Genomic DNA, 54847 nt, shown 5'->3' with positions numbered 1-54847 from the left:
GCGGCGGCCGGGACACCGCCGGCGCCGGCACCCGCGGGCACCGCACGGCCGGCGGGGCGGCGGTACGCGTGGCCGCGGCCGCCGTGCCGACAGCCGGCGCGGGAGCGAGCAGGACGGCGGACGCCGTGACCGCCAGCAGCGCAGCAGCTCTCATGTGCCCGACCCTAGTCAACAAGATCGGCCGGCGGAGGCGGTTGGCGGGTCGGCGGTGCCGTGCTCAGGTGACGCGGCGCAGCCACCGCCGCTGCCAGGGTGTCTCGACCGCCTTCGGGTGGTAGCCCGCCCGGACCCAGGGCACCGCCTGCTCGGCCGGTAGACCGTCGAGGATCGCCAGCGCGGCCAGGGCGGTGCCGGTGCGGCCGATCCCGCCCCGGCAGGCCACCTCGACGCGTTCGCCGTCGTGCGCTCGCCGCAGCGCCGCACGCAGCGCGTCGAGAGCGTCCGCCCGGTCAACCGGCACCCAGAAGTCGGGCCACCTGATCCGCCGGTGTGGCCAGGCCGGTTCCGGACCGGGTGCCAGCAGCAGCGCGAAGTCGGCCGGCGAGGCGGTGGCGGCGATGCGACGTCCGCGTACCCGCGCCCCGCTGGGCAGTACGAGCACACCGGGTTGCTCGGGCCAGGTCTGTGCGGCATCCACCGGCACATTGTGCCGTGCCCGGGGCCGGTCATCGCGCCCGCCGGGCACAGCACCGCGCTGCACGGCCTGCCCGGTCGAGTCGGTCTGCGCCTGGCGGGCCTCCGGACAGGAGCCGCTGACCGGCCCGACCCGCCGCTCGCAGCGGTACGCGGGCACCGACCGGCAGGTGCGCGGACCGCTGCTCGGGGTGCTCCGGGAGAGCACCGGCCCGGTCCCGCACCAGCGACTCGACCAGGTGTGGACCGACGACGTGCAGCGCGCGCCCGCGCCCTGGCCGGCCTGGTGCAGGACGGCCGGGTGGAACCGGTCGGCGCCGACTCGTTCCGCGCTCGGCGCTGGATCACGCTCGATCCTGGATGTAGTGGTGTCCGCCGCGCCGGATGCCACTACATCCAGGATGCTGCGCGATCTTGCCAGCGCTCCCGGCCGGACCGCAGATGTTGCGGGATAGGGATCGGCATCCAAAAGAAAGCGCCGCCCCCGACCAGATGGTCGGGGGCGGCGCCGGTGTCGGTGTGCAGGTCGCCTCTCGGCGAGTGGCGCGACGCGGCTCCAGCCGAACGGTATTCCGCGAGGGCTATGTAGGTGAGGCCCGGGGACACTGAGTCACACCGACACTGGTTCACAACCAGCCGACGCCGCCCGATGTTCCCGCTCCGGCGAGGTCGTTCGGGAGAGACGATCCGCCGGGCGGAGATACCGATGGCCGGCACCCCGGGGGATGCCGGCCACCAATCGGGTCGTGCGGTGGGTCAGCTGTTCCAGTACTGGCCGACCAGGTCGGCGGCCTGCTGCTCCCACTGGGCGTACGCGTCCGGGTACGCCGAGACCTGCACGGTCTGCGCGGCCACGGTCAGCGGCATGTCCTGCCAACCGTCAACCTGACGCAGGCCCTTGAGGAACGCCGTCGTCGAGTACTCCGGATCGGTGATCTGCTCCGGCGTACCCCAACCACTGGACGGGCGCTGCTGGAACAGACCCAGCGAGTCGTGGTCGTTGGCGTCGCCCAGGTGGCCGAGGTTCTCCAGCTTCGACTCCTGCAGGCTCGTCGCGATCGAGATGACCGCGGCGCGCTCCGGCAGACCCGCCTTCTTCGTGGCCGCGATGATGGCCTTGGCGTTATCGACCTGCTCGTCGTTCAGGTCGATGTGCGACTGCTCGCCCTGGGTGCCGTGCGGGATCAGCTTGCTGGTGTCGGGCTTGTCGGCCTGCACCACGGCCACCGGCCGGGTGTCCGTGTGCGAGGTGGCGACGTGCGCGATCGGGCCGGCGAAGACCCCACCGGCGAACGCGAGACCGGCAACGGACAGCATGCTCTTACGGAAGATCGTGTTCATGGGGGTAGCTCCTTCGGGGGTAGGGAACACCCGCCTCACCACCGGGGAGCGGCGACGCGGATGTGCGCACCTCGTCCGGGCGCTGGCAAAGTCTTGGGGGGCGGCGGCCTGCGAGCGGGGGCTCGGGCGCCGCGGACCGGGTTCAACGACCCGACGACCGGGGTCATTCCCGGGGGCCTGGCGGCCTGCGGGCGGGGTGCTCGCGGCGGCCGGTCAGTGTGAAACGACCCGGTGGCCGGGGCCATTCCCACAGGCGGGCGGCCCGTGGGGGCGTCTGACCCGTGGTCCTGCGATCGTCAGGGTGTGTAACGGCCCCCAGCCCGCCACGATTCCAGCCCACGAGTGCAGCCGGTCACCACACGGGCCCCACAACCGGACATCGCGCCCACCCGAGCCGATCCGGCCCGGTGATCGACTCGAGATCGCCGAACTCGGGGTATCCGGGACCGGTCGACACCCCCATATCGGTGAAGTCGTGTCGATCAAGCGGATCGGGCGGCCCCTGGGCCATCTCGTGCAGGACGTCCCGTCCGCGCGGGGTGAACCGGTGGCTAGCGTTCGTCCGAGGCCCAGGAGGCGCCCCGGTAGAGGGTGCCGCGACCGTCGGGGTCCGGCGTACCCGCCGGTGCCGCACCCCGGCCGGAGACGTCCGAGTCCGATCCGAGGTTGCGGGCGGAGCGGCGCGCCTTCAGCACCCGCGAGCCGACGAACCAGGCGACACCCGCGACGCAGGCGACGATGACGACGTTCTGGAGTGCGCCGACGTAGCCCTCGACGAGGTGCCAGTTGTCACCGAGCAGATAGCCGGCGAGCACGAAGGTGGTGTTCCAGATCAGGCTGCCCAGCGTGGTGTAGAGCAGGAAGGTCCGCACCGGCATCCGCTCCACGCCGGCCGGGATGGAGATCAGGCTCCGGAAGATCGGGATCATCCGGCCGAAGAACACGGCCTTCACGCCGTGCCGCAGGAACCACGCCTCGGTCCGGTCCACGTCGCTGAGTTTCACCAGGGGCAGTCGGGCCACGATGGCACGCATCCGGTCGCGGCCCAGGGACGCGCCGATCAGATAGAGCGCCAACGCGCCCAGCACCGAGCCCAGCGTGGTCCAGAAGATCGCGCCGACCAGGCTCATCCGACCCTGCGCGGCCACGAAGCCGGCCAGCGGCAGGATGACCTCGCTGGGGATCGGCGGAAACAGGTTCTCCAGCGCCACCGCCAGACCTGCGCCCGGCCCGCCGAGCCGTTCCACCAGGTCGCTGACGTAGCCGACGATCCCGCCCTGTGGCGGTTCGGCCGCGGCGGCGGGGGTTCCGGTGGCGAGAACAGGATGCGACGTTCGAAGCATGCGCACACGCTACGAAGCGATCCTGAGAGTCACCCGAGAGCCGCAGGCCCCGCAGACCGCCACGGAGGGGCCGCCGCGCGGTCCGTTGCGGCTGGCCGTGGCGCAGCCGCCGTGCGTACCCCTGGATGTCGCGCACAACGCACGGGCGCACGCCGACGCGGTCCGCGCGGCGCGCGCCCGGCTCGTGGTCTTTCCGGAGCTGTCCCTGACCGGGTACGAGTTGCAGGGGCCGATCGTGCCGGTGGACGACCCGCGGTTGACGCCGCTTGTCGACGCGTGCGCCGAGGCGGGCACGCTGGCGCTGGCCGGCGCGCCGATCGCCGGTGACCACATCGCCGTGCTGGCGGTGACCGGCGACGGCGTGACCGTGGCGTACCGGAAGATGTGGCTGGGCGGCGCGGAGGCGCAGCGGTTCCGGCCGGGAGACACACCGGGCGTGCTCGATGTGGACGGATGGCGCGTCGGTCTGGCGGTCTGCAAGGACACCGGGGTCGCCGAGCACGCGGAGTCGACGGCGGCACTCGGCATCGACGTGTACGCGGCGGGCGTGCTGGAGTCGGCCCGGGACGCCGCCGTGCCGGACGAGCGGGCACGCCGGATCGTCGCCACGCACGGGGTCTGGGTGGCGATGGCGAGCTTCGCCGGATCGACCGGCGGCGGCTACACCGAGGCGGCCGGCCGCTCGGCCATCTGGACACCGCGCGCCGAGGTGGCTGCCCGGGCCGGCACGAGGCCGGGCGAGTGGGTGGCAACCTTGATCCACTGAGGACGGGGATCTGTCGTACCGGTAGGGCAGGATCGGGCCGTGAGCGCGATCCCTCCCCGGCTGTCCGTGATCACCCTCGGTGCCCGCGACCTGGGCCGGCTGCGATCCTTCTACCGGTCCCTGGGCTGGCCGGAGCTGCCGGCCGGCGACGACGGCTGGTCGGCGTTCCTGCTCGGGGGCGTTCTGCTCGCCCTCTACCCGCTGTCCGAGTTGGCCGCCGAGGCGGCGCCCGGTGTCCCCGATCCGGCCGGCGGCTGGTCCGGCGTGACGCTGGCCTGCAATGTCGACCAGCGTGGGGATGTCGACACGGCTTTCGCGGCGGCCGTCGCAGCGGGGGCGACGGTGGTGGCGACGCCCACGGACCGCCCGTGGGGTGGCCGCTCGGCGTACGTCGCCGATCCGGAGGGCAACCGGTGGGAGATCGCCTGGGCGGGTTCGGCGGTCTTCGACGAACGCGGCGCACTCGTCTCGTTCGGCGGGTGAGCCGTGGTTGATCTCGGGCCACGGCCTTTGACATGCTTCGGTCCATGACGATCTTCCCGCCCACCTTCGCCGACGACGTCATCGATCAGCCCGCCCAGACGCAGATCGAGACCTTCATCGACGAGCACCGCCGCGCGCTCAACGAGTCCCTGGACGGGCTGACCGAGGAGCAGGCACGACGCTCGCTGGTGACGTCGCGGACAACCCTGCTGGGCCTGGTGAAGCACGCGGCCTTCGTGGAGAAGGTCTGGTTCGACGAGGCGATCACCTGCCGCTCGCGTGCCGAGATCGGCATCCCGGCGACGCCCGACGAGTCGTTCATCCTCGACGACAGCGACACCATCGCCAGCGTCCAGCAGGCCCACCGCGAGGCGTGCGAGGCGTCCCGCCGTGCGACGGCGTCGCTGGGTCTGGACGACGTGGTGCGCGGCAACCGGCGCGGTCCGCTGCCGCTGCGCTGGGTGTACCTGCACGTCCTTCGGGAGTTGGCGCAGCACTGCGGGCACGCGGAGATCCTGCGCGAGCAGATCCTCGCCGAGGGCTAGCCGACCCGGGCCGTGTCCCCGAAGCGGCGCAGGGTCCAGCGGGCCGGCGGCCAACCGCCGGTGTCGTGGTCGGTGACCCACTCGCTGATCGAGGCCGGGGGCACGTCCAGGTCGAACGCCCGGAAGATCGGCTGCGCGGCGAGCGCGTGGAAGGCGCCCTCCACGGTCTCGCTGTGGCCGACCAGGAGGACGGTGCCGCCCCGGTGCCGGTGCGCGATCTCCATGACGGCGCGGCTGACCCGGACGACCAGTTCGGCCCAGCTCTCGTTGCCGTCCTCGAACGGGCGGAACACTCCCCCACCGGGCACCGCGTGCTCGGTACGGAAACGGGTGACCGGCAACCCGTCGGCGTACGGCGGGGTGTGCCAGGTGCAGAGGCCGCAGTCGGCCAGTGGCCGGACACCGAACGCCGCGGCGATGGGCTGCGCGGTCTCGACAGCCCGGCGCAGCACGGACGAGTACACCGCCACCGGCCCCTCGACGGCGTACTCGTCGACCAGTCGCTGGGCCAGCCGGTGGGCCTGGTCGTGGCCGAGCGGCGTCAGCCCCCGGCACCCGTGCGGGCCGCCCACGATCCCGTCGATCTGGTGGACCGACTCACCGTGCCGCACGAAGATCAGCCGTGTTCGCATCGGCCCATCATGCCAGCGACGCCGGCGGATGGATCAACCGTCCGGACCGACGACGACGTCACTCGGCGTCCAGCACCTCGCGCAGCCGCGCGGCGAACTCCTCGGGCTTGCCCGCGTACCCGAACTCGCCACCGAGGAAGCCGCCGTGGTGGCTCGGGAACACCACGGCCTCCCGGCCGAGCAGCGCCGCCGTGCCGAGGGCGGTACGCGCGGTGTACGTGCCCGCCGACTCCTCGCCGACCGCGATCACGATCCGGGTCGAGGCGGCCGTGAGGACGCTCGCGTCGGGGCGGTAGTCGGTGATCGCCCACGAGTCCTTCGACAGCAGCGGGTTGTCGCGGCTGCCGTCGTCCTCGGTGGGCATGCCGACCATCGCGGGGTCGGGCGCGGGCTGGGCGGAGTAGGCGTCGGTGAACTCGCCCTGCCACGACGTCATCGCGATGAACGCGGCCATGCCGGCCCCGAACCCCTTCGCCTCGTACGCCTCGTTGAAGGCGTTCCGGGCGCGCTCGGCCGCCGCCGCGTCGGGAAGCACCGCGTTGATCGGCGGCTCGTGCGCCACCAGCGTGCCGACGTCGCCGGGATGGGTCGCGACGAGTTCGAGCGCGGTCACCGCGCCGCCGCTGCTGGCGAAGATGTCCACCGGGCCGCCGCCGAGCGCCGCGACGAGCAGGTGCAGGTCGGCCGCCTGCTGCTGGGGGGTGTTGTCGCGGCGACCGTCGCTGCGGGTGCTGCGACCGAGGCCGCGCGGGTCGTAGGTGACGACGGTCCGGTCCGCGAAGTGCGGGGCGAGCGCGTCGAAGCCCTCCGCCGTCATGGGCTGGCCGATCATGAGCAACGCGCGCCGTGCGCCGGTCGGGGGTAGTGGGCCGCGGACGTCGTAGGCCAGGTCGGCGCCGGGCACGGCGAGGCGGTGCGTCTGCTTCGTCGGCATGCCGGTGAGACTACTCAGTCGCCGCGGTCGGCGGGCAGCTCTCGGGTCTGGGCCAGCAGCGTGTCGAGCTGGACGGCGGTCTGTCGGGGCAGTCGGCCCCGGTCCACCAGCTCGGCGATGGTGTCCCGCAGGTCGGCGATGCGCCGCTCGCGGTCCCGGGTACGCCGGTTCGCGTCGGCGAGATCGTCGCGCAGGTCCTCGGCCGTCCGCCGGTCGACGTCGCCAGCGGCGACCGCCGCGGCGAGCACCCGCGCGAACTCGTCGCTGACCTGCCGGAAGCTGACCGGTAGCTGCTGTCCGACGGTCGACGGCACCGCGCTGCTGGGCCGGGGCGACGGGGAGGTGGGGGTCGCCGGCGTCGGCGACTGGGTCCGGGGCGAGGGTGCCGTGGTGGCGGGCGACGACGGGGCGGCGACCGGGCCGGAGCCGGTGGTGTCGGGCGCGCCGAGACCCTGGGTGAGCAGCGCGCCTAGACCGAGCAGCACAGCGAGACTTGCGGCGACGGCGAGCGCGACCGGCCGGCGCGAACGGCGTCGGACCGGTGCGGACACGACCGGTACGGGGCCGAGGACCGGGCGGTCGATCAGGGCGGCCGAGCGGTCGATCAGGGTGGGCGGATGGGCCGCCGGGACGATCCGGAGCAGCTCGGTGGGGGGCTCGACCGGCTGGCCGGCGCCGAACCGGCGGGCGAGCTGTGCGGCGCTGGGCCGCCGGGCCGGGTCGGCGGCGAGGCAGGCGAGGGTCAGCGCGGCGATGTCGGCGGGTAGGCCGGGTACGCGCAGCGGCGGCACGGGTGTGCCGCGCCGGTGCACCTCGATGGCGTCCTCCCAGCTCTGCACGGGCAGGGGCGCCTCGCCGCTGAGCATGCGGTAGAGCAGCGCGCCGAGGGCGTACACGTCGCTGGCCGGGTCGGGCGGGCCGGCGGCGAGGCGTTCCGGGGCGAAGTACGCGGGTGTGCCCATCACCGGCTCGCCGGACTGGCTGTCGAGTCCGCCGAGCGCGGCGATGCCGAAGTCGAGCACCTTGGCGCCGGTGTCGGTGAGCATGACGTTGCCCGGCTTCACGTCGCGGTGCACCACCCCGATGCGGTGCGCGGCGGCCAGCGCGGCCGCGATGTGCCCGGCCACCCGGACCGCCTCCGGCCAGGGCAGCGGGCCGGAGCGCAGCCGGTCGGCCAGGTTGTGGCCCTCGACCAGCTCCATCACCAGGTACGGGACCACAACGCCGTCGGTCAGGGTCGCCTCGGCGTAGTCGTACACCTGGGTGACGTGTGGGTGGGTGAGCCGGGCGGCCGCGCGGGCCTCGCGCTGGATGGTGGCCCGCAGGTGCGGGTCGGCGGCGAGCTGGCCGGCGAGCACCTTGATCGCCACCGGCCGGCCGAGCACCTCGTCGTCGGCCCGCCACACCTCGGACATGCCGCCGAGCCCGATCCGCTCGCGCAGGACGTAGCGGTCGTGGAGGCGGAGGGTGGGCGTGAAGGGTGACATGGCCAGACCAGTCTGCCCGGCGAGTGCCCGATCGACCACCCTGCGTGTCCGGACCGGTACTGTTCGTCCCCGGAGTGCCGCAATGGGCGGACGCTCAGGAGCAGCGGGGCACCGGTCGGGGCTGGATCCGGTCGGCGAGCCGGCGCAGGGCGACGGCGGTCACCTGTCGGGTCGGGGCGAACAGCGGCCGGCGGGCCCTCTCGGTCTGGACCGGGGCGTCCGGTCGGGCCGAGGTGACGTGGCGGTGCATCGCGTCGAGGGCGGTGACGTACCCGGTCGGGAATTCCATGGTCAACTCCTCAGGTGTGGTCCGGTGGAGGCCCGGACGACGAGTTCGGTGGGCAGCAGCACGTGGCCGGCGGCCGCGTCCGTGGGCGGGTCGAGCAGCAGTTCGGCGGCGATCCGGCCCTTCTCCTGGGCCGGCTGCCGGACGGTGGTGAGGCCGGCCGCCGCCGCCTCGGGGACGTCGTCGAACCCGGTCACCGAGACCGGCGGGCTGCCGCCCGGTCGCCGGGCCAGGGCGTCGAGCACGCCGAGGGCGAGCACGTCGGAGCCGGCCAGCACGGCGGTGGGCGGCTCGGGCCGGTCGAACAGTCCGGCCACGGCGGCCGACGCGGCGTGGCCGCTGTTGCCGGGGGCGTTGAGCAGTGTCAGCTCCGACCAGCCGACGCCGACCTCGGCGAACGCGTCGGCGAACCCGGCGAGCCGGCCCCGGGTGGTCGGGTGCGGGGCCCGGTCGAACCCGGACAGGGTCACCGGTCCGGCGGGCGCGTCGGGCAGGACGGAGTCCACGAGCAGGGCGACCCGCCGGTGACCGAGCCCGGCCACGTGCGCGGCGACGCTGTGCGCGGCGGCGCGCTCGTCGATGCCGACGAATCGCTCGTCGGCGGCGGCGTCGTCGCGGACGGCCGTGCTGACGTACGGCAGGCCACGGGCCCGGATGACGTCGAGCGCCCATTCCTCGTCGGCCACGCAGTACACGCAGAAGCCGTCGACGGCGGCGTTCTCCACGGCCCGCCGGGCGTCGACCTGCTCCTTTGGCAGGGGCACCAGCAGCATGCTGGTGCCGTGCCGCTCGGTCGCGGTGCCCACCCCGGCGAGGAAGCGGACGGCGAAGGGGTCGGTGAAGGCGTACGACAACTGCGAGGTGAACAGCACCCCGATCGAGCCGACGAAGCCGCGGCGCAGGGAGCGGGCGGTCGGGTTGGGCCCGGGGTAGCCGAGCTGACGCGCGGCGGCGAGGATCCGCTCGCGCAGGGCCGAGGAGAGCTGGTCGGGGCGACTGTAGGCATTGGACACGGTGCTGCGGGAGACGCCGACGGCGTCCGCCACGGCTTGCAGTGTCGGCTTCACTCGACGCCCCTCTGTATCGATTCAGACTGGATCGATACAGAGACTAGTCCGACACGTCGGCAGCGGTCAATACGAATGAACCCGCACGCGCCCTCAGCAGGGCACCACTACTGCGGGTAGACCTCCTCCAGCAACCGGCCCAGGATCTCCGGCGTACGCTCCGGCGGCTCGGCCTCGACGCAGAGCCGCTCCATGGCCACCGCGTAGTAGTCGAGGTCGTCGCGCTTGTCCAGGTAGAGGGCGCTGGTCAACTGTTCGATGTAGACGATGTCGGGCAGCTCCTGGTCACCGAAGCGCAGGATGGTGAAGGCGCCACCAGCCGCCGCGTGACCACCGGCGGCGAAGGGGATGACCTGAAGTCGGACGGTCGGCGACTTGGTCGCCTCGATGAGCGCGGTGAGCTGGCCCCGCATCACCTCGGGACCGCCGATCGGGCGGCGCAGCGCGGCCTCGTCCACCACGGCCCAGAGCAGCGGCGGCTTGTCCCGGCGCAGCAGTTGCTGGCGCTGCATCCGCAGGTCCACCCGGCGGTCGATCTCGGCGACGCCGGCGCCGCCGTGCCCGAGCAGCACGACCGCCCGGGCGTACTCCGGGGTCTGCAGCAGACCGGGGACGAACTGCACCTCGTAGCTGCGGATCAGCGCCGCTGCCGCCTCCAGCCCCAGGTATGACTGGAACCAACTCGGCAGCACGTCGCCGTACCGGTGCCACCAACCGGGGCTGTTGGCGTCCCGCGCGAGCTTGAGCAGCGCCTCGCGCTCCCCCGCGTCGGTGACGCCGTAGAGGGTGAGCAGGTCGGAGACGTCACGCTCCTTGAAACCGACCCGACCCAGCTCCATCCGGCTGATCTTCGACTCGGAGGAGCGGATCTCCCACCCGGCGCCCTCCCGGGTCACCCCGCTGGACTCCCGCAGCCGACGGAGCTGGGCGCCGAGCAGCATGCGCAGCACGGTTGGCCCGGTTGTCGGGCCGCCCTCGGCGGGAACCATCGTCACTGTGCGGACCTCCGGATACCGACCACGCGATCGGGCACCGAGCCCGACCGACGTGTAAGCATGCCATGGACCGACAGTGAGGTGAACTCCTCCGGACCGGCGATTCAGTCCCATCGCTGGGACCTCTCTGTGCGGCCGGTCAGTTGATCAGGTGGTCGAAGTCCCCGTCCCGGGCACCGAGTACGAAGGCGGCGATTTCGTCCACTGTGTAGATCAGCGCCGGCCCCTCGGGATGACGCGAGTTGCGGACGGCGATGCCGGCGCCCCCGGGCAGTTCGGCGAGTTCGACGCAGTTGCCGCTCGGGTTGCTACGGCGACTCTTTTGCCAGCGCAGAGGGGGCAACTGAGGGATCGGAACGCCATTGGGTGGCTGTTGCATGAGAGGCGTCTTTCTGCTCACGAGCCCGCCGGTGCCCGTGGGAGGAGCGGTGACGCGGCGAGGTGCGGTATCGAGGTCGGGCCGTGCTGCACGTGCATCTGCTATTGCATCTGCACCGGATGGCGAGCATGATAACGCACGTGATCGGTGCTTATCCGTTCACTTTGCGTTACCCCGAGCGGGGTAGCGACCAGGCAAAACTGGCCCCGACGCGGCACCGCGCCGCGCAGACGCAAGGCTGGAGGCGGTCGCGGCGATGGGAGGTCTCCTGCCGGATCCGATGAGCGTCGCCTCCGGCGTCTGTGCCGCCGGAGCCCTGCTCTCCTCGTGGCAACTGCGCCGACGTGCCGTGCGGGCCGAGGCCGAGATCGAGCACCTCCAGGCCGAACTCGCCGCCGAACGGCACGCCGCCAGCCACGACCCGCTCACCGGGCTGCCCAACCGCCGCGCCTTCTACCGTCTCGCCGCCGCCCTGCTCACCAACGCCGACGGCCAGCCGCTGATCGCCATCGTGCTCGACCTCGACGACTTCAAGCAGATCAACGACCGGTACGGGCACGCCGCCGGCGACCAGGTGCTGATCAGCGTCGCCGAGCGACTGGCCGGGTTCGCCGGCGACAACCTCGTCGCCCGCCTCGGCGGCGACGAGTTCGCGGGGCTGCTCGCCAGCCCGACCGTCGACCGACGCTGGATCGAGCACGCCACCCGACGCCTCAGCGAGACCGTCGCCGCGCCCATCCGCCTCAGCGGGTGCAGCGTCCGGGTCACCGCGTCGGTGGGGCTCGCCCCGGTGACCGGCCCGGCCCAGCTCACCGACGCGCTCAGCCGCGCCGACGCGGCCATGTACCAGGCGAAGAGCCTCTCCGGCCCGCGCTCACCGCGCCAGCTCGTCGACAGCGCCCGCTTCGCGGAGTAGCGACTCAGGCGACGCCCGCCCCGAACCAGCGGCGCAGCTCCCTCACCAGGCCGGTCTGGTCGTCGCCGACCCACGCCACATGACCGTCCGGCCGCAGCAGCACGCCGGGTACGGCCAACTCCTCGGCCGCGTCGACGACGTGGTCGACCCGGTCCGCCCACCCGGCGACCGAGAGCCCACCGGTCGCGTCCAGCAGCAGCCCCCGGCCGGCGCGCATCAGCTCGTAGAGCCGCCCCCGGGTCAGCCGCACGTCCCGCAGGTGCCGACCGAGCAGGTCGTGGCCGGGGCCGAAGTCGTACCGGACGCCGAGCGCGGTGACCTTCTCGATCAGGTACCGGTTCACCTCCTCGAAGTCCATCAGCTCCGCCAACAGGTGGCGTACCGCCTGCGGCCCCGGGTCCGGTGACAGCAGGAACATCTGCGCGCGGGTGTTGACCAGGACGTCGGCGGCGACCGGGTGCCGCTCGGCGTGGTAGCTGTCCAGCAGCCCGTCCGGCGCCCAACCGTTGACCTCGGCGGCCAGCTTCCAACCGAGGTTGACCGCGTCCTGGATGCCGAGGTTGAGGCCCTGCCCGCCGGTCGGTGGGTGGATGTGCGCGGCGTCGCCGGCCAGCAGCACCCGGCCGACCCGGTACCGCTCGGCCAGCCGGGTGGCGTCGCCGAAGCGGGAGAGCCAGCGCGGTGAGTGCACCCCGAAGTCGGTGCCCGCGTACGCCCGCAGTTGCTGTCGGAACTCCTCGATGGTCGGCGGGACCGCGCGGTCCGTGGCCACCCCCTCGGCGGGTACGAGGACCCGGTACACGCCGTCGCCCAGTGGTCCGAGGCCGAACCGCAGGTGGGTCCGGCGTACCTCGGCCACCACCTCGGCCACCGTCTGCGCGGGTACGCCCACCTCCATCTCGCCGAGCAGCGAGTCGGCCTGACTGGGTTCACCGGGGAAGTCGACGCCGAGCAGCCGCCGGACCGTGCTGCGACCGCCGTCGCAGCCGACGAGGAAGCGCGAGCGCACCCGCGTGCCGTCGGCCAGTTCCACCGTCACCCCGTCATCGTCCTGGCTCAGTCCGACCACCTCGCTGCCGCGCCGGACCTCGACGCCGACCTCGACGGCGTGCTCTTCGAGCAGGCGGTCCGTGCTGGTCTGCGGGATGCCGAGGACGTACCCGTGCGCGGTGTCGAGGCCGGTCGGCGGCGGCTTGGGGATCGCCGCGAAGTACCCCCCGAGGGGATGCCGGGTGCCCCGGGCGAGGAAGCGTTCCAGCAGGCCGCGCTGGTCCATCACCTCGATGCTGCGCGCGTGCAGCCCGAGCGAGCGGACGTGCGGGGTCGGCTCGGTCTCCTTCTCCAGCACCACCACGCGTACGTCGTGCAGCCGCAGCTCAGCGGCGAGCATCAGGCCGGTCGGTCCACCGCCGGCAATCATCACATCGATCACGAGATCCCCCGATTTTCCCATGTTTGGGCTTCGGGTGGAGATTCTGCGGCACGACCGGGGTCTTGCCGCAAGACCCCGGGTGCGGTATACGTTAGGAGTGGCAGGGAGTGTGATCTCCCTGCCGTTTCTGTTTTTCCGGCTCAGCGCCGTCCCACCGCGTCGCGCAGCGCGGTGTCGGCGAGGGTCACCAGGCCGACCGGCGAGACGAGTCCCCGGACGATCCGGGCGGCCGTCGCCCGATCGTCGAGGTTCGCGGCCGGGTCCAGCGCCTGGCGGGTCCAGTCGCTGAGGTCGTCGAGCGCGCGTACCGCGAGAAACCAGGCCAGCCGCACGGCGTCGATGTCGACGGCGCCGTATCCGGCGAGCGCGGCCCGCTCCTGCTCGGGGGTGACCGGCGCGAAGGCGAGCACCCCGCCCACCACGAACATCAGGTCACCCTCGGGCGGGGCGAGCACCGCGTCGTCCCAGTCGATCAACCAGACCTGGCCGTCCGGGCCGAGCAGCAGGTTGCCCAGGTGGGGATCGCCGTGGCAGACCACCGCCGGCCCGGCCCGGTGGCCGGCGAGTCGTTCGATCCCACCGAGCACGGTGGACACCCGCTCAGCCTGCGCCGACCAGACGGCGGCCAGTTCGGCGACCAACGGATCGTCGTGGTCGGCCCGGTCGCGGAGCCGTCCGGCCACGTCGCGGGTGGCGGCCACGATCGAGGGGTACGCGTCACCGCCGCGCGGCAGCAGCCGTTCCAGCTCGTCGGTCACCGGTACCGCGTGCACGGCGGCCAGCAGTTCGCCGTAGGCACGCCAGTGCGCCTCGGTCATCGGGCCGTCCAGCGCCCGCAGGTCGGAGACCCACGGCACCACGGACAGGCGGTACCCGTCCCGCTCGGCGTACAGACGTCCGTCGCGGGTGCGCACCGGCGGCGCGATACCGGGCACACCCCGCTCGGCCAGGTACGCGGTGACGATCAGGCCGGCCGGCGTACCGCCTCCGCTGAGCTTGACGGCGTACCGCGCGCCGTCGCCCGTCGCACCCCGCCACAGTCGAGCCCGCAGATCAGCCCCGTGCGGCACCTCGTCCACCTTGGACAAGCGAAGCCCGAACTCCTCCCGAACCCACGTCACCACATCCACCCGGCCCACCCACGTCCCCAGTCCCCCGCCCGCCGGCGGTGATCAAGAAGTTCGCGTCACTGTCGGCTCGGATTCTGACGCGAACCTCTTGATCACGCGTCCTGGTTTTTTCGGGTGGGAAAGCAGGTGATTCGGTGTGGGGGGCGGGTACGGGGACAGCAAGGTCCAGCCGACCGACGAGAGGAAGCCCCGTGCCGAGCATCCGTGCGCTCGTACTCAACTGCACCCTCAAGCCGTCGCCCGCACCGTCCAGCTCCGACCAGCTGGGCCGGGAGGTGCTGGCCGAACTGGCCCGGCAGGGCGTGGACGGCGAGATCGTCCGGGTGGTCGACCACAAGGTGCGCTTCGGGGTGTCGACCGACGAGGGCGACGGTGACGGTTGGCCCGCCATCCGCGCCAAGCTGCTCGCCGCCCAGATCCTGATCATCGCCACGCCGATCTGGCTCGGCCAGCCGGCGAGCGTCACCAAGATGGTCCTCGAACGCCTCGACGCCGAGCTGTCCGAGACCGACGACGAGGGGCGGCTGCGCACCTACGGCAAGGTGGCCGGCGTCGCGGTCGTCGGGAACGAGGACGGCGCGCACCACAGCATCGCCGAGGTGCAGGGGGCGCTCAACGAGGTGGGCTTCACCGTGGCCGCGGCCGGCGCGACCTACTGGGTCGGCGAGGCCCTGCACACGGTGGACTACCGCGACGCCGGTCCCAAACCGGACACCACCGGCCGCACCACCAAGGCCCTCGCGCTCAACAGCGCACACCTGGCCCGACTGCTCGCCGAGCAGCCGTACCCGCCGCCGGAGGCGCAGGACGCCGGGGTCGGCCCGAGCCGCGAATGAGCCGGCGAGGCCGTCCCGGCCCGGGTCCCACGGGTACGGTCAGCGCCAGCCGTAGCCGGCGCGCAGCGCCTGCCCGACCCGGTCGAACCGGGGCCGGTCCAGCACGGCACCCTCGCGGCGGATGCTGTCCTCGCGCATGGTGAGCACCCGGTCCAGCCGCACCCAGCTCGGCCGCTTGTCCCGGTCCCACTCGCCGGGGCCGAGCGCGAACCAGTGCCGCTGCCCGTCGCGCTCGCTCTGGCTGGACAGCATCAGCCCGAACAGCGTCCGGCTGTGTCGCCCGACCACCAGCACCGGACGGTCCTTGCCCTGGCGGGGGTCGTCCTCGTACGGCACCCAGGTCCAGACGATCTCACCCGGGTCGGCCTGGCCGTCGACCTCCGGCGCGTAGCTCAGCTCGCGCCGCTGCAACGCGCTCACCTGGCGGGGACGGGCCACCCGCGCCGGAGACGGCCCGGTACGCCGGGGCGACGGGATCGCCGCGCCCACCCGGGAGATACGTTGCGCCACGTTCCTCAACAGACCAGCCACGGCGGGCAGCCTACCGGCCCCGGCGCGGACCCCCGGAGCCGGCGCACTGCGGCAGACTGGGCCGATGAACGAGGTGCCCGACGACCTGCCGATCCTCCAACGGCGTGCGGTACGCGTGGTCGTCTGCGACGACAGCGACCGGGTGCTGCTGTTCCACACCCGCGACCCGGACCACCCCCGGCTGGGCACCTGGTGGGAGCTGCCCGGCGGTGGCATGGACCCGGGCGAGACGTACCGCGAGACCGCCGTGCGGGAGCTGCGCGAGGAGACCGGCATCGTGGTCGCCCCCGGCCAGGTGGGCGCGCCGACCTGGCGACGACGGGCCAGCTTCCTGCACCGCCAGCTGCGGCACGTCCAGGACGAGGTGATCGTCGCCGTACGACTGCCCGGTCCCGGTCCGGACGTGGACGAGACGGACCGGCTCGACTACGAGCGGGAGGACTACTTCGGCTTCCGCTGGTGGCCGCTGGCGGACGTGGTGACCAGCGGCGAACGCTTCTATCCCGGCCAGCTCCCCCGGCTGATCACGCCGTTCCTGGCCGGCGAGCGCATCGACGAGCCGTTCGAGCTGTGGTCGTGAGGAGGATCGGCGCGGATGCCGGACCGGGTCGCACCCGGCAGAGTGGGGGCATGACGACAGACCTGCACGGCCCGCTGTCCGGGTACGCCGAGCGGCTGCACGCCACCATCGGCGACCGGCACCACGTCGCCTCCCCGCTCGGCGCCTGGCTCCTGCTCGCGCTCAGCGCCGCGACGACCGAAGCCGACCAGGCCAGCGGCCCGAACGCAGCCGGCCCGGGCGCGACAGTCGGCCCGGGCGCGACAGTCGGCCCGGCGTCGGCGGCCGGCCCGGACGCGGCGGCCGCGGCCCTGGTGGCGGCGCTGGGGACCGACCTGGCCAGCGCCGCGGAGGCGGCCCGTGTCCTGCTGGACGCGCCGCACCCCCTGGTCGCGTCCGCCACCGCGCTGTGGCTCCGAGCGGGTCGAGGGGTCGACGAGCCGGGCGGATGGCGAGCCACGCTCCCCGCGACGACCGAGGTCGGCCCGCTGCCCGACCAGGCCGGGTTGGACGCCTGGGCGCGCGAGCACACCGACGGCCTGATCGAGACGTTTCCCCTGAAGGTCCGCCCGGATGTGGTGTTCGCCCTGGCCAGCGCGCTCGCCACCCGGATCTCGTGGGCCGAGCCGTTCGACGTCACCGACGCGCGGGCACTCGGCACCGGCAGCGCCTGGGCGGGTGACCTCCGCCAGGCGTTGCGCAGCCCGGGCCACGGGCACCGGGGCGCCATCGTCACGACCGAGCGGGCCGGCGACGTGATCGTGCACGCCGCCCGGGCCCAGGCGGTCGACGGCGCGGGGCTGGTGGTGCTCTCGGTGGCCGCCGCGCCGCACGTGCCGGCGGCCGATGTGCTCGCCACCGCGTACCGGCTCAGCGCCGGCGCGGCCGACGGCGCGCAACCCGCGGGTCGGCGCTCACTGTTCGACCTGCCGCTCGGCGAGACCCCGCTGTGGACACTGCGCGAGGAGCGGGTACGCACCCGCGCCCGCGACGGCCGCGAGGAGCGGCATCAGGCGATACTCCCCTGCTGGTCGGCGCGCAGCGAGCACGATCTCACCGCCCAGGCGCTGGGCTTCGAGGCCGCCGCGGTGACGCTGGGCAGGGCGCTCGACCAACCGGTCCAGGGTTTCGAGGCGCGGCAGGTGGCGATGGCCCGGTACGGCCGGTACGGGTTCGAGGCGGCGGCGGTGACCGGGATGTTCGGCACGGTCAGCCTGCCACCGGAGGGAGTCGCCCGCACTGCCGAGCTGCGTTTCGGGCACCCGTACGCGGTGGTGGCCGTCGCCACCGACAGCAGGGCGGACGGGACCACCGGGCCATGGCACGGGGTGCCGGTCTTCTCCGCCTGGGTCACCGAGCCCGAGGAGCTGCCCGACGCCGAAAGGTGAAGCCGTTGATCCACACCGGGTCGGCGATGTGGCGGCTTCGGCGCTTCGGGATCCACCCACGTCGGCGATCTGGTGTGGATCACGCGAGATCGGACGGACCTTCGTCGCGGGGCAGCCGCGCCACCATCTCGTGGAACTCCCGGACGGTCACCGCCTCGCGCAGGGTCGCGAAGACGGCGCCGGTGCCGAGCCGTGCCGTGGCCGCGTCCACCCCGGCCCGCCGAGCGACCCGGCGCAGGAAGTCCACCGGCCCGGCGTCCATCGGTGGCGGGGCGGCGGCACCGCCGACGTCGAGGCCCACACCGGTGTCGAGCCCGGCACCGCCGGTCGTCGGAATCGGGGTCGAGTCGGTCGGGTGGGCGTCCGGCGCGAAGTCGTACAGGTAGCCGTCGACCTGGTCGGGAAGGTGCCCGGCGGGGTCGGGCGTGGCGCCGGTGACGCGTTCCGCCATCGTGGTGAGCACCGCGCGGGCGAGGGCGGCGGCCTGCCCGGTGGGTAGGCCGGAGCGTCGGGACACCGCGTCGATGAACTGCGGAAACCCGTCGCCGCCCGCGCTGTCGGTCACGCCGGGGCGGTTACCCGCGCGCGGCGGGGGCAAACGGGCCGGAACCGGGTCAGCGCAGCAGATCCGCGGCCCGCAGGTGGTCGAAGATGAGCTGGTCGACCGGGGAGGTACGGTGCCGGTCGGCGTACCCGAGCCAGGCCATCTCGGCGATCTCGCTGGCCGGCCGTAGCCGCCCCCGGTAGCCGGCTTGATAGCAGGTCATCCGCACCGCGACGCCGGCCGCGTGCCCGTGCGCCTGGGCGGTGAACGTGCCCAGGTGGGTCGCCCCGCGCACGTCCACCTCGACGCTCAACTCCTCACCGATCTCCCGGCGCAGGGTCTCCAGGTCGCTCTCCCCCGGCTCGCGCTTGCCGCCGGGCAGGTACCAGACGTCCTTGCCCTGCGATCGGGTGCTCAGCACCCGCCCGTCCTCGATCAGGATCCAGGCCACCTTGTCGATCTCGCGCACGTCGTCCCCTTCACGGCCAGCGGGACCGGGCACGCTACCAGCCGACGCCGTTCAGCAGGTCAGCACGTCGACTCGTCGGCGAGCAGGTCCAGCAGCAGAGCGGCGGTCCACCCGAACGCCGGCGAGCCCAGCCCGGCCCCCGTGTCGGGGTGGAAGTACTCGTGGCAGCCGGCGCCGGCCACCAGGTCGATCATCGAACGGCGTAGGCCGGCGGCCAACTCCGGGTGCCCGTGAGTGGTCAGGCCCCGCCGGACCAGCCAGCCGATGTTCAGCCAACTCGGTCCGCGCCAGTACCGCAGCGGTTCGAAGTCGGGCGCGGTGCGGTCGTGGCTGGGCAACGGCCGGTCCATCCGCCGGGCCACCCCGAAACGCGCCGACGTCGCCTCGGCGACCAGCGCGTCGACCTGCCGGTTCGGCAGGTTGGGCAGCAGCAACGGCGCGAGCCCGAGCACGGTACGCGCGCCGACGAGCCGGTCGGTGCGCAGGTCGCGGGGCTGGAACGTGCCGGTGCCCGGGTCGTACAGCCGTCGTACCAACGCCTCGGTGACGCGGTCCGCGCGGACCCGGTGAGGGCCCGGGTCGAAGCCGGTCAGCGCGGCGATGTCGGCCAGCGCGTGCTCGGCGGAGGAGAACGCGGCGTTGAACAATGGGCACTCCACCAGGAACGGATGGCCGTCGGCCAGGTCCCGGTCGGCGTAGCCGTGGTCGCGGTAGGCCGCGACGATCGCCAGGTAGCGCGCGTAGTCGAGGTCCGTGGGGCGGTGCGCGGCGTCGGCGTGCGCGGTGTCGTGCCGGCGGTACGCGCGCATCACGGCCGCCTCGGCGTCGACCGCGGCCATCGGCTCGTCCCAGGCCGGGCTGTTGTCCAGACCCGACTCCCACGGGTGTACGACGCACACCAGCCCGTCACCGGCCACGTCCCGCCGTTGCGCCAGGTAGCGCTGCTGGGCGACCAGCGCCGGGTAGAGCTGGCGCAGCGCGGCCAGGCCGTGCTGGTCGGGCGCGCGCCGGTAGGCGAGCAGCGCGGCGAGCGCGTGCACCGGTGGCTGGACGAGGCCGGAGGTGGCGACGCTCGGCGCCCCCGGCACGTCGGCCGAGCGCCACAGCTCCGGACCGGGGAAGTACGCGCCGACCCGCAGCGCCGGGTTGAACACGATGTGCGGCACCCGCCCGTCGGCCCACTGCGCTCGGAACAGGCTCGCCAGCTCCCGCCAGGCCCGCCCGGGCCGGACGTGGGCCAGCCCGATCGCGATGAATGCCGAGTCCCAGCTCCACTGGTGGGGATAGAGCGTGCGCGAGGGCACCGTGTGGTCGTGCTCCCAGTTCGCGTCGAGGGTGGCGACGGCCAGTCGGCTCAGCCCGGCCGGTTCGGCCGTACCACCGATGCGGGTCGGGACGGCCCCGGCGGTCATGCGGCGGCCCGCCGGGGCAGCGCGTGCCGCAGCACCGTCGCGGCCGCACCGAGGGCGCGGACGGGGTCGCCGCGCAGCCGGCACTCGAGGGACAGCCACCCCCGGTAGTCCAGCTCCAGCAGGGTCCGCACGAGCCCGGTCCAGTCCAGGTGCCCGGCGCCCGGCTGGTACCGGTTGGAGTCGCTGACCTGCACGTGTCCGAGGTACGGCGCGGCGGCGCGCAGCGCCCGGTGCAGGTCGTCCTCCTCGATGTTCATGTGGAAGGTGTCGGCGACCACCCGGACCGACGGCAGCCCGAGGGTGGCGCAGAGGGCCACCGCCTCGTCGAGCCGGTTCACCATGTGGTCCTCGTACCGGTTGAGGGGTTCGAGAAACAGGGTGACCCCCTCGGCGCGGGCGTGTTCGCCCAGCTCGCCGAGGGCGTCCAGGAGCACCTGCCGGTCGCCGGCCGGCGGACGTGGCGGCTCGAACGGTGGCAGCCGCCGGGAGAACATCCCCCACGCGGCGGGGGTCATCGCCCCGACGCCGCCCAGCTCGGCGATGACCGAGAGCTGCGAGCGCAGGTTGGCCACGGCGTCGGCGGAGCGGGCCGGGTCGAAGTCGCCGATGAAGTGGGTCATCTCGACGCAGACGGTGGGCATCACCACGCCGGCGGCGCGGGCCCGGCGCAGCTCGGGCAGGCGGCGGGCGAACGCGAGGTCGCCCCGACCGCGCAGCTCGATGCCCTGGTAGCCGAGCGCGGTGGCGAGTGCGTACTTCTGGATCAGGTCGGTGCCCGGCAGGAGTTGTTCCTGACAGGCGAGCGCGATGGTGGTCATCTAGAACCTCAACACCACTTGGAGGACGTCACCGGCGCCGCGGTCGAGCAGCGCGAGGGCGTCGGCGACCGCGCTGGCGTCGACGATGTGGCTGACCAGCGGCAACGGATCGACGCTGCGGTCGGCCACCAGTTCCATGAAGGTCTGCGCCACCCGGTCACCGGTCCACCGGCCGGCCGTGCCCGGCGCGGGGGTGGGCCCGGAGACCTGGGCCGCCACCAACTGGATGCGGTTGTGGTGGAACTCCTCACCGAGGCCGAGCCCGTCGGCCTGGCCCTGGTAGAAGCCGGCGGCCACGACCCGACCGGCGTGTGCGGTGGAGCGGATCGCCTCGTGCAGCGCCGGGTACGCCCCGGACAGCTCCAGGCAGACGTCCGCGCCCCGGCCACCGGTCGCCTCGCGCAGCACGGTGGCGGCGGACCGGACCGAGGCGTCCACGGTGGACCGGGCACCGTAGCGGGTGGCGTGGGCCAGCCGGCCGGGCACCCGGTCGACCGCCACCACCCGGGCACCGGAGAGCGCCGCGAGACGGGTGGCGAGCAGCCCGATGACGCCCTGCCCGAAGACACCGACCCAGTCCCCCAGGTGCAGGTCACCGGCGAGCACGGCGGTCAGCGCGATGGCGCCGGGCCGGGCGAAGACCGCGGCGAGCGGGTCCAGCCCGACGGGCAGTGGACGGACCGCGTCGGCGGGGAGCACAGCCTCGGCGCGGTGCCCCCAGATGCCCCACACGAGCTGGCCCGGATGCCGGTCGGTGACCTCCGCGGCCACCTCGACGACCTCGCCGACCTCCTCGTAGCCGAAGCCGACCAACGGGTACGGCACGGGGGTCTGGCGGGGGACGAACATGCGGACGGTGTCGTCCCAGTCCTTGCGGAGCCGGGGATTGCTGCCCCGGTAGAGGGTCAACTCGGTGCCGGCGGAGATGCCCGAGTAGCAGGTGCGGACCCGGACCTGGCCGGGACCGAGCGGATCTGGCGGGCAGGGCTCGAGACTGATCTGTCGAGGCCCGGCGAGGGAGACCACCCAGTTGCCCATGTGTCACATCCCGGTAGCACTGGGCTCCAGAATAGCCAAGAAATAGCCATATGTCTTGCTATTGATCAATCGAAGGTGTTGAATCCGTCTTGTACCCTTCGAGAGGAGTGCCACCGATGTCAGCACCTCCGAGGCGGATACTCGCCACCACCCTGATCCTGGCAACGGCCGCGTCGACCCTGCTGGCCTGCGGAGACGACGGGTCCGACAGCAACAGCAAGAAGATCACCGTGTGGAGCCTGGAGGACGTCGCCGACCGGGTGACCGCCACCAAGGCGATCATCGCGGACTTCACCGCCAAGACCGGCATCCAGGTCGACCTGGTGACCGTCAACGAGGACCAATTCCCCTCGTTGATCGCCGCAAACGCCGCCGCCGGTGACCTGCCCGACGTGGTCGGCTCGGTCTCCCTGGCCGGCGTCCGTACGCTCGCGGGCAACGAACTGCTGCACGCCTCGGCGAACGCGGAGGTCGTCGAAAAGCTGGGCCGGCAGACGTTCTCCCCCCGGGCACTGGAACTCACCTCCGACGACGGCAAGCAGCTCGCCGTGCCCAGCGACGGGTGGGGGCAACTGCTCGTCTACCGCAAGGACCTGTTCGACGCCGCCGGCCTGCCCGCCCCCGACACGTACGAGCGGATCGCCACCGCCGCGGCGAGGCTGAACACCGGCGGCGTGGCCGGCATCACCGCCGCCACCTCGGCGAGCGACGTCTTCACCCAGCAGACCTTCGAGCACCTGGCACTGGCCAACGGCTGCCAGCTCACCGACGACTCCGGCGCCGTCACCCTGGACTCCCCTCAGTGCGTCGAGGCGTTCCGCTTCTACGGCGACCTGATCCGCACCAGCTCCGTCAAGGGCGCACAGGACGTCGACACCACCCGGGCCACCTACTTCGCGGGCAAGGCGGCCATGGTGATCTGGTCGCCGTTCATCCTCGACGAGCTGGCCGGGCTGCGGAACGACGCCCGACCGACCTGCCCGCAGTGCCAGGCGGACCCGGCGTTCCTGGCCAGGAACAGCGGGTTCGTCACCGCGATCAAGGGCCCGAACGGCACCGAGCCGGCCCAGTACGGCGAGATCAGCTCCTGGGCCGTGCTGGACGGCGCGGTGACCGACCCGGCGAAGTCCTTCGTGGAGTACCTGCTCGGCGACGGCTACCCGCGCTGGTTCGGCATGTCCCCCGAGGGCCGGTTCCCGGTGCGCAAGGGCACCCCGACCGACCCGGAGGCGTTCCTCACCGCCTGGACCACCAGCCCGGCCGGGGTGGACACCAAGAAGCCCCTCACCGACGTGTACGGCGACGACGTGCTCGCCACCCTGCGGCGTAGCCCGGACACGTTCGGCCGCTGGGGGCTCAGCCAGGGCCAGGGCAAGCTGGTCGGCGCGATGCTCGGCGAGCTTCCGGTGCCCAAGGCGCTGGGCGACCTGGTGGCCGGCAAGTCCGACGCGGCGGGCGCCGCCGGCCGGGCGAAGAAGGACGTCGAGGCGATCAAGGCGGGCGTCAATTGACCACCACCGCGCCCGGTCGCTCCCCCACCGAGACGCGGCCGGAGCGGGCCCGCCGCCGACCGCTGACGCTGCGCCGCCGGGAATCCCGCGCCGGACTGGCACTGGTCGCACCGACCCTGCTCGTCACCATCGCCGTCATCGGCATCCCGATCATCTGGACCGTGGTGCTCGCCTTCCAGCGGGTCCGGCTCGCCACCCTGCGCAAGACCGGCCTGTTCGGCGACCTCACCCTGGACAACATCGACCGGGTGCTGCACACCCCCGGCTTCGCCGACACACTGTGGGTCACCCTGCTCTACAGCGTCGGCGGCACCGTCGGGTCGATCCTGCTCGGCCTGGTCGCCGCGCTCGTCGTCCGCCGCCCGTTCCGCGGTCGCACCCTGGTACGCGCCTCCATGCTGCTGCCGTACGTGGCACCGGTGGTCGCGGTGACCTTCGTCTGGCAGGTGATGCTCGACCCGCAACTCGGCATCGTGAACCACTGGGGGCAGCGCCTGCTGGGCTGGGACGCGCCGGTGCCGTTCCTCACCCAGGAGTCGACCGCGCTGGCCACGGTCATCGCGTTCGAGGCATGGCGGTACTTCCCGTTCGCGTTCCTGTTCCTGCTGGCCCGCCTCCAGGCGGTGCCCGGCGAGTTGGAGGAGGCCGCCCGCGTCGACGGGGCCACCCCCACCCAACGGTTCCGGCACATCCTGCTGCCGCAACTCCTGCCGGTGATCGCCCTGCTGGGCGTGCTGCGCTTCATCATGACGTTCAACAAGTTCGACGACGTCTACCTGCTCACCGGCGGGGCCGCCGGCACCGAGGTGGTCAGCGTCCGGGTCTACGAGTTCCTCACCGCCCGTACCGACATCGGGGCGGCCGCCGCGCAGGCGGTCGTGCTGGCCGTGGTGCTCATCGTGTTCGTGCTGATCTACCTGCGCTTCTTCGGACGGAGGGTCGGCTGATGGACCGGGACATGGTCGAGACGGTCAGCCTGCGCTGGCTGCGCCGCCTGGTGATCGCCGCGTTCCTGCTGGTCACCGTCTTTCCCTTCTACTACATGCTGGTGCTCTCGGTACGCCCCATCGAACGGCTGCTGCTCGACCCGGGTGCGCTGGGCGTCGGCTTCGGCGAGCTGACCGTCGCCACGTACGCCGAGGTGCTCAAGGCCACCGGCGACGGCGGCCAGGGCTTCCTCACCTTCATCCGCAACAGCGCGGTGGTGGCGGTCGCGGCGACCGTGCTCACGCTGCTCGTCGCGATCCCCGGCGCGTACGCGGTGGCCCGGCTGCGGTTCTTCGGCCGGCGGCAGGTCGACTTCCTGTTCCTGGCGGTCTACCTGTTCCCGTCGATCGTCATCGCGATCCCGCTGTTCGTGGTGTTCAGCCTGGCCGGACTGCGAGGTTCGCTGTTCGGGCTGGTCCTGGTCTACATCTCGCAGACCCTGCCGGTCTCGGTCTACATGCTGAAGAACTACTTCGAGACCATCCCGGTCAGCCTGGAGGAGTCGGCCGCGATCGACGGCGCCGGCCGGCTCGGCATCATCCGCCGGGTCAGTCTCCCCCTCGCCGCGCCATCGATCATGGCGGTCGCGCTCTACGACTTCATGATCGCCTGGAACGAGTTCCTGTTCGCGCTGTTGTTCCTCGTCGACAAGCCCGACCGGTGGACGGTGTCGCTCGGGTTGTCCCTGCTCTCCGACGGCGTGGAGGTGCCCAAGACGGTGCTGATGGCCGGCTCGGTCGTCCTCACCCTGCCCATCGTGATCCTCTTCTTCGCCAGCGAACGGCTGCTGACCGAGGGCCTGACCAGCGGCGCGGAGAAGGGCTGAGCCTGCCGCGCGATCGGTGGCGGCCCAGCCGTACGACACGCCGACCCCCGGCGCCGCTGAGCCGCCACCGATCGCCGCACCCGCCGGGCCTGCCCCGTCCGGCCCGGTTACGGTGGCCGTATGGCCAACCCGACCCGCTGGGCGACCGACACCGGCCCGGAGCACTCGCAGTGGTACGTCGACCGGTTCCGCAAACTCGCCGCCGAGGGCGCCGACCTGGCCGGTGAGGCCCGGCTGGTCGACACGCTCGTCGCGCCCGGGTCGCGGATCCTCGACGCCGGCAGCGGCACCGGCCGGGTCGGCGCGGCCCTGGCCCAGCGTGGGCACACCGTGGTCGGGGTGGACGCCGACCCCGTCCTCGTGGACGCCGCCCGCGCCGACCACCCCGGCCCGCGCTGGCTGGTCGCCGACCTGGCCGACCTGGACCTGCCGGCGATGGGCGAGAGCGAGCCGTTCGACGCCGCCGTGCTCGCCGGCAACGTGCTCGCGTTCGTCGCCGTCGGCACCGAGCCGGAGGTGCTGCGCCGGCTCACCGGGCACCTACGTCCGGACGGCGTCCTCGCGGTGGGTTTCGGCACCGAACGCGGTTACCCGCTGACCGCGTTCGACGCCGACGCGGTCGCCGCCGGGCTGCGCCTGGAGCACCGCTTCGCCACCTGGGACCTGCGCCCATGGCGCGACGACGCACCCTTCGCGGTCAGCATCCTGCGCCGTCCGGCGTCCTGACGCCCGGCCGGCGTCAGGACGACGCCAACGACGGCCGGGGGCAGCACGACGCCGCGCCGGGCCGGGCGCCGTCAGGACGGGGCGGCGACGGCCCGAGCCGCGGCCGGGTCGAGCGTCGCCCCCGCCGGCACGAGACTGACCAGGCCGGCGGGCAGCCGTACCGGTCGCACGTCGCGGTAACCGAGCATCGGCAGCACCTCCCGGTCGGCCAGCACGTACCGCCGGCCCAGGTCGGTCACCACGGACACCGCACCACCGGACGCGCCGGGCGTCGCGGTGGCCTCGACCACCGCCCCGCCACCGGGTTGCACCACCACGTGGTCGGCCAGCGCCGCGCCGCCGGACGACGCGGTCCGCGGCACGGCCGCCAGATCCGGCAGGCGTACGCCCCGACGCACCTCGCCCGCGCCGTCGTCCCCGACCCGGGTACAGATGGCCGCATCGTCCACGGCGGCGAGCCGCGGCGGGGCGGGCGGTGGAGCGGTCGGGCCGCTCGGGGCGAGATCGGGCATGGTGGGCAGCTCGGCGAACCGGCCCAACGTCATCGACTCCGCTTCCCCCTGCCCGGTACGGGCCAACAGCAGCCCGGCCTGCAACTCGGTGATCCCGGCCAGCCCGCCGTCGAGAGCCACCGCGTACTGCCGGCCGCCGCCGGAGTTGCGCACCAGGTAGACCTGCCCGATGGTGGCGCCCGGCACCCGGGTGGCGGGCCGGCCCGCGCCGGGCAGCGCCGGCGGAGCCAGGTCGACGCCGGCGGGCAGGGCATTGAGCAGCGCGGGTGCGACGGGCACGGCCCGCGTCCGGGTGGTCGCCAGCGCGGCCAGCACCCGGTTGGGATCGCGGATCAGGTACCGACGTTGGTGCCACACGAGGTGCAGGCCGCCGTCCGGGTGGCGCAGCAGCAGCGCGTCGTCGCCGAGTGGTTGGCCGCCGGCCGGGTCGACGCCGATGAGCAACGCCGACCGGGAGTCCTCGCCGGCCGTCGTCGAGCAGACCGTCCAGGCCGCCCGCGCGAGCCGACCCGGCGCGGGCAACGAGTCCGGCGCGTCGGCGATGCCCAGGGGCAGGCCGCGCGGCACGCCGTCGATGGAGCGCCGGGAGACCAACACGGTCTTCGACTGGTCGGCGCCGACGATCAGCAACGCCGAGGCGTAGTTGAGCACCGGATGCAGCTTCTGCTCCCGATACACGAACCGGGCGCCGGACTCCTTCTCCACGATCACCGCGCCCGGGTCGCGCCAGCGGCTGCCACCACCGGCGAACAGGCCGTAGAGCGCCGCGCCGCCGAGCGCGATCACCGCCACGAGGACGCTGGCCAGGCCCGCGCCCGCCAGCCGTCGAAACGGCGACTGGGCCGGATCGGTCTCCCGCATCACCAGCGCGGCGACCGCCCGCTGGACGCTGAACTGGTAGGAGTGCAGCTGATCCTGCCGCGACGGCATGGGTTCCCTTCCGCTGGTTCGACCGCGCACAGGATATGCGCTGCGTCGATGTCCCGTGGACCCTGCGTGGCGGGCGGAACCCGGCCGGTACCATTCGGGGACGAATCCGGCGGCGAGAGGGCAGCGTGGGCGCGCGTTTCGAGGAGCTGGCCTGGCGGGAGACACCGATCGGCGCGATCAGCCTGCGACGGCGTCGCGATCCGGCGCTCCAGGTCGAGGTGTACGAGGTCAAGCTCGACGACGAGTACCTGATGTCCAGCCTCTTCCCCGTCGCCGAGATCGAGCTGGCCCGACTGGGCCTCGCCGAATTGACCGGTGACACGCTCGACGTGGTGGTCGGCGGTCTCGGGCTGGGCTACACGGCGTGCACCGCGCTGGCCGACCCGCGGGTACGGACGCTGCTGGTGGTGGAGGCGATCGAGGACGTCATCGACTGGCACCGGCGCGGGCTGCTGCCCTTCGCGGCCGGGCTGGCCGAGGATCCGCGGACCCGGTTCGTACGGGCCGACTTCTTCGCCGCCGTGGCGGGTGACGAGGGGTTCGACGCCGAGGTGCCCGGGCGACGCTTCGACGCGGTCCTGCTCGACGTCGACCACTCACCGCGCAACGTCCTGCACCCGAGCCACGCGCCCTTCTACACGCCGGACGGCCTCCGCCGGCTCGCCGCGCTGCTCCGCCCGGAGGGCGTCTTCGCGCTCTGGTCGGACGACCCACCCGACGACGGCTTCACCGCGGCGCTCGGGAAGGTGTTCACGACCGCCCAGGCGCACGTCGTGCCCTTCGCCAACCCCCTCACCGGCGGCCAGTCCGCCAACACCGTCTACGTAGCCCGCAGCTGACTCACCCGGGCCCCCGCCCCCGCCCCCGCCCCGGCCCCCGCCCTCGCCCCCGTCGATCTTGCGAATTGTGTTGGTGATCTGCGGGCTGAAGTCCCTTTTGCGGCGACAGAAAGTGCAAGATCGCGCAGGGGGTGGCGTGGGGGTGGGCGTGGGGGTGGGGGTGGGCGGGGGTGTTTGGGTTTCGCGGGGGCGGGAAGGTGCGGCCCTGGGGTCGCCGCATCGAGCGCCGCGGCCGGGTTACGGGAGGTCGCGATGCGTGCCCTGCTCTGGGTCGTCGGCGTGGTCGCCGGCGTGCTGATTCTGCTCGGGCTGCTCCTCGAGGCGGTCCGCTGGCTGATCATCATCGGCCTGATCGCGCTGGTGATCGTGATCATCCTCGGCGTGGTCAAGGGCCGGCAGGCGATGCACCACCAGACCCGCCGACGGTGACGGTCAGAACCAGTCCGCGCTCATGTCGAGCGCGGTGCGGTCGAGGCTGTCCAACAGGTCGAACTGGGGGCCGGTGCGGGGCAGCTCGACCGTGAGGAAGTAGCGGGCCGCCTGCCGCTTGCCGGCGTGGAAGGAGTCGCCGCCCTCCGCGGGCGGCAGCGCCAGCACCTGTTCGAGCCACATCCAGGCGATCACCACGTGCCCGACCGCCTCGAGGTAGACGCTGGCGTTGGCCAGCGCGAGCACCGGGTCGCCGCCGGCCCAGAGCCGCCGGGTGACGGTGGTGATCCGGTGCACCGCCGTGGCCAGCCGGTCGGCCAACTCGGCGGGCTCACCGCCGGCCCGCCGCGCCCGCTCGACGGTCTCGGTCATCGCGCCGGTGAGCAGGAGCAGGCCCGCGCCGTCGTGCATGGTCATCTTGCGTCCCAGCAGGTCCAGCGCCTGAATCCCGTGGGTGCCCTCGTGGATCGGGTTGAGCCGGTTGTCGCGGTAGTGCTGCTCCACATCGTGGTCGCGGGTGTAGCCGGCGCCGCCGAGGACCTGGATGGCCAGGTCGTTGGCCGCCAGACACCACTGCGACGGCCAGCTCTTGGCGATCGGCGTGAGCACGTCCAACAGCAGGTGCGCCCGCTCGCGGTCGGCGGCGGCCGGCGCGGTCTTCTCCTCGTCGAGCAGCCGGGCGCAGTAGAGCACCAGGGCGAGCGCCCCTTCCACGTAACTCTTCTGCGCCAGCAGCATCCGTCGGACGTCGGGATGGTCGATGATCGGCACCTGTGGCGTGGCCGGGTCCTTCGCGCCGACCGGCCGACCCTGCGGCCGTTCCCGGGCGTACGCCAGGCTCTTGAGGTAGCCGGTGTAGCCCAGCGCGGTGGCGCCCGCGCCGACGCCGATCCGGGCCTCGTTCATCATGTGGAACATCTGGGCCAATCCCTGGTGGGGCGCGCCGACCAGGTGACCCACCGCGCCGGGCCGACCGTCGGGGGTGTGCCCGCCGTCACCGAAGCTGAGCAGCGCGTTGGTGGTGCCCCGGAAGCCCATCTTGTGGTTGAGCCCGACCAACGCCACGTCGTTACGCTGGCCCAGCGAGCCGTCCGGGCCGACCAGCACCTTGGGTACGACGAACAGCGAGATGCCCTTCACCCCGGGCGGACCGCCGGGGATCCGCGCCAGCACCAGGTGGACGATGTTCTCGGCCAGTTCGTGGTCACCCCCGGAAATCCACATCTTGGTGCCGAACAGCCGGTACGTGCCGTCCGGCTGCGGCTCGGCCCGGGTGGTGATGTCGGCGAGCGAGCTGCCGGCGTGCGGCTCGGACAGGCACATGGTGCCGAAGAACCGCCCCTGGAGCATCGGCCGCACGTAGGTGTCGACCTGCTCGGCGCTGCCGTGTGCCAGCAACAGGTTGGCGTTGCCGAGGGTCAGTAGCGGGTACGCGGAGGTGGCCACGTTGGCCGCCTGGAACCAGGCGAAGCAGGCGGCGGCGACGGCGTGCGGCAGTTGCAGACCACCGACCGCGTCGTCCATCGCCGCCGTCAGCAGTCCCGTCTCGGCAAAGCTCCGCAACGCCGCCGCGATCTGCGGGATCGTCCGCACCCGATCCCCGTCGACGGTGGGCTCGGCGAGGTCGGCGGCCCGGTTGTGCGGGGCGAACTGGTCGGTCGCCACGCGTTCGGCGAGGTCCAGGGCGTCGTCGAAGGTCTCCCGGGAGTGCTCGGCGTACCGGGGACGCTCGACGAGATGCGCCACCCGCAGCCAGTCGTGCAGCAGGAAGTCCAGGTCACGGCGGGAGAGCAGGGTGGACGGCACGAAACTCCTCGACAGCGCTCGGGTGGGTCGGGTCGGCGGACGGTGCCGACCCCGACCCATCCTGACCGATACGCCGGGTGCACACCACCGCCGGCCGGCGGCGGCCGTCGTTGTCGTACCCGCCGACTAGGGTGCCTGTCCGTGACCGCCCCCGGAGACGTCGAGCCCGAGATCCTCGACAGGCTGCGCCCGATCTGCTGTGGATTGCCGGAGGCCTACGAGGAGCCGGCCTGGGTGGGCACCCGCTGGCGGATCCGCAAGCGCACCTTCGCCCATGTGCTCACCGTCGACCCCGACCGTCAGGCGGTGCACGCGCGGGCCGCCGCGCTCGACCGTCCGGCCTGCCTGTTGGTGTTCCGCGCCCCGCTCGACGAGATCGCCGGTCTGCTGAGCGTCGGGCCTCCCTTCTACAAGCCGGACTGGAGCCCGACCGTCATGGGCATGGTCCTGGGCGCGGAGACGGACTGGGACGAGGTGAGTGAGCTGCTCACCGAGAGCTACTGCGTGCAGGCGCCCAAACGGCTCGCCGCCCGGGTCGACCGGCCCGGCTGAGGCGGCCGGCGTTTCGCCGGGGCCGACACGGGGATACCGCGCCAGCGGTGGCGGACCATCGACGGGCACGGCGACGTCGCCCGTCGGCTGAGGAGCGGACCCATGCCCATGCCTGGCACCGAGGAGGACCCTCGGTTGACGCCAATGCTCGCCGAGAAGCGGGTGTGCACGGGGGTGACCACGCTCGCCGGGCGGATCTTCCTGAGCTATCCGTCGGCCGACCGGCCGGGTGCGCAGGTGGTGGAGGCGCTGCCGGACGGCCGTCGCAACCCGTACCCGGACGCGGCGTGGAACACGCCGGACCAACCGCCGGACGGCGCGTACGTGCACGTCAACGGGTTGCGCGCAGGCCCGGACGGTCGACTGTGGATCGTCGACGCGGGGGCCCGGCAGCTCGGCGGCGAGCAGGTGCCCGGTGGGGCACGGCTGATCGTCGTCGACGTGGCCGGTGACCGGGTGGACCGGGTCTACCGCCTCGACACCGCCGTGCGCCGGCACAGCTACGTCGACGACGTCCGGTTCCACGGCGGCACCGCGTACGTCACCGACGCGGGCGCGCCCGGCCTGATCGTGGTGGACCTGGATTCGGGTCGGTGCCGGCGGGTGTTGGACGGCCACCCGAGCACGGTGGGCGGCCCGGTGATCGCCGACGGTCGGGCGCTGCACGATCCCGGCGGGGCGCAGGTGTGCCTGCACGCCGACCAGTTGGAGGTGTCACCGGACGGGCGGTGGCTGTACTACCAGCCGGCCTCGGGTGGGATGTCCCGGATCGGCACCCGGTGGTTGGACGACCCGACGCTGTCCGCCGAGGAGTTGGCCCGGCGGGTCGAGCCCTGGGCGGACACCCCGAGCACCGGCGGTACGGCCATCGACGCTCTCGGCACCATCTACGTCAGCGACATCGAGCGTCGCCGCGTCCTCGCCATCGGGCCCGACCGCAGCGTGCGTACGCTCGTCGCCGATCCCCGCCTGAACTGGGTGGACGCGATGTGGCTGGACACCGAGGGGCACCTCTGGCTGCCGGCGGCCCAACTCCATCTCACGGCCGGCTTCAACGGCGGGCACCCGGCCGTCGCCTACCCGGTGCACGTCTACCGGATGCCGGTCGACGCCGGCCCGCCACCGAACGACCACGCCTGAGATGAGCGAGCGGCGACGAACCTGCTACCGGTCGAGATTCCCTATCCGCTACCGGCCCAGATCGCCACTCACCTCGGCGCGGCGGGTGGATAGCAGGAGTCCTCGATATCCTGCCTCGCATGCATCGAAGCCGTGTGTACGCGTTGCTCATCGACGCACCGGAGGCGGAGGCCGCGCGGGCGGCGGAGTTCTGGTCGGCGGCCCTCGGCGTCGACACCCGGTCCCACCCGGACGAGCCGCAGTTCGTCGGTCTGCACGAGGCGGTGCCCGGCCTGGTCACCGCCGTTCAGGCCGTCGACGACGCGCCGCGCTACCACCTCGACATCGAGACCGACGACGTGCCGGCCGAGACCGCGCGGCTGGTCGGCCTGGGCGCCTCCGAGGTGACGCGGTGGCGGGAGTGCCGCATCCTGCGGGCGCCCGGCGGGCACCTGCTCTGCGTCCTGCCGGTCGAGAGTCCATCCGAGGTGTTCGACGCCCAGGCCCGGACCTGGTCGTGACCCGCGAGCCTGTCGCAGGGCAGCAGTAGGGTTCGCGGTTCGGCCGGGCGGCGTTCGAGTCCGTGCTCGCCGCGAACGGCGGCGACTGGCCGCCGCTCGCCCCGCCGGGCGAGTTGCCGACCACGTACGTCAAGTGCCTGCTCGACGGGCCGGAGCCCAACGACGTCGTCGCGGCGCTGCTCGACAGTGAACGGTGGCGGCTCGTGACGATGGCCACCGGTCACTGGCCGATGTTCTCCCAGCCCGCCGAGCTGGCCGCGCTGCTCACGGCGCAGGTGAGCTGACCGGCGCGCGGGCCGACGACGGGCCGTGCACGGTCGGTTCCGGGGGCGGATGGTGCGAGGAGCGTGATGCCGGTGGGTCATCAAGATGCCCCACAGGCATCACGGTTCAGAGGATGGGTGCCTCCGGTCAGGAGCGGGACCAGCCGAGGCGGCGGTGACCCGGGGCGACTGCCCGCCGGCGTCAGGGTGTGACGGTGTCGAGGGTCCTGATGTGGCGCACCGGGGACGCGAGCAGCCACAGCACGGCGAGCATGCCGCCCAGGCCGGCGACGACCAGGGTCGGTCGCAAACCGAGGGTGGTGCCCAGCGCACCGCCGACCAGAGCGCCGAGCGGTCGGATGCCGTAGTTGACGGCGCTGTACGCACCGGCTCGACGACCCCGCGCGTCGTCCGGCGTGACGGCGGCGAGCAGGGCGTTGAGGTTGACGTCCATCAGCATCACGCCGACGCTGGACACCAACTCGATGGCCGCCAGCATGGCGATCTTCGCCCAGGTCGGGCCGGCGATCAGCGCGGTCGCCGCCAGCGGGGCGGGGAACACCACCGCGCCGATCATCGCCGTGCGGCCGAGCCCGATGGCGCGCGAGACGCGGGGTGCCAGGGCCGCGCCGGCCAGGCCGCCGAGCGCGCCGACGCCGAACGCGACGCCGATCGCGCCGGCCGACAGGCCGAGTTCACGGTTGGCGTAGAGCACCAGCAGCGCCGAGGCGATGAAGGTGAAGAAGTTGACGGTGCTGGTGCAGCCGAGCGCGGCGCGTAGCACCGGGTGGCGCAGCACCAGCGTCATGCCCTCGCGGACCATGCCGAGGGTCGACGCTTGCCGTGGCGGTGGCGGGGTCTCGGTGACCGGGATGCGACGCAGCAGCAGGGCGGAGAAGAGAAAGGACACCGCGTCGACGAGGACCGCCACCGGCGCGCTGAGCGCCTGGACGAGCCCGCCGCCGACGGCCGGACCGACGATGAACGACAGGGAGCGGCTGACACTGAGCTTGCTGTTCGCGTCCACGTAGGCCGATCGCGGCACCAGCGCGACGAAGAACGCCTGCTGCGCCAGGGCGAACAGCACCTCCCCGGCGCCGGTGAGCAGCGCCACCAGGTAGAGCTGGGTCAGGGTGACCGCGCCGAACAGGTACGCCGCCGGGAGGCTGAGCAGCACGACCGCGCGGACCAGGTCCGCGATGATCAGGAGTCGACGCTTGTGGGTGCGCCGGTCCACCCACGCGCCGAGGAACAGGCCGAGCAGGTTGGGCAGCCAGATCAGGGCGGTGAGGAGACTGACCTGCACGGGCGTCGCGGCGAGCAGGGAGACGGCGATCAGGGGCAGGGCCAGCTCGCTGATCCGGTCACCGAACGCGGTGATCGTCTGACCGGTCCAGAAGGTGCGGAAGCGCCGGTCGCGGCGCAGGACCGGTGCGGCCGGGGCGTCGACGGCGGTCATGACGCGGATGCGTCGTCGGCGACCTCGGGCAGCAGGTAGCGCAGCATCCGTACGACCTGCGCGCCGGCCGGAGGCGTCTCGTCCTCCTTGCGCCGGACGTACGGGGCGAGCAGCTCCTCGATCGTCTCCTCGAGCTGGCGCAATTCGTCGGGGGTGGCGACGAAAGAGGTGTCGGCCACCCCGGCGAGGCCGCGCCAGGTGTCGTCGAGTCGGGGTTCCTCCTGCAACAGCCACTGCTGGGGCGCGTCGGCGTACCGGGCGAACATCTCGCCGCGGAGCTGCCGCGCCGCGGCCTGCCCCTCGGCGTCGTCCGGCAGGCTGAAGCGGAACCCGCGGGCGGCTGCCTGCCACCAGCGTTCCCGTTTGCTGGTGCCGCCGTCGGCGTCGGTGACCAGGCCGAACGTGGCGAGGTGGCGCAGGTGCCAGCTCACCACCGACGGCGTGGCCCCGACGTGCGACGACAGCCCGGTGGCCGTGGACGGGCCGTGCCGCTGGAGCCGGTCGAGGATGGCCAGGCGGACGGGGTGCGCGAGCGCCCGCAGCGCCTGCGGCTCGGTGATCTCGAAATCCCCGTACGGATTCTTGAGAGACATGTTTCGAAAGTAGTCTCTCAGATTGTCGGGGGCAACTCGGTCAGAGCACCCCCAGGCGGGCCAGCGGCTCGACCAGCTCCCGTTCCTCGTAGCTCAGGTGCGACAGCAGGGCGTCGGTCAGCAGGTTCACGGCGGCGCGCAGCTCGGCCAGCCCGTCCGGCGCGCCGACGTACGCCACCAGCGCCTTGTCGACACCCTCCAGCACCTCGTGGATGACGTGGTGCTCCTGCTCCAGGCGGTCGACGACCGGGCGCAGCCGCGGGTCGGCCTGCCGCAGTCGCGGAAAGAGCGCCTGGTCCTCGATGGTGTGGTGGGTGGTGACGACGCGGCAGTAGGACTCGCAGTACGCGCCCAACGTCCACCGGTTCTGTCGCATGGTCATCGTGTTGATCTGCGACCGCGCCGCGCCGGCATCGATCTCGCCCGCCGCGACCTGCTCGATCAGGTCGTGGATCTGCGCCAGCTCGGCGCGCAGCCCGTCGTGCACCTGCACCAGGTGCTGACCGGTGGCCTGTTCGTGCGCCGTGTAGGTGCGGGCGGGGTCGGGGGCGGGCCCGGTGGGGCGGGCCGTCTCGTCCCAGACCTGCCGGTCGCTGAGTCGGCGGCCGTCGTCGGGCGTCGGCACCACCGCGAAGGCGCCGGCGCTTACCCGGGCGCGGGCCGGCGGCGCGGTGGGCGCGACCACCGCCGCCGGCTGCGTGTCCGCAAGGACTTCGGCGGGGGTACGCACCGACGCGGCGTCCCGGTCACGCTCGGCCGAGACCAGTTCGCGGACGGCAGGCGCCACCTCGCCGGCGAACCGGCGCAGGTCGTCGGGGTCGTCGCTGGCCAGGATGAACGTGCTGATCCCGTCGCCCAGCGCCAACTCGGCCAGCTCCCGGGCCCACTGCTCGGCCGGTCCGTGCAACGGACCGCGTCCCACGGTGGCGAACGTGCCGGAGATGTTGAGCAGCCGGCGGACGTCGGCGGGTGAGCGGCCGGCCTCCTGGGCGGCGTCGTCGATGATGGTGTTGCCCCGGGCCAGGTCACCGGGTTCGAGGTAGGCCAGCGAGGGCAGCCAACCGTCGGCCCGCCGACCGGTGAGCGCGAGCATGCGCGGCTTGTACGCGCCGAGCCAGATCGGCACCGGGTGGGCGGGGGCCGGACCGCGCTTCGCGCCGACCACCCGGTGGAACTCGCCGTCGACGCGTACACCGCCGCGCGCCTCGGCGTCCCAGATCTGCCGGAGGACGTCGATGCCCTCCGCCAACGCCCGTACGCCCTGCCCGGGGGTCAGCCGCCGGCCGCCCATCGCCTCGATGGCGTCCCAGAACGCGCCCGCGCCGAGGCCGAGCGCGACCCGACCTCCGGTGAGCAGGTCGAGGCTGGCGACGCTGCGGGCGAGCACCGCGGGCGGGCGCAGCGGCAGGTTGGTGACGTTCGCGGACAGGTGCACCCGATCGGTGCGGGCGGCGACGAAGCTCAGCAGCGTCCAGGTGTCCAGGAACCGTGGCTGGTACGGGTGGTCCTGGAAGGTGACCAGGTCCAGGCCGACCTGCTCGGCCAGGACGGCGAGCCCGACGGTGCGGTCCGGATCGTCGTTGCCGGGCGTGGTGAACGAGCCGAAGACCAGGTCGTGGCCGTAGTCGCTCATGTGTGAGCCTCCTGTCGTACGCCGCGCCGTGCGATGCGCCGTGAACTCGACCTTATGTCAGACAGAACATCTCCTGCCAATAATATCTGCGAGTTCGGCTATCGTTGCGGTATGACGGGTGCCACCGGCCGGCCGGACCGGCCCGATCCGCTCGACGACGATCTGGGCTGGATGCTGGGGATCGCCTTCCGTGGTTACGTCCGGGCGGCCGAGCACGTGCTGACCGACTTTCCCGGCGGCCCGCGCGGCTATCAGGTGCTCACCGCCGCGGTCACCGGCCCGGGCCGCAATCAGGGCGCGATCGCCGAGGAGTTGGGGCTCGACCGCACCGTGCTCACCTACCTGATCGACGACCTCGAACGACCCGGGTTCGTGGCCCGGCGGCCCGACCCGGCCGACCGGCGCAGCCGGCTGGTGGACGTCACCGACGCCGGGCGGACGGCGTGGGAGCAGCGGCGCGAGGCGCTCCGACGGGTGGAGGCGCACCTGCTGGGCTCGCTCACGCCGCACGAGTCGGCGACCCTGCGGACCCTGCTGCAAAAGGTGGCCTGCTCCACCCAGGCCACCGACCCCCTCCGCGACCTCTGCGAGGCGGTAACCGAGGCACGGCCCGATCCGGCCCGAGAACGGCGTTGATCAAGAGGTTCGCGTCAGGATTCCGGCCTGCGGTGACGCGAACCTCTTGATCAACAGGGAGGGTCGGGTGGGGTCAGCGGACGTGCACGAACACCGGGTTCGAGTAGAACCACAGGTCGTCCCACGGGCTCTCCAGCCCGTCCGCGAGGGGCTCTGCCTCGTCGGTGCTGGTGCCGCGCACCCGGGCGTACGTGTCGGCCTCGACGTTACGCAGGGTGTGCCGGATGACGTAGTCGTGACCCTGACGACGCCAGTCGCGCGGGCCGAACCGGGCCACCACCTTCGTGGTGGGGTTGGTGTCGGCGTCGAGGTTGGCGCTCGGTCCGGTGATCTGGCCGACGATCAGGTCGACCCGTCGCACCTCCGGGCGGTCGCCGTTGGCGTTCACCCCGTCCAGCGGGCGGAACCGGATCTCGATCTCCACGTCGGTGCGGCTGCGCCGGTTGACGGTGATGGTCTCGCCGACCTCGGCCGTGCGTCCCTGCGACGTGGCGGTCACGTCGAGGGTGCGGATCAGGTCGCCGGTGGTCACCCAGATCCGGCCGTTGCGCAGACCGTCCATGATGTCGCCGTAGTCCTGGCGGGCGTACACGTAGGTCTTGCTGTACTCCCCCGGCCAGAAGTCCGAGCCGCCGCGCGTCCAGTGCACGTGTGAGTCGGACGTCGCGGTGATCCACCAGCGTCGGCCCTCGCCGAGGAGCGAGTCCCAGAGCCCGCCGACCCGCGCGGTCATCTGGTCGAAGCCGCCGTAGGTGGGGTGGTTGCCGTACCCGCCGCGCTTGCCGCCGTTGAGCGGACCGGCCTGGTGGCCGGGCGCGCCCTCGAACCCGATGTAGACGTCGGGCGCGGCGTTGTTGCCGTTGCGGAACTCACGCGGGGTGTCCTGGCCGTAGACGCCGAGGCCGGGGGCCGAGCGGGACGCGTGGTGGGCGATCACCAGCGGCTTGTGCGGCATGCCCCGGGCGACCTTGAGGAACTCCACCATCTTGGCCTCGGTGTCGCGGGCCGGGTCGGTGGGGAACGCGTCGTACTTGGCGAAGCGGCTCTCCAGCTCGAAGAGCTGCTTCGCCTCGTCGTCGTGGCGCGGGATCATCAGCGTGTGGTGGTCCAGCGCGGGCGCGTCGAACTCCATGCCCCAGAACTGGAGCACCTCGGGGACGAGCTTGCGCGAGCGCAGCAGGTCGGGGTACGCCTGCTCGATGTTGACCTTCGAGTGCGTCGGTCCACCGTGGTCGGTGCACATCGCCCAGGTCAGGCCGAAGTTCTTGGCCATGATGGCGTTGGTGACGATCGGGTAGACCGCGTCCGCGCCCTTGTGGAAGACGATCGGGCTCCTGGTGGTGTCGAACTCGCCGCTGTACTCGGAGTGGACGTGGTGGTCACCCGCACGCCACGACCGGTTCTTGACAGCGCCCCGGTCGGCCTCGTCGGTGCCGGGCCGGCGCTCCTCGTCGGCCCACGCCGCGCCGCCACCCACCAGCGGGCTCGCGGCGGCCAGGGTCGCGCCGACACCCGCGTACTTGACCAGCTTGCGCCGCGACAACTGGGCGCGCTCGACCTCTTCGGCTTGCTTGTCTCTCACGTCAGAGCCTCTCCTCGATCACGCGAATGCTCTTTCGATCAAGGAGCCTCGAAGAGGCCGGTGAACGGTCGCCGTACGGTGCGCGGGTACCCGGTGAACTCCCTGGCAGAGCCCGTTGAAGGGCGCGGCAGCGGGCGGCGGTGCGTGACGGCACGACAGCGGGGGCGCCAGGATCAGGGCCGCTGCCGCTCCCGCTCCACACGCGCCGACCCGGTCGTCGACGGCGCGGCGGGTGCGGTGACCACCATCGGCGCGACGTCGACGGCGGGCAGCCCGCTCCGGCCGGCGACCGGCAGGATCAGTTCGCTGCGTCCGAGATCGACACGCACGGTCGCGTCCCGGTCGTCGGCCATCGTGAACTCCGGGTCGCTCTGACCGAGCACCAGGCCGAGGACGTGCCCGGCCGGCACCACCGCGTCGTACGCGTTCAGCGGCACGGTCACCGTGTACCACCGGTCCGGCCGCAGCGGCGTGGTGAACCGCAGCGAGGCATGGTGCGCGGCGTCGAGCCAGCCCCGGGCCAGCACCGCGTGGTCGGTGACGTCGGTGACCTCCTCGGTGTCGCGGTAGCAGGCGTCGTCGGCTTCCGTGGACGCTCCCCAGCAGGACTCGGTGTCCAGCGTCCGCACCGCCCCGAACCAGCTCCGCTCGGCGGTGCCGTAGTCGACCAGACGAGCGGTCAGCTGGGTGGTCGGGCGGTCCACCCGGATGCGCAGGCGCACCGACGGGCTGCCGGAGATCCGCAGCGCGGTGTCCAGCCGACCGGAGAGGAAGACCAGCCGGCCGGCCGTCGCGGTGTGGGGCTCGGCGACCAGCATCTCCTCGGTCAGCCACTCGTCGACGTACGCCCGCTGCTGGCCGGGCCGCGCGCCGCGCCCGCCGAGGGTGCCGGTCACACCATCGCCGACGCCGAGCCGAACCCGTACGTCCCGGGTTCCGGGCGCCGGCCAGTCGCGTTGCGTCGTCCACCTGCCGGGCGCGGTCTCCAGGTCGACCCTCGGTTCGGCCATCACCCCGTTGGGCAACCCCTGCAACCAGTAGTCGAACCAGCGGTGCAGGGTCGCCACCCACTCGGCGCGTCGCACGTCGAACGGATCCTGGTGGCCGGCCTGCGAGAGCCACAGCTTGCGGGGTACGCCCCGCTCGGCCAACTCCTGCCACCAGCGGGCGAACTGGTTCGTGGTGACGTTCAGGTCGTTGAGGCCGTGCGCCACCAGGACGCTGGCCCGCACCCGGTCGGCCGACGGCCGGTAGTCGCGCTGTGCCCAGAACCCGTTGTAGTCGCCGGTCTGCTCGGCGCTGTCCGCCCGCAGCCGGGCGAGCATGCTCGCGCAGGCCTCTTCGGGGCGGCTGCTGACGTCCGAGTGCAGCCAGCCGGGATAGTCGGGCGACACCAGCGTCCCCTGGTAACGCATGTAGTCGTACCAGCTGGAGATGGCCGAGACCGGCACGATGGTGGCCAGGCCCGGCACGCCGGTGGCGGCGACCCCGTTCGCGACCGAGCCGTCCCAGGACTTGCCGATCATGCCGACCCGGCCGGTGCTCCAGCCGGCGTCGACCGGCCGCCCGTCGGCCGTGTACCCGCGCGCCCGACCGTTGAGCCAGTCCACCACCGCCCGGGCGCTGCCCACCTCCACCGGGCCGCCGACGTCCTGGCACCCGATCGAGCGCGCGGTGCCGGCCAGGTCCACCGCGACGAAGGCGTACCCGCGCGGTACGAAGTAGTTGTCGTAGAACAGCGGCACTTTCGTGATCACACCGGCCGCGTCGTACGCCTTGCGTTCGCCCTCGTTGCCCCGGCCGCAGCAGAGGTAGTAGGGCGACGCCTCCATGATGGCCGGTACCCGGACCCCTGCGGCGGCGGCCTCCCGGGGCCGGACGACGTCCACCGCGACCCGGTCGCGTACCCCGTCGCCGTCACTGTCGGTCCGGGTCTCGACCCAGACGCTCTCCCGGATCGCCTCGGCGTAGGAGTAGGCGGGGACCGTGCCGGTGCCGACGACGTGGGGTGGGGCCGGCCGGTGGCGGTCGGTCGGGTCGGCGGCCGCGGGAGCGGCGGTGAGCGCCGCGACCAGCAGGCCGGCCAGTGCGGCGGCGCTTTGGGCGCGGGTTCGGGCGGTCGGCATCGGTGTCCTCCCGGGGGTGCGACGCGTCCAGGACATTCCATCGCATCGATGCCTCTGTGCCCAGCGCCGACGTCAGATCCGTGCGCGGGGCAGCCAGCCCAGGAAGCGGTGTCGCGCGCTGGGCAGGGGCAGGGCCGGCAGATCCTGGGCGGCGGCGACGAGGCACGAGCCGAGGTAGACGGCGAGGGAGGCGCGCGCGCCGCCGAACTCGGCGAGCAGTTGGCTCTGCTTGGTCGCGCACGGCCACTCGCGGCCACACCCGGTGCAGGTCCAGCTCGGCGGGTTGGGCAGGTGCTCGGGCAGCTTGGCGCGCCGGTAGCGGCCCACGACGCTGTTGTCCGCGCGTACGTCGCGGCGTCGGGGTTCGGGCCCCTGGTTGCGGTGCGCGGGTGACCGAGGAGCGGGCAGGTAGCGCCGGACGGTGCCCAGCAGCGCCCCGACGCGGACCAGGGCGTCCGGCCCGACCTGGTGGGCCAGCAACGCCGTCAGCAGGTAGTGCCCCAGCAGGTCGAACGAGTCGCGGTTCAGCCGCAGGTCGCGGCAGAGGTCGACGAACTCGGGCGTGGTCAGCGGGACGCGGTCGTCGAGCGCGCGACGCAGCACCTCCCGCAGGGCGACGCCGAGGCTCATCAGCGCGTCGCCCTCACCCAGTCCCAGGCTGTCCTCGTCCGCCACCCGCGCCAACGCCTCGGCCACCGCCAGTCGTACGACGCGGTCCGGATCGATACTGTCCAACGACTCACCCCCGTTTGTCGGCCGGATCTCCGGCTCTGGTCCGGACGCCGGGGACGTCCGGCAGATCATGAACAAGATTTCGCTGCGACCGTCGGGGGCGACTAGGACAGCGGGCGCAGGATCGCCACGCGCGATAGCCGGAAAGCGAAGTCGGCTCGGCAATATCGCGGATCGACAGCGATGCGCGGGCCTGCTGTCGTATGGTGGAATTCCCATCAATGGATATGTGACTTAGAGGGAATTCTTCGCACGGCCCTCCGGACGCCACCACCGCCGAACCCGGTCGGCAACGCGCCGTCATCACCGGCGCGTGCGCCAGGCACGTCCCGACACACCGCCGGCACTGGCCCCCACCCGGCGGTCTCTTCCCCGGACGGAGTCAGCGGATGACGTCACCAGTGCAGACCCGAGGATTCGACAGTCACGACCCCGAGGCCATCCACCGCTTCCTGGCCCGCACCTACACCGCCGGCCTCCGCATCCGTGCCGGCGAGACGGGCTATCGCCTGGTCCACCGACGCGTCGACGCCGGGCCGTTCGCCCTCGCCACCACCGGCCAGAGCGCTCATCTCGACATCGAGGTGGACGACATCGACGGGCTGATCGTCTGTCGTTCCCGCAGCGCCCGGATCAGCCGCGTCGCCGAGGGGGTGCCCCACCGCCTGGGACCGGGTGACGTGTTCCTCACCAACCGACCGGGTGAGCCGTTCGCCCTGCGCTGGGAGCCCGGCGAGGTGGAACTCTGCGTCCTGGACCTCGGGGTGCTCACCCAGGTGGCCACCGCCGCGCCGGCCCGACGGCCCGGCCCGATCCGGTTCACCGACCTCGGCCGCGTCGACGCGGCCCTCGCCCGGCAGTGGCGGCGGACCACCAGGTACGTGCACGACGTCGTCCTGGACAACCCGATCACCAGCGCCCAGCCGCTGGTGATCGGCAGCGCCGCCCGGATGCTCGCCGCGGCGGCGCTCGCGATCTTTCCCAACACGGCGTTCACCGACGACACCGCCGGGGACCGCCAGGACGCCACTACCGCGACGGTGCGTCGCGCCGTCGCCTTCATGGAGGAGAACGCCGACCGGGACATCAGCGCCGCCGACATCGCCACCGCCGCCGCGGTCTCCCTGCGCGCGGTGCAGCTCGCGTTCCGCCGTCACCTCGGCACCACCCCGATGGCGTACCTGCGCCGGATCCGGCTCGACCGGGCGCACCACGACCTGATCCGGGCCGATCCCCGACAGGAGACCGTGTCGGCCATCGCCAGCCGCTGGGGGTTCGTCAGCCACAGCAGGTTCACCGCCCGGTACCACGCCAGCTACGGGGTGCCGCCCCGCGAGACGCTGCATGCCTGAGGTGGCCCGGGCGTACGCCTTGTGAGGCGTCGTGGCACCGACGACAATCGATGCCGTGCCGATCCGGCCGAGGACGACGCTCCCGCTGGCCGGCCTGCCGCTGGCGGGCCTGCTGCTGCTCGCCGCCTGCGGCACCTCGCCCGGGCCCACCGGCGACTCGACCGACGACACCCGATCGGCCTCCGCCGCGCCGGCCGCCTCCGCTGCCACCTCGTCCGCCGCCTCCCCCGCCACCTTCGACAAGGCGCTGCACGACGAATTGGTCGCGATGCTGGAGCGCGACCAGGCCGACCGTAACGGCACCCCGCAGACCGAGTCCGACCAGGCGCGCACCGTCCGCCTCAAGGAGATCATCCGTAACCACGGCTGGCCGACCTTCGCTCTCGTCGGCGAGGACGGCGGCAACGCCGCGTGGGCCATCGCCCAGCACTCCGACCTGGATCCCGCATTCCAGCAGGAGGCGTTGGAGCTGTTGCGCGCCGCCGTCGCCGCCCGCCAGGCGTCGCCGGGCAACCTCGCCTACCTGGAGGACCGGGTCGCGGCGGGCAAGGGCGAACCCCAGGTGTACGGGACACAGATCCGCTGCGGGCCGGACGGTCCGGTCCCGGCGACCCCGATCCGGGACGAGGCGGGCGTCGAGGGGCGCCGCGCCGAGGCCGGCCTGCCCACCCTCGCGAGCTACCTCGCCGAGATGACGACGATCTGCGCCCAGAACGGCGGCTAGGGCCGCTCGACGGCCCGTTCCTGGGTGCGCTCGCGGGCGGCCCGCACCTCGGGCACCGAGGCTTCCAGCAGGTCGGCGAGGCCACGGAGCTGCTCGGCGACCCGGGCGCCGAGCGGGGTGAGCGTGTACTCGACGCGCGGCGGGATCGCGGTGAGCACCTCGCGGGTCAGCATCCCGTCGCGTTCCAGCGTCTGCAGGGTCTGCGAGAGCATCCGCTCACTGACCCCCTCGACGCGCCGCCGCAGGGCGTTGAAGCGGTAGCTGCCCTCGCCGAGCGCCAGCAGGGCGAGCGAGGCCCACTTCGAGGTGACGTCCTCGAAGGCGGCACGGGACGTGCAGCTGCGCGCGAAGACATCGCTGACGAATTCCTGGGTAGGCCCCGCCGGGTCCCGGGCCGGCATGTCGGTCACGTCACCAGGGTACCCGATACTTACTGAGAAGCCGGTGCTATAGATTCGTAAGTGCTTACTAGTAGTCACCGCACATCGGAGGTCCCCATGCCCACCTACGCCGTCACCGGCGCCACCGGCCGCCTCGGCCGGCTGGTGATCGCGCACCTGCTCGACGCCGGTGTGCCCGCCGCCGAGATCGCCGCCGTCGTGCGCAGCCCGCAGAAGGCCGCCGACCTGGCCGCGCGCGGCGTCGAGATCCGTCAGGCCGACTACGACGACCCGTCGACGCTGCCCGGCGCCGTGGCCGGCGTACGCCGCCTGTTGCTCATCTCCGGGGACACCCCCGGGCAGCGGGTCCCCCAGCACACCGCGGTCATCGAGGCCGCTCGGCTCGCCGGGGTCGAGCGCGTGGTCTACACCAGCATCCTGAAGGCCGACACGACCACGAACCCGCTCGCTTCCGAGCACAAGGCCACCGAGGAGGTGCTGGCCGCGTCCGGGCTGTCGTACACGGTGCTGCGCAACGGCTGGTACACCGAGAACTACACCGATCAGCTCCCGCAGTACCTGAGCAGCGGCACCATCCTCGGCGCCACCGGCGGAAGCAAGGTCTCCGCCGCACCCCGGACCGACTACGCGGCCGCCGCGGCGGCGGCGCTGACCCGGGACGAGGACGGCAACGCCGTCTACGAGCTGGGCGGCACCGCGTTCACCTTCGACGAGCTGGCCGACGCCGTCACCGAGGTCACCGGCACCACCGTCGTGCACCGGGACATGTCGACCGCCGACCTGGCCTCCGCGCTGCAGAACGTCGGGCTCGACGCCGGCACCGCCGGGTTCGTGGCCGCCCTCGACCACTCGATCGCCATCGGCGAACTGGCCACCGAGAGCGACGACCTCGGCCGGTTGATCGGCCGGCCCCCGACCGGGCTGCGCGACGCCGTCCGCGCCGCGCGCGCCTGACCGGCCGAGGCCGGTCCGGGTCTCGTGGTGACGGCGGGCGACGGGGGCGCACCCACCGTCGCCCGCCCGGTCAGCCGGGGGTCAGCAGGCCGGTCAGCAGGCTGCGCAGCGTCCGCCCGAAGAGGTCCGTCGGTGGCGTCGGCGGCCCGACCCGGCCGAGGGCCGCGACGAGATGGGGGTACGCCCCGAGGTCGACGCCCGCGAAACTCGGTGACCCGGCCGCGGCCTCGCTGCGGGCGAACAGGCTCACCACGCCGGTCAGCACGGCGATCGCCTCGAACTTCGCGGTGACGGGACAGCGTACGGGCGCCAGGATCCGGAGGCAGTTGTCGAACCAGGCCAGGCTCTCCGGGCCGACGCCCGACGGCCGTTGGATCACGTCCACCAGCCACGGGTGGGCGCGGAACAGGGCCAACTGCTGCCGGGCCACCAGCAGCATCTCGTCCCGCCAGTCGTCCTGCTCCGGCGGGTACGGCCGCAACTCCCCCACCACCCGGTCGGTCATCAGGTCGAGCAGGTCGTCCCGGGACGACAGATATCGGTAGAGCGATCCGGCGGCGGTGCCGAGCGCGCCCGCGACGGCCCGCATCGAGACCGCGCCCAGCCCCTCGGTGTCGGCCAGGCTGATCGCCGCCGCGACGATCGCCTCCCGGCTGTGCGTCGGCGCGGGGCCACGGGTTCCCCGTTCGGGTCTGGCCCAGATCGGCTGCCGACCGGCCGCGCGGTCGCCCGGCCTCCCCGCTGCGTCGGTCACCGATCCACTCTAGGGCCTGCCACGGGGTTCGCCGCTCAGGTGCCGCGCGGCCCGGCACTCCTTACCCGAAAGGCACTAGGCTGGTCGCCATGCTTCCGTGCCGCCACGACGACCGGAGGTGGGCCCGCGCGGCGACCTCGGCACCGACCGACGGATCGACCGCCCGGTGAGCGGACCGTCCGCTCCCGCACAACGAGGTGACCGGGCACGCACCGGCGGTCGCCGGCCCCCGGTGACCGACGCCTGCGCTCGGCTCGCCCGCTCGCGGCCGTTCGAGATCGGCATCGTCGTCGTCATCCTCGCCAACGGGATCGTCCTCGGTGTGGAGACGTACGAGGGACTGTTCCCCGGGACCGGCGCGCTGCACGCGCTGGAACTGTTCTTCCGCGCCGTCTTCACCGTCGAGATCCTCATCCGGTTGGCCGCGTACGGCCGGCGTCCACAGGACTTCTTCCGGCACGGCTGGAACGTCTTCGACTTCGTCGTGATCGCCGCCATCTTCGTACCGGGCCTGCACGGCGACGCGGCGCTGCTGCGGGTGGTGCGGGTCGCCCGGATGGTCCGGCTGGTGCGGTTCTCGCCCGGCCTGCGGACCATCGTCTCCGCGCTGTGGCGCAGCCTGCCCGGCGTCACCGGCTTCCTCGCGCTGGCCGTGGTGACGCTCTACGTGTACGGGATGGCCGGCTGGCTGATCTTCGGCGACCGGTACCCCGACGAGTACGGGGACATCGGCCGGTCGCTGCTCACACTGTTCGTGCTGCTGTCGCTGGAGACGCTGCCGGACCTGATCGAGCAGGGTCTGGCCATCTCGCCGTGGACGTTGCTCTACTACGTCAGCTACGTGGTGATCACCGTCAACCTGCTGCTCAACATCCTCATCGCGGTCATCGTCAACTCCATGGAGGAGGCCCGCCGCCTGGAGATGACCGAGCGGTTGGCCCCCGGCTACGACGAGGACGGCGACGGCGTACCCGACGAGGTGGACCGCATCGCGCTCACCCAGCGGCTGGACGACCTGCGGGCGGTCATCGGCGAGTTGGAGCGGGAGTTGCGGATCGACCGGGACGACACCCACGGCCGACCGCACCGCGTGCAGGCCCGCTCCGAACGATGACCCGCGCCCGTCCGCACGGGTAGCGTGGAACCGCCATGGACACCGAGCACACCGCGATCCGTGCGGACCTGCTGCGCCGGCGCGCCGAGACCACCGCCGAGATCACCGCGCTCGAAGCCGACCTGCGGAGCCTGTTCGAGGCGTCCCGGTCGTCGAACGCCGACGACGAACACGACCCCGAGGGCAGCACCATCGCGTTCGAGCGCGCACAACTCAGCGCCGTCCTGGACGCGGCACGTCGACGCCTCGCCGAACTGGACGAGGCCCTGAACCGGGTCGCGGCGGGCGGTTACGGCGTCTGCGAACGGTGCTCCCGTCCGATCCCCGCCGAGCGTCTCGCCGCCCGCCCGTCGGCGCGTACCTGCGTCGCCTGCGCCAGCCGCCGATGACGGTGGCGGCGCCCGCGGGCCGGCTGGCCGGCGGACGCCGCGCGGTCGGTGCCGGGCGGGCCGCCGGGACGGCTCCCGGTCAGCCGACGGTGGGACTGCGTCGTTCCAACAGGACGACGTCCCGCCAGCGGTCGTGGTGGCGGCCGATCCGCTCGCGCACGCCGATGGCACGGAACCCGGCCCGCCGGTGCAGGGCCAGGCTGGCGGTGTTCTCGGGGAAGATGCCGGACTGGATCGTCCAGATGCCGGCGGCCTCGGTCGAGGTGATCAGCGCGTCGAGCAACAGCCGACCGACGCCACGACCCTGAGCCGCCGGGTCGACGTAGACGGAGTGCTCGACGACGCCGGCGTAGACCGGGCGGGTCGACGTCGGGGTGACGGCGACCCAACCGAGCACGAGGCCGTCGGCGACGGCCACGAACCGGTGCGCGGCGAGACGGCTGGCGTCGAACGCCGCCCAGGTCGGTGCGGTGACCTCGAAGCTGGCGTCCCCGCCGTCGAGGCCGAGCTGGTAGATCGCCAGGACGCGGTCGGCGTCGCCGGGGTTCATCGGTCGCAGGGTCATCTCGGCCACGGTGGGGCTCCGATCTGTGCGTGGGACACGTTGCCTCGACGGTGTCGCGGGTCTGTCGTCTCAGACAGTTGTACCGTGCGGGGACACCGGCTCCGCGCCGCGCTCACCGACGTCCCGCACGTCCGGCGTCCGCTCGCCGAAAGATGTGATGTATCGATTCGACGGCGCCGGCCCGCCCGGTCGGCTCGTTGAGCGGCGAATGCGAACGTCGAACCTTCCCCGCAACTCGCAGGTTCCCTTACCACAACCCGGCCGCAACGGCGTGAGCCGTCGTGAGCGACCATCGTCGTCCACTGCGGAGAGCGCGACCAAACGTTAGACGTCTATGCGTATCGGCCCGATGGCGTCGTTGACGCGGCCAAACCGCCCTCCGTATACTCCAAATGATCATCTGATCTTTAGCCGAGCCGGGCGAGGAGCGCATGCCGCAGATCACTGGCGTCACCGTCGAGGACGTCCGCTTTCCCACCTCGCTGACCGCTGACGGGTCCGACGCCATGAACAAGGACGGCGACTACTCGGCGGCCTACGTCATCCTGCACACCGACGGCGTCGACAGCGCCGGCGTGCCGCTGGCGGGTCACGGCCTCACCTTCACCATCGGTCGGGGCAACGACATCGTCGTGGCGGCGGCGGCACACCAGGCCCATCGCCTGGTGGGCCTGGACGTGGCCACGATGGCCGCCGACATGGGCGCGGTCTACCGCCTGCTCACCTCCGACACCCAACTGCGCTGGCTCGGCCCGGAGAAGGGCGTCGTCCACCTGTCCCTGGCGGCCGTGCTGAACGCGGCCTGGGATCTGGTCGCGCGACTGGCCGACAAGCCGCTGTGGCGGCTGCTCACCGACATGTCCCCCGAACAACTCGTCGACATCGCGGACCTGCGCTACCTGTCCGACGCGCTGACCCGGGACGAGGCGCTGGCCATCCTGCGGGCCCAGCAGAGCACCAAGGCCGACCGTCTGGCCGAGCTCGCGCGCACCGGCTACCCGGCGTACACCACCTCGGCGGGCTGGCTCGGGTACGGCGACGAGAAGCTGCGCCGACTGTGCCAGGAGGCCGTCGACTCCGGCTACGGTTACGTCAAGCTCAAGGTGGGCGCCGACCTCGACGACGATATCCGCCGGTGCACCATCGCCCGCGAGATCCTCGGTCCGGACCGCAACCTGATGCTCGACGCCAACCAGGTGTGGGACGTCGACCAGGCCATCGAGTGGGTCAACGCGCTGGCCCGCTTCACACCACTGTGGATCGAGGAGCCGACGAGCCCGGACGACATCCTGGGCCACGCGGCCGTGCGCCGCGCGGTGGCTCCCGTCGGCGTCGCCACCGGCGAGCACTGCCATAACCGGGTGATGTTCAAGCAGTTGTTCCAGGCCGAGGCCATCGACTTCTGCCAGTTGGACACCGGCCGGCTGGCCAGCATCAACGAGATCGTCGCGGTGCTGCTGCTCGCCGCGAAGTTCGGCGTTCCGGTGTGCCCGCACGCCGGCGGAGTCGGGCTCTGCGAGATGGTCCAGCACGTGTCGGTGCTCGACTACGTCGCGGTCTCCGGCGATCTCACCGGCCGGGTCACCGAGTTCGTCGACCACCTGCACGAGCACTTCACCGACCCGTGTGTCATCCGGGACACCGGTTGGGGCAGCGGGTACGTCCTGCCCGACACGCCCGGCTACTCCACCCGTATGCACCCCGAGTCGATCGAACGGTACCGGTTCCCGGACGGGCGCTACTGGGCCTCGACCGAGGCGGCTACCGTGTCATCTCCGGAGCCGTACGTGATCGCGGGTGGAACGGCCACCCCCGCCGGCCGCTAGGAGGTGTCATGTCCCGCACCGACGAGGTGGTGAACGGCATCAAGCGGATGATCCTCGAAGGGACCTTCAAACCCGGGGATCGGCTGCCCATCGAGAAGGACCTCGCCGAGTCCCTCGGCGTCTCACGGGGCTCGCTGCGCGAGGGCATGTCGGCGCTGTCGATCCTCGGCATCGTCAACATCCGCCAGGGTGACGGCACGTACGTCACGAACCTCGACGCGCCCCAACTGCTGGCCCCGATGGGCTTCGTGGTCGACTTTCAGGGGCAGGGCGACGGTCGGCACATCCACACCGTCCGCCGCCTGCTCGAGTGCGAGGCCGCCCGGTTGGCCGCGACCAGGATCACCGACGAGGCTCTCGCTCAGGCCGGGGAACTGCTCGACGAGGCGGCGCGGATCGCCGGCCGGTCGCCGCAGGACCACGAACGCATCATGGAAATCGACATCGCGTTCCACCGGATCATCGCCGCGCACGCCGACAACCCGGTGCTCATCGGCTTGATCGAGGCGTTCGCCGGGCGCACCCTGCGCGGACGGCTCTGGCGGAGCCTGCACGAGGAGGGCGCCGACCGGCGTACCCACGACGAGCACGTGGCGATCCTCAAGGCCCTCCGGGCGCGCGACCCGGAGCGGGCCCGCACCCGGATGGCCAACCACCTCATCGGTGTCGAGGAATCGCTCCAGGGGCTGCCCGACGAGGGCTGAACGACGCACGCGGGTGACCGCCCGCCCGTGCCGCGCGTCGGTCGGACCGCTGCCGGTCCACCTGGCGCGCTCACGGGCGGGCGATCCCCGTCACCGCTCGTCCCGCTCCGCGGCCATGCTCCCGGTCATTGCCGCGACCAGATCGTCGGTGGTGACCTCGTCGGCGCGCAGCCGAGCCGCCCGCCGGCCGAGACGTAGCACCTCCACCCGGTCGGCGATCTCCAACACCTGCGGCATGTTGTGGCTCACCAGCACCACCGACATGCCCGCCTCGCGAGCCCGCCGGACGACGTCGAGCACCCGCTCGGTCTGCACGACGCCCAGCGCGGCGGTGGGCTCGTCGAGGATGACCACGTTCGTCGCCCAGATGATCGCCCGGGCCACGGCGACGCACTGCCGCTGCCCGCCGGACAGCATCGCGATCGGCGTGGTGACCCGGGGAATCCGTACACCCAGCTCGTCGAGGGCCGCAGCGGCACCCTGCCGCATGGCCCGCTTGTCCAGCAGCCCCAGCCGACCGAGCAGCCCGGTGCGCAGGATCTCCCGCCCGAGGTAGAGGTTGGCGGCGACGCTGAGGTCGTCGGCGACCGCGAGATCCTGGTAGACGGTCTCCACCCCCGCGCGCCGGGCGTCCACCGGAGTCGCGAAGTGGACCGGGCGTCCACCGACCCGGATCTCTCCCTCGTCCGGCGCGTGTACGCCGGACAGCGTCTTGACCAGCGTGCTCTTGCCGGCACCGTTGTCGCCGATGAGCGCGACGACCTCGCCCCGGTGGACGGTGAAGTCGGCGCCGCGCAGCGCTTCGACGTGGCCGAACCGCTTCACGATCCCGCGGGCTTCCAGAACCGGCGGCTCCTCGGGAGACCGCTGCTGGTCGCTGTCGGCCGTCGGCGCGGAGGTCGTCGCCATCACTGCACCGGGGGGTTGGCGCAGCTCGGCTCGAGAACCGCCTTGATCTCCGCCGAGTCGATGTTCTTCTTGGTGACGAAGGTGACCCCGGTGTCCGCCGACGCCAGCGGCGCCTTGTCCCGCAGGTGCTTGACCATCTTGTCGACGCCGAAGTAGCCCATCTTGAAGGGGTTCTGCACGACCAACGCCGAGATCTGGCCGTTGCGCAGCCCGGCGATCTCGTCGGGGGCGGCGTCCCAGCCGATGATGACCACCTTGCCGGACTTGCCCGCCGCCTGGATCGCCTGCGCCGCGCCGAGCACGCTCGGCTCGTTGGCCGCGAAGATGCCGGCGAGGTTGGGGTTCGCGGTGAGGATGTTCTCGGTGACCCGCCGTGCCTCGTTCACGTCGCTGCGGCTGGGCTGCTGGCCGACCAGCTTGAGGTTGGGGAACTGCTTCAGGCCCTCCTTGAAGCCGTCGACCCGCTCGGTGTTGGTCTGCGAGCCGGGCTGGAACTCCACCAGCGCCACGTCGTGGTTGCCGGGGCCCAGCTCGGTGGCGAGCAGCTTCGCCGCCTCGACGGCCGACGCCTTGTTGTCGGTGGCGAAGAGCGGCACGCTCGACGGCTGCGGGCTGGTGCCGGAGTCGATCATCGCGACCGGGATGTTCGCGCCGATCGCCTGGTCGGTCGCCGGCGCCAACGCGCGGGAGTCGGTGGCCGCGTAGACGATCCCGTCGACCTTCTTGGTGACGAAGTTCTGGATCAGGTTGACCTGACCTTCGACGTCGGTCTCGGTGGTCACCCCGTCCCACTGGACGGTGACGTTGCCGGCGCGCTGCGCGGCGCACTCGGCGCCCGCCTTCACGGTGTTCCAGTAGTCGGCGCCGACGGCCTTGGGCACGACGGCGAGCTTCAGCGGTCCGGACGCGTCCTTGGTCGCGCCGTCGCCTCCGTCGCGGACCTCGACTCCACCGCAGGCGCTGAGCAGAGCGGTCGCCGCGGCGGCGGCGAGGATGGCCTGCGCGCGCAGGAGTCGACCTCGTGGACGTCGGCTGGTGGTGGTGTGTGCCATGGTGTTCGTCCTTCCTCAGGTGAGTTCAGGGAACGGCAGGTCAGCCCCGTGACTCCAGCCGCCGACGGCGGTACTGGTCGAAGTAGACGGCAGCCCAGATGATCAGGCCGACGATCACCTGCTGGTAGTGGATGCTGATGTCGAGCAGGACGGCGCCGTTGCGGACCAGCGCGATGAGGAAGGCGCCGATAATGGTCCCGACGATCCGGCCCTGCCCGCCGAACAGGCTGGCGCCGCCGATGACCGCGGCGGCGATGACGTCGAGCTCCAGCGAGATGCCGTAGTTCGGCTGACCGGAGTTGACCCGGGAGGCGGCGATCATGCCGCCGAGGCCGACCAGGACGCCTGCCAGGACGTACACGTAGGTCAGGTGACGGCCCACCGCGATGCCGGAGCGGCGCGCGGCCTCCAGGTTGGAGCCCATCGCGTAGGTGTACTGCCCGAACCAGGTCTGCGAGAGCAGGAAGGCGACCCCGACGGCGACCACGGCGGTGATCACGACGGCGAAGGGAATGCCGATGATCTCCCCGTTGCCGAGGAGCTGGAACGACTTGGGCAGCCCGTAGACGCCGACCGCGCCGGTGATGATGAAGACCAGCCCTCGGCCGACCGACATCGTGCCCAGCGTCGCGATGAACGGGGGGATCCGGGCGACGGTGACCAGCAACCCGTTCAGCAGTCCCGCCAGGGCGCCGACGCCGATCGCGACGGCCGTCGCCGCGAGGAGCGGAAAGCCCAGATCCCGGACGACCATCGCGCCCGCCACGCCGGCGAGCGCGGCGACCGAGCCGACCGAGAGGTCGATCCCCTTGGTGATGATCACCATCGTCTGCGCGGCGGCGATGATGGCGATCACCGCGGTCTGCGCGCCGATGTTGAACAGGTTGTCCGCGGTCAGGAAGTAGGGGCTGGCGAAGCTCAGCGCGATGAACAGGACGATGAGCGCGGTCGCGGCGGTGAACTCGGACAGCGCGTGGGAGATGCGCTCGCGCAGCCAGTCGTTGAGCGCTCCGCCCTGGGCCTGCCCGGTCGCCTCGGCGGCACTCATCGGACGGCCCGGCTCTCGTCCACTGTGTTCTCTGGTCGGCGCGCGCCCCCGCCGGTGATCGACGCTGTCCTTCGCAACCGGACCTCCCCAGGAAGTCACGCACGGGTCACACCCGCAGCGCTCGCACGATAGATCAGATGTTTCCGGTGATCAGGCGTTACCTTGCCATGGTCACACTCGTGTTGCCAAGGTCTTACCGGCATGTTGTGGCATCGTTATGCGCGTCGCGGAAACGATACGTCGGACCAAAACTCGTTGCCTCTGACCGGGTGCTGGTGAGCGTCGTGTCCGGACGCACTGGTAGCGGTAACGTCCAACCTCGACGGTGCGGACATCGTCATCGAAGGGGCTCGCTGGCCGGCACCCGCTCGCCTTGAGCATGTTATCGATAACATGCTATGTTCCGCCAAGGAGTCGAGGGCACGTCCCTCCGTTCGGAATCATCGGCACCTCGAAGGGCATCGGGTCCCCTGACCCGGTCGACGGCCGGTGACCTGTCCGAGCCACACCTGTCCGGCGTACGCCGTGTTTCCGCGACCGCGCACGCGGTCGCCCTTCGTGACGTCCGCCCCGCAGGCATCGCCGATGTCGACCGCCGGACCGCTCCGGGCACCGCCGAATCCCGCCCCGAACGGGTCCCCCGGGCAGCCCACCACCTTTCGGGCAGCCCCGACCTCGACTCCGCCGCCACCATTTGTCGAAAGGCAGGACCATGGACAAGATCCCCGACGAACGCGCACCGCGACCCCGGTTCCGGGGCCGTCGGGTGCTGGTGCCGCTCGCGGCCACCCTCGCGGCGGTCGCCGCGACGGTGGCGGTGACCTCCACCGCCAACGCCGGCACCACGCTGGGCGCCTCGGCGGCCGAGAAGGGCCGCTACTACGGCGCCGCGGTACCCGCCTTCAAGCTGTCCGACAGCCAGTTCGCGGGCATCGTGAACCGGGAGTTCAACCAGCTCACTCCCGAGAACGAGATGAAGTGGGACGCCACCGAGCCCCAGCAGGGTCGGTTCAACTACAGCGGCGGCGACCAGATCGTCGCGCACGCGCAGTCGCACGGCATGATCGTGCGGGGCCACACGCTGCTCTGGTACCAGCAGCAGCCGGGCTGGGCGCAGGGCATGTCCGGCACCGCGCTGCGCAACGCCGCCATCAACCACGTCACCCAGGTCGCCACCCACTACCGGGGCAAGATCTACGCCTGGGACGTGGTGAACGAGGCGTTCGCCGACGGCGGCAGCGGCGGCCGACGCGACTCGAACCTGCAGCGCACCGGCAACGACTGGATCGAAGCGGCGTTCCGCGCCGCC

General features: G+C 72.5%; 59 protein-coding genes and 1 pseudogene (1 of these 60 cut by a window edge). 27 read left to right on the top strand and 33 right to left on the bottom strand.

Annotated features, from left to right (window positions below):
• Together AC3EN4_RS25750 and AC3EN4_RS25745 are read right to left on the bottom strand one after the other, a co-directional pair.
• On the bottom strand, positions 1-154 hold the start of the coding sequence (locus AC3EN4_RS25750) for a D-alanyl-D-alanine carboxypeptidase family protein (protein WP_435208443.1). Its footprint begins 1076 nt before the window's first position; 154 of the gene's 1230 nt are visible here — the first part of the coding sequence; the start codon lies at positions 152-154; its stop codon lies beyond the left edge, outside the window.
• A gap of 63 nt (positions 155-217) precedes the next feature.
• Positions 218-637 carry a protein-tyrosine phosphatase family protein gene (locus AC3EN4_RS25745; protein ID WP_435208441.1) on the bottom strand — a complete coding sequence of 140 codons (420 nt, stop codon included), beginning with the start codon at positions 635-637 and terminating at the stop codon, positions 218-220.
• 49 nt (positions 638-686) lie between these two features.
• Between AC3EN4_RS25745 and AC3EN4_RS25740 the strand changes: the two are divergent.
• A pseudogene (locus AC3EN4_RS25740) lies at positions 687-964 on the top strand (A/G-specific adenine glycosylase); the annotation flags it as partial.
• A gap of 425 nt (positions 965-1389) precedes the next feature.
• On the opposite strand, the gene AC3EN4_RS25735 reads toward AC3EN4_RS25740, so the two are convergent.
• Both AC3EN4_RS25735 and AC3EN4_RS25730 read right to left on the bottom strand, forming a co-directional pair.
• Positions 1390-1974: a hypothetical protein gene (locus AC3EN4_RS25735; RefSeq protein WP_435208439.1), complete on the bottom strand. Its 585-nt coding sequence runs from the start codon at positions 1972-1974 to the stop codon at positions 1390-1392.
• 551 nt (positions 1975-2525) lie between these two features.
• Complete coding sequence (locus AC3EN4_RS25730; RefSeq protein WP_435208437.1) at positions 2526-3317, bottom strand: DedA family protein; 792 nt, start codon at positions 3315-3317, stop codon at positions 2526-2528.
• An 85-nt stretch (positions 3318-3402) separates the two neighbouring features.
• Here AC3EN4_RS25730 and AC3EN4_RS25725 point away from each other — a divergent pair, with 85 nt between their 5' ends.
• From AC3EN4_RS25725 to AC3EN4_RS25715, 3 genes are read left to right on the top strand one after another with little or no spacing between them, the layout of a single operon-like run.
• Positions 3403-4083, top strand: a complete 681-nt coding sequence (locus tag AC3EN4_RS25725; protein ID WP_435208509.1) for a carbon-nitrogen hydrolase family protein — start codon at positions 3403-3405, stop codon at positions 4081-4083.
• Between the two features lie 39 nt (positions 4084-4122).
• Positions 4123-4566: a VOC family protein gene (locus AC3EN4_RS25720; protein ID WP_435208435.1), complete on the top strand. Its 444-nt coding sequence runs from the start codon at positions 4123-4125 to the stop codon at positions 4564-4566.
• Between the two features lie 44 nt (positions 4567-4610).
• Positions 4611-5111, top strand: a complete 501-nt coding sequence (locus AC3EN4_RS25715) for a DinB family protein (protein WP_435208433.1) — start codon at positions 4611-4613, stop codon at positions 5109-5111.
• Here the strand turns inward: AC3EN4_RS25715 and AC3EN4_RS25710 are convergent.
• The 7 genes from AC3EN4_RS25710 to AC3EN4_RS25680 form a co-directional block, all read right to left on the bottom strand.
• Positions 5108-5743 (bottom strand): histidine phosphatase family protein, encoded by a 636-nt coding sequence (locus tag AC3EN4_RS25710; RefSeq protein WP_435208431.1) that lies wholly within the window; start codon positions 5741-5743, stop codon positions 5108-5110. The two genes, AC3EN4_RS25715 and AC3EN4_RS25710, sit on opposite strands and share 4 nt — an antisense overlap.
• A 58-nt stretch (positions 5744-5801) precedes the next feature.
• Complete coding sequence (locus AC3EN4_RS25705; RefSeq protein ID WP_435208429.1) at positions 5802-6677, bottom strand: alpha/beta fold hydrolase; 876 nt, start codon at positions 6675-6677, stop codon at positions 5802-5804.
• Positions 6678-6691: 14 nt separating this feature from the next.
• On the bottom strand, positions 6692-8164 hold the full coding sequence (locus tag AC3EN4_RS25700; protein WP_435208427.1) for a serine/threonine-protein kinase: 1473 nt from the start codon (positions 8162-8164) through the stop codon (positions 6692-6694).
• Between the two features lie 94 nt (positions 8165-8258).
• Positions 8259-8453, bottom strand: a complete 195-nt coding sequence (locus tag AC3EN4_RS25695; protein ID WP_435208425.1) for a hypothetical protein — start codon at positions 8451-8453, stop codon at positions 8259-8261.
• Between the two features lie 2 nt (positions 8454-8455).
• A complete protein-coding gene (locus AC3EN4_RS25690) occupies positions 8456-9496 on the bottom strand; it encodes a LacI family DNA-binding transcriptional regulator (protein ID WP_435208423.1) in 1041 nt (346 codons plus the stop codon).
• Between the two features lie 128 nt (positions 9497-9624).
• Positions 9625-10512, bottom strand: coding sequence for a helix-turn-helix domain-containing protein (locus AC3EN4_RS25685; protein ID WP_435208421.1), 888 nt, complete (start codon positions 10510-10512; stop codon positions 9625-9627).
• Between the two features lie 139 nt (positions 10513-10651).
• Positions 10652-10891, bottom strand: coding sequence for a DUF397 domain-containing protein (locus AC3EN4_RS25680; RefSeq protein WP_422739843.1), 240 nt, complete (start codon positions 10889-10891; stop codon positions 10652-10654).
• A gap of 268 nt (positions 10892-11159) precedes the next feature.
• Between AC3EN4_RS25680 and AC3EN4_RS25675 the strand changes: the two genes are divergently transcribed.
• Positions 11160-11807: a GGDEF domain-containing protein gene (locus tag AC3EN4_RS25675; RefSeq protein WP_422740687.1), complete on the top strand. Its 648-nt coding sequence runs from the start codon at positions 11160-11162 to the stop codon at positions 11805-11807.
• Between the two features lie 4 nt (positions 11808-11811).
• On the opposite strand, the gene rox is transcribed toward AC3EN4_RS25675, so the two are convergent.
• Both rox and AC3EN4_RS25665 read right to left on the bottom strand, forming a co-directional pair.
• Positions 11812-13239 carry a rifampin monooxygenase gene (gene rox / locus AC3EN4_RS25670; protein ID WP_435208419.1) on the bottom strand — a complete coding sequence of 476 codons (1428 nt, stop codon included), beginning with the start codon at positions 13237-13239 and terminating at the stop codon, positions 11812-11814.
• A 140-nt stretch (positions 13240-13379) separates the two neighbouring features.
• Positions 13380-14360 (bottom strand): phosphotransferase enzyme family protein, encoded by a 981-nt coding sequence (locus AC3EN4_RS25665; RefSeq protein ID WP_435208417.1) that lies wholly within the window; start codon positions 14358-14360, stop codon positions 13380-13382.
• A 200-nt stretch (positions 14361-14560) separates the two neighbouring features.
• On the opposite strand from AC3EN4_RS25665, the gene AC3EN4_RS25660 reads away from it, so the two are divergent.
• Entirely contained in the window at positions 14561-15205 is a 645-nt protein-coding gene (locus AC3EN4_RS25660; protein ID WP_435208415.1) for a flavodoxin family protein, read from the top strand.
• A gap of 39 nt (positions 15206-15244) precedes the next feature.
• Here the strand turns inward: AC3EN4_RS25660 and AC3EN4_RS25655 are convergent, their stop codons facing one another.
• The gene (locus AC3EN4_RS25655) at positions 15245-15736 is read right to left on the bottom strand and encodes a type II toxin-antitoxin system PemK/MazF family toxin (RefSeq protein WP_422739839.1); all 492 of its coding nucleotides are present in this window, start codon (positions 15734-15736) and stop codon (positions 15245-15247) included.
• A 64-nt stretch (positions 15737-15800) separates the two neighbouring features.
• Between AC3EN4_RS25655 and AC3EN4_RS25650 the strand changes: the two genes are divergently transcribed.
• Positions 15801-16316 carry an NUDIX hydrolase gene (locus AC3EN4_RS25650; protein ID WP_435208414.1) on the top strand — a complete coding sequence of 172 codons (516 nt, stop codon included), beginning with the start codon at positions 15801-15803 and terminating at the stop codon, positions 16314-16316.
• A 50-nt stretch (positions 16317-16366) separates the two neighbouring features.
• Positions 16367-17683, top strand: a complete 1317-nt coding sequence (locus AC3EN4_RS25645) for a hypothetical protein (RefSeq protein ID WP_435208413.1) — start codon at positions 16367-16369, stop codon at positions 17681-17683.
• Between the two features lie 79 nt (positions 17684-17762).
• Here AC3EN4_RS25645 and AC3EN4_RS25640 read toward each other — a convergent pair whose 3' ends face one another.
• From AC3EN4_RS25640 to AC3EN4_RS25620, 5 genes are read right to left on the bottom strand one after another with little or no spacing between them, the layout of a single operon-like run.
• On the bottom strand, positions 17763-18248 hold the full coding sequence (locus AC3EN4_RS25640; RefSeq protein ID WP_435208411.1) for a DUF2267 domain-containing protein: 486 nt from the start codon (positions 18246-18248) through the stop codon (positions 17763-17765).
• A 49-nt stretch (positions 18249-18297) separates the two neighbouring features.
• Complete coding sequence (locus tag AC3EN4_RS25635; protein WP_435208409.1) at positions 18298-18696, bottom strand: NUDIX hydrolase; 399 nt, start codon at positions 18694-18696, stop codon at positions 18298-18300.
• Between the two features lie 59 nt (positions 18697-18755).
• Complete coding sequence (locus AC3EN4_RS25630; RefSeq protein WP_435208407.1) at positions 18756-20108, bottom strand: MGH1-like glycoside hydrolase domain-containing protein; 1353 nt, start codon at positions 20106-20108, stop codon at positions 18756-18758.
• A complete protein-coding gene (locus tag AC3EN4_RS25625) occupies positions 20105-20926 on the bottom strand; it encodes a TIM barrel protein (RefSeq protein ID WP_435208405.1) in 822 nt (273 codons plus the stop codon). The genes AC3EN4_RS25630 and AC3EN4_RS25625 overlap by 4 nt, the downstream gene beginning before the upstream one ends.
• A complete protein-coding gene (locus tag AC3EN4_RS25620) occupies positions 20927-21964 on the bottom strand; it encodes a zinc-dependent alcohol dehydrogenase (protein WP_435208403.1) in 1038 nt (345 codons plus the stop codon).
• Between the two features lie 116 nt (positions 21965-22080).
• On the opposite strand from AC3EN4_RS25620, the gene AC3EN4_RS25615 reads away from it, so the two are divergent.
• The 4 genes from AC3EN4_RS25615 to AC3EN4_RS25600 all read left to right on the top strand — a co-directional run bounded on the left by AC3EN4_RS25615 (position 22081) and on the right by AC3EN4_RS25600 (position 26014).
• Positions 22081-23475, top strand: a complete 1395-nt coding sequence (locus AC3EN4_RS25615; protein ID WP_435208402.1) for an ABC transporter substrate-binding protein — start codon at positions 22081-22083, stop codon at positions 23473-23475.
• Positions 23472-24422, top strand: a complete 951-nt coding sequence (locus tag AC3EN4_RS25610; protein WP_435208400.1) for a carbohydrate ABC transporter permease — start codon at positions 23472-23474, stop codon at positions 24420-24422. The genes AC3EN4_RS25615 and AC3EN4_RS25610 overlap by 4 nt, the downstream gene beginning before the upstream one ends.
• The gene (locus AC3EN4_RS25605) at positions 24422-25288 is read left to right on the top strand and encodes a carbohydrate ABC transporter permease (RefSeq protein WP_422739829.1); all 867 of its coding nucleotides are present in this window, start codon (positions 24422-24424) and stop codon (positions 25286-25288) included. The genes AC3EN4_RS25610 and AC3EN4_RS25605 overlap by 1 nt, the downstream gene beginning before the upstream one ends.
• A 120-nt stretch (positions 25289-25408) precedes the next feature.
• Positions 25409-26014, top strand: a complete 606-nt coding sequence (locus tag AC3EN4_RS25600; RefSeq protein WP_435208399.1) for a class I SAM-dependent methyltransferase — start codon at positions 25409-25411, stop codon at positions 26012-26014.
• A gap of 71 nt (positions 26015-26085) precedes the next feature.
• Here AC3EN4_RS25600 and eccB read toward each other — a convergent pair whose 3' ends face one another.
• Complete coding sequence (gene eccB, locus AC3EN4_RS25595) at positions 26086-27456, bottom strand: type VII secretion protein EccB (protein ID WP_435208398.1); 1371 nt, start codon at positions 27454-27456, stop codon at positions 26086-26088.
• A 125-nt stretch (positions 27457-27581) separates the two neighbouring features.
• On the opposite strand from eccB, the gene AC3EN4_RS25590 reads away from it, so the two are divergent.
• Together AC3EN4_RS25590 and AC3EN4_RS25585 are read left to right on the top strand one after the other, a co-directional pair.
• Positions 27582-28295, top strand: coding sequence for a polyamine aminopropyltransferase (locus tag AC3EN4_RS25590; RefSeq protein WP_435208396.1), 714 nt, complete (start codon positions 27582-27584; stop codon positions 28293-28295).
• Between the two features lie 252 nt (positions 28296-28547).
• Complete coding sequence (locus AC3EN4_RS25585) at positions 28548-28724, top strand: hypothetical protein (protein ID WP_234583914.1); 177 nt, start codon at positions 28548-28550, stop codon at positions 28722-28724.
• Positions 28725-28727: 3 nt separating this feature from the next.
• Here the strand turns inward: AC3EN4_RS25585 and AC3EN4_RS25580 are convergent, their stop codons facing one another.
• Positions 28728-30530 (bottom strand): acyl-CoA dehydrogenase, encoded by a 1803-nt coding sequence (locus tag AC3EN4_RS25580; RefSeq protein ID WP_435208395.1) that lies wholly within the window; start codon positions 30528-30530, stop codon positions 28728-28730.
• Between the two features lie 141 nt (positions 30531-30671).
• On the opposite strand from AC3EN4_RS25580, the gene AC3EN4_RS25575 reads away from it, so the two are divergent.
• The 4 genes from AC3EN4_RS25575 to AC3EN4_RS25560 all read left to right on the top strand — a co-directional run bounded on the left by AC3EN4_RS25575 (position 30672) and on the right by AC3EN4_RS25560 (position 33006).
• Entirely contained in the window at positions 30672-31082 is a 411-nt protein-coding gene (locus AC3EN4_RS25575) for an MmcQ/YjbR family DNA-binding protein (protein ID WP_435208394.1), read from the top strand.
• Positions 31083-31184: 102 nt separating this feature from the next.
• Positions 31185-32222: an SMP-30/gluconolactonase/LRE family protein gene (locus tag AC3EN4_RS25570; RefSeq protein ID WP_435208393.1), complete on the top strand. Its 1038-nt coding sequence runs from the start codon at positions 31185-31187 to the stop codon at positions 32220-32222.
• 119 nt (positions 32223-32341) lie between these two features.
• Positions 32342-32722 (top strand): VOC family protein, encoded by a 381-nt coding sequence (locus tag AC3EN4_RS25565; RefSeq protein ID WP_435208391.1) that lies wholly within the window; start codon positions 32342-32344, stop codon positions 32720-32722.
• 62 nt (positions 32723-32784) lie between these two features.
• The gene (locus AC3EN4_RS25560; protein WP_435208389.1) at positions 32785-33006 is read left to right on the top strand and encodes an alpha/beta fold hydrolase family protein; all 222 of its coding nucleotides are present in this window, start codon (positions 32785-32787) and stop codon (positions 33004-33006) included.
• Positions 33007-33187: 181 nt separating this feature from the next.
• Here the strand turns inward: AC3EN4_RS25560 and AC3EN4_RS25555 are convergent, their stop codons facing one another.
• Genes AC3EN4_RS25555 through AC3EN4_RS25545 form a run of 3 tightly spaced genes read right to left on the bottom strand, consistent with a single transcriptional unit; the run spans position 33188 to position 36670 of the window.
• Complete coding sequence (locus AC3EN4_RS25555) at positions 33188-34444, bottom strand: MFS transporter (protein ID WP_435208387.1); 1257 nt, start codon at positions 34442-34444, stop codon at positions 33188-33190.
• A complete protein-coding gene (locus AC3EN4_RS25550) occupies positions 34441-35037 on the bottom strand; it encodes an ArsR/SmtB family transcription factor (RefSeq protein WP_435208385.1) in 597 nt (198 codons plus the stop codon). Before AC3EN4_RS25550 ends, AC3EN4_RS25555 begins: the two co-directional genes overlap by 4 nt.
• 40 nt (positions 35038-35077) lie before the next feature.
• Positions 35078-36670, bottom strand: coding sequence for an LLM class flavin-dependent oxidoreductase (locus tag AC3EN4_RS25545; RefSeq protein ID WP_435208383.1), 1593 nt, complete (start codon positions 36668-36670; stop codon positions 35078-35080).
• Positions 36671-36781: 111 nt separating this feature from the next.
• Between AC3EN4_RS25545 and AC3EN4_RS25540 the strand changes: the two genes are divergently transcribed.
• Positions 36782-37306, top strand: coding sequence for a MarR family winged helix-turn-helix transcriptional regulator (locus AC3EN4_RS25540; protein ID WP_435208381.1), 525 nt, complete (start codon positions 36782-36784; stop codon positions 37304-37306).
• 73 nt (positions 37307-37379) lie between these two features.
• Here AC3EN4_RS25540 and AC3EN4_RS25535 read toward each other — a convergent pair whose 3' ends face one another.
• From AC3EN4_RS25535 to AC3EN4_RS25525, 3 genes are all read right to left on the bottom strand, one after another.
• Positions 37380-38888, bottom strand: a complete 1509-nt coding sequence (locus tag AC3EN4_RS25535; RefSeq protein WP_435208379.1) for a CehA/McbA family metallohydrolase domain-containing protein — start codon at positions 38886-38888, stop codon at positions 37380-37382.
• 173 nt (positions 38889-39061) lie between these two features.
• Positions 39062-41014, bottom strand: a complete 1953-nt coding sequence (locus AC3EN4_RS25530; RefSeq protein WP_435208377.1) for a Xaa-Pro dipeptidyl-peptidase — start codon at positions 41012-41014, stop codon at positions 39062-39064.
• Between the two features lie 72 nt (positions 41015-41086).
• Positions 41087-41749, bottom strand: coding sequence for a hypothetical protein (locus AC3EN4_RS25525; protein WP_435208375.1), 663 nt, complete (start codon positions 41747-41749; stop codon positions 41087-41089).
• A gap of 386 nt (positions 41750-42135) precedes the next feature.
• On the opposite strand from AC3EN4_RS25525, the gene AC3EN4_RS25520 reads away from it, so the two are divergent.
• A complete protein-coding gene (locus AC3EN4_RS25520) occupies positions 42136-43098 on the top strand; it encodes an AraC family transcriptional regulator (RefSeq protein WP_435208373.1) in 963 nt (320 codons plus the stop codon).
• A 55-nt stretch (positions 43099-43153) separates the two neighbouring features.
• Positions 43154-43822, top strand: a complete 669-nt coding sequence (locus tag AC3EN4_RS25515) for a DUF6624 domain-containing protein (protein WP_435208372.1) — start codon at positions 43154-43156, stop codon at positions 43820-43822.
• Here the strand turns inward: AC3EN4_RS25515 and AC3EN4_RS25510 are convergent.
• Positions 43819-44223: a winged helix-turn-helix transcriptional regulator gene (locus tag AC3EN4_RS25510; protein WP_435208506.1), complete on the bottom strand. Its 405-nt coding sequence runs from the start codon at positions 44221-44223 to the stop codon at positions 43819-43821. The genes AC3EN4_RS25515 and AC3EN4_RS25510 overlap by 4 nt on opposite strands.
• A 96-nt stretch (positions 44224-44319) precedes the next feature.
• Here AC3EN4_RS25510 and AC3EN4_RS25505 point away from each other — a divergent pair, with 96 nt between their 5' ends.
• The gene (locus AC3EN4_RS25505; RefSeq protein ID WP_435208370.1) at positions 44320-45177 is read left to right on the top strand and encodes an SDR family oxidoreductase; all 858 of its coding nucleotides are present in this window, start codon (positions 44320-44322) and stop codon (positions 45175-45177) included.
• Positions 45178-45247: 70 nt separating this feature from the next.
• Here AC3EN4_RS25505 and AC3EN4_RS25500 read toward each other — a convergent pair whose 3' ends face one another.
• On the bottom strand, positions 45248-45931 hold the full coding sequence (locus AC3EN4_RS25500; RefSeq protein ID WP_435208369.1) for a TetR/AcrR family transcriptional regulator: 684 nt from the start codon (positions 45929-45931) through the stop codon (positions 45248-45250).
• A gap of 97 nt (positions 45932-46028) precedes the next feature.
• On the opposite strand from AC3EN4_RS25500, the gene AC3EN4_RS25495 reads away from it, so the two are divergent.
• Positions 46029-47045, top strand: a complete 1017-nt coding sequence (locus AC3EN4_RS25495) for an ion transporter (RefSeq protein ID WP_435208367.1) — start codon at positions 46029-46031, stop codon at positions 47043-47045.
• A gap of 35 nt (positions 47046-47080) precedes the next feature.
• Positions 47081-47434, top strand: a complete 354-nt coding sequence (locus AC3EN4_RS25490) for a TraR/DksA family transcriptional regulator (RefSeq protein WP_435208365.1) — start codon at positions 47081-47083, stop codon at positions 47432-47434.
• A gap of 79 nt (positions 47435-47513) precedes the next feature.
• Here AC3EN4_RS25490 and AC3EN4_RS25485 read toward each other — a convergent pair whose 3' ends face one another.
• Positions 47514-48008: a GNAT family N-acetyltransferase gene (locus AC3EN4_RS25485; RefSeq protein ID WP_435208363.1), complete on the bottom strand. Its 495-nt coding sequence runs from the start codon at positions 48006-48008 to the stop codon at positions 47514-47516.
• Between the two features lie 422 nt (positions 48009-48430).
• Here AC3EN4_RS25485 and AC3EN4_RS25480 point away from each other — a divergent pair, with 422 nt between their 5' ends.
• On the top strand, positions 48431-49825 hold the full coding sequence (locus AC3EN4_RS25480; RefSeq protein ID WP_435208361.1) for an enolase C-terminal domain-like protein: 1395 nt from the start codon (positions 48431-48433) through the stop codon (positions 49823-49825).
• An 8-nt stretch (positions 49826-49833) separates the two neighbouring features.
• Entirely contained in the window at positions 49834-50529 is a 696-nt protein-coding gene (locus AC3EN4_RS25475) for a FadR/GntR family transcriptional regulator (protein WP_266241432.1), read from the top strand.
• A gap of 90 nt (positions 50530-50619) precedes the next feature.
• Here the strand turns inward: AC3EN4_RS25475 and AC3EN4_RS25470 are convergent, their stop codons facing one another.
• The 3 genes from AC3EN4_RS25470 to AC3EN4_RS25460 are packed head-to-tail and all read right to left on the bottom strand — an operon-like array spanning position 50620 to position 53538.
• A complete protein-coding gene (locus tag AC3EN4_RS25470; protein WP_422739804.1) occupies positions 50620-51438 on the bottom strand; it encodes an ATP-binding cassette domain-containing protein in 819 nt (272 codons plus the stop codon).
• On the bottom strand, positions 51438-52490 hold the full coding sequence (locus AC3EN4_RS25465) for an ABC transporter substrate-binding protein (protein ID WP_435208359.1): 1053 nt from the start codon (positions 52488-52490) through the stop codon (positions 51438-51440). Before AC3EN4_RS25465 ends, AC3EN4_RS25470 begins: the two co-directional genes overlap by 1 nt.
• Positions 52491-52530: 40 nt before the next feature.
• A complete protein-coding gene (locus tag AC3EN4_RS25460) occupies positions 52531-53538 on the bottom strand; it encodes an ABC transporter permease (RefSeq protein WP_435208358.1) in 1008 nt (335 codons plus the stop codon).
• A 712-nt stretch (positions 53539-54250) separates the two neighbouring features.
• Between AC3EN4_RS25460 and AC3EN4_RS25455 the strand changes: the two genes are divergently transcribed.
• Positions 54251-54847 (top strand): endo-1,4-beta-xylanase (locus AC3EN4_RS25455; RefSeq protein ID WP_435208356.1); only part of this gene is annotated, 597 nt, incomplete at its 3' end.

Source organism: Micromonospora sp. bgisy143 (assembly GCF_057708145.1).
The sequence above is the reverse complement of the archived record's forward strand: the minus strand, read 5'-3'. Positions and strand labels throughout refer to the sequence as shown.

What these genes read in the sequence shown, in the direction of transcription:
- AC3EN4_RS25710 (WP_435208431.1), bottom strand. Translation starts at nt 5,743, where the DNA reads ATGCGAACACGGCTGATCTTCGTGCGGCACGGTGAGTCGGTCCACCAG.
- AC3EN4_RS25540 (WP_435208381.1), top strand. Translation starts at nt 36,782, where the DNA reads ATGACGGGTGCCACCGGCCGGCCGGACCGGCCCGATCCGCTCGACGAC.
- AC3EN4_RS25505 (WP_435208370.1), top strand. Translation starts at nt 44,320, where the DNA reads ATGCCCACCTACGCCGTCACCGGCGCCACCGGCCGCCTCGGCCGGCTG.
- AC3EN4_RS25465 (WP_435208359.1), bottom strand. Translation starts at nt 52,490, where the DNA reads ATGGCACACACCACCACCAGCCGACGTCCACGAGGTCGACTCCTGCGC.
- AC3EN4_RS25680 (WP_422739843.1), bottom strand. Translation starts at nt 10,891, where the DNA reads ATGCAACAGCCACCCAATGGCGTTCCGATCCCTCAGTTGCCCCCTCTG.
- AC3EN4_RS25565 (WP_435208391.1), top strand. Translation starts at nt 32,342, where the DNA reads ATGCATCGAAGCCGTGTGTACGCGTTGCTCATCGACGCACCGGAGGCG.
- AC3EN4_RS25480 (WP_435208361.1), top strand. Translation starts at nt 48,431, where the DNA reads ATGCCGCAGATCACTGGCGTCACCGTCGAGGACGTCCGCTTTCCCACC.
- AC3EN4_RS25475 (WP_266241432.1), top strand. Translation starts at nt 49,834, where the DNA reads ATGTCCCGCACCGACGAGGTGGTGAACGGCATCAAGCGGATGATCCTC.
- AC3EN4_RS25490 (WP_435208365.1), top strand. Translation starts at nt 47,081, where the DNA reads ATGGACACCGAGCACACCGCGATCCGTGCGGACCTGCTGCGCCGGCGC.
- AC3EN4_RS25620 (WP_435208403.1), bottom strand. Translation starts at nt 21,964, where the DNA reads ATGGGCAACTGGGTGGTCTCCCTCGCCGGGCCTCGACAGATCAGTCTC.
- AC3EN4_RS25460 (WP_435208358.1), bottom strand. Translation starts at nt 53,538, where the DNA reads ATGAGTGCCGCCGAGGCGACCGGGCAGGCCCAGGGCGGAGCGCTCAAC.
- AC3EN4_RS25600 (WP_435208399.1), top strand. Translation starts at nt 25,409, where the DNA reads ATGGCCAACCCGACCCGCTGGGCGACCGACACCGGCCCGGAGCACTCG.
- AC3EN4_RS25730 (WP_435208437.1), bottom strand. Translation starts at nt 3,317, where the DNA reads ATGCTTCGAACGTCGCATCCTGTTCTCGCCACCGGAACCCCCGCCGCC.
- AC3EN4_RS25470 (WP_422739804.1), bottom strand. Translation starts at nt 51,438, where the DNA reads ATGGCGACGACCTCCGCGCCGACGGCCGACAGCGACCAGCAGCGGTCT.
- AC3EN4_RS25695 (WP_435208425.1), bottom strand. Translation starts at nt 8,453, where the DNA reads ATGGAATTCCCGACCGGGTACGTCACCGCCCTCGACGCGATGCACCGC.
- AC3EN4_RS25555 (WP_435208387.1), bottom strand. Translation starts at nt 34,444, where the DNA reads ATGACCGCCGTCGACGCCCCGGCCGCACCGGTCCTGCGCCGCGACCGG.
- AC3EN4_RS25650 (WP_435208414.1), top strand. Translation starts at nt 15,801, where the DNA reads ATGAACGAGGTGCCCGACGACCTGCCGATCCTCCAACGGCGTGCGGTA.
- AC3EN4_RS25585 (WP_234583914.1), top strand. Translation starts at nt 28,548, where the DNA reads ATGCGTGCCCTGCTCTGGGTCGTCGGCGTGGTCGCCGGCGTGCTGATT.
- AC3EN4_RS25550 (WP_435208385.1), bottom strand. Translation starts at nt 35,037, where the DNA reads ATGTCTCTCAAGAATCCGTACGGGGATTTCGAGATCACCGAGCCGCAG.
- AC3EN4_RS25625 (WP_435208405.1), bottom strand. Translation starts at nt 20,926, where the DNA reads ATGACCACCATCGCGCTCGCCTGTCAGGAACAACTCCTGCCGGGCACC.
- AC3EN4_RS25570 (WP_435208393.1), top strand. Translation starts at nt 31,185, where the DNA reads ATGCCCATGCCTGGCACCGAGGAGGACCCTCGGTTGACGCCAATGCTC.
- AC3EN4_RS25630 (WP_435208407.1), bottom strand. Translation starts at nt 20,108, where the DNA reads ATGACCGCCGGGGCCGTCCCGACCCGCATCGGTGGTACGGCCGAACCG.
- AC3EN4_RS25615 (WP_435208402.1), top strand. Translation starts at nt 22,081, where the DNA reads ATGTCAGCACCTCCGAGGCGGATACTCGCCACCACCCTGATCCTGGCA.
- AC3EN4_RS25530 (WP_435208377.1), bottom strand. Translation starts at nt 41,014, where the DNA reads ATGCCGACCGCCCGAACCCGCGCCCAAAGCGCCGCCGCACTGGCCGGC.
- AC3EN4_RS25520 (WP_435208373.1), top strand. Translation starts at nt 42,136, where the DNA reads ATGACGTCACCAGTGCAGACCCGAGGATTCGACAGTCACGACCCCGAG.
- AC3EN4_RS25705 (WP_435208429.1), bottom strand. Translation starts at nt 6,677, where the DNA reads ATGCCGACGAAGCAGACGCACCGCCTCGCCGTGCCCGGCGCCGACCTG.
- AC3EN4_RS25605 (WP_422739829.1), top strand. Translation starts at nt 24,422, where the DNA reads ATGGACCGGGACATGGTCGAGACGGTCAGCCTGCGCTGGCTGCGCCGC.
- AC3EN4_RS25715 (WP_435208433.1), top strand. Translation starts at nt 4,611, where the DNA reads ATGACGATCTTCCCGCCCACCTTCGCCGACGACGTCATCGATCAGCCC.
- AC3EN4_RS25510 (WP_435208506.1), bottom strand. Translation starts at nt 44,223, where the DNA reads ATGCCGGCCCGGGACCCGGCGGGGCCTACCCAGGAATTCGTCAGCGAT.
- AC3EN4_RS25545 (WP_435208383.1), bottom strand. Translation starts at nt 36,670, where the DNA reads ATGAGCGACTACGGCCACGACCTGGTCTTCGGCTCGTTCACCACGCCC.
- eccB (WP_435208398.1), bottom strand. Translation starts at nt 27,456, where the DNA reads ATGCCGTCGCGGCAGGATCAGCTGCACTCCTACCAGTTCAGCGTCCAG.
- AC3EN4_RS25645 (WP_435208413.1), top strand. Translation starts at nt 16,367, where the DNA reads ATGACGACAGACCTGCACGGCCCGCTGTCCGGGTACGCCGAGCGGCTG.
- AC3EN4_RS25735 (WP_435208439.1), bottom strand. Translation starts at nt 1,974, where the DNA reads ATGAACACGATCTTCCGTAAGAGCATGCTGTCCGTTGCCGGTCTCGCG.
- AC3EN4_RS25700 (WP_435208427.1), bottom strand. Translation starts at nt 8,164, where the DNA reads ATGTCACCCTTCACGCCCACCCTCCGCCTCCACGACCGCTACGTCCTG.